This window comes from Herbaspirillum sp. C9C3 (assembly GCF_013359625.1).
Taxonomy (GTDB): Bacteria; Pseudomonadota; Gammaproteobacteria; order Burkholderiales; family Burkholderiaceae_D; genus Herbaspirillum.
Genome location: NZ_JABFMQ010000003.1, coordinates 179,657 through 237,327, shown reverse-complemented (window position 1 = coordinate 237,327; position 57,671 = coordinate 179,657). Strand labels below are relative to the sequence as shown.

Here is a 57,671-nt window from a genome sequence, read left to right as displayed (position 1 = left end):
GCATTGCATGTCGTGTTCCCCTGGGTTTGTTGGACTACATGTTGAAATCGTTGCGCCCGGCTACCGCCCCTTTCTGCAGGGCAGCTCAGACGGGAATGAATTCCAGATCGGCAGTGAATCGGTGCGTGCTCTCGCCCTGGTAGCTGTCTTGCGGGAAGGGGGCAAAGGTGGCGCGGTGGATGGTCTTGCGGGCCGCGTCATCGAGCAGCATGGAGTTCGAGGAACTCTCGATGCCGCTGTCGACCACGCTGCCATCGCGCTTCAGGACGAACCACACGCGCACCTTGCCTTGCGGCCGCAGGGTGCTGGCCTCGCGGCCGGTCGGATAACGCTTGATGCTGTTGAGATGCGCACGCAGCAGGCCGACGTAGGTCTGTTCGATCCTGGCGGTATCGACCGGCGGCGGCGCCGGTGGTGTCACCGCAGCGGCCTGCACCGGGGGGGTAGCCGGGGCGCTGGCGGCCGGCAGGATGGGCGCTTCCGACGACGGTGGCGCCGGATCCACCGGCGCCGGTGCTTGCCTGACCGGGGCCGGCTTGGACACGGGCTTGGGCGCTTCCTGTTTCCTGGGTGGTTCCACGGGTTTGGGCGGCGGCTCCACTTGCGGCTTGGGTTGCGGCGGTGTGGGCGGTGGTGGCAATTCGGTCAGCGAGATCTGCACCGGCTGCGGATCTTCCTTGCGCTTGAGTTCACTGGCCTTCTGCACCCCGGCCAGGATGAGCACGGCCAGCACCAGCAGCGACGGCAGCGTGGCCAATGGCTCACGGAAGCGGAAGAGGACGGGAACGTTCATCATCATGGCCTGCGGGTGGCAATCGAGATGGAATCGAAACCGCCCTTCTTGAGCGTATCCATCACGTCGACCAGGCGCTGCACTTCCACGCCCCGGTCGCTGTTGATGATGAGGTTGAGTTTTTCGCCTTCGCCGCGCAGCTTGTCCAGGCGGGCGGTGAGCGCGTCCAGGTTGGTGTTCTCGCCATCGACCTGGATCACATCATCCTTGGCGATGGTGATGACGGCCTTGGTCTGCGGTTTCAGGTCCTGGGCGGTAGACGAGCTGGGCAGCCGGGTCTTCAGTCCCAGTGCCGGAATCACGTTCAGGCTGATCAGCACGAAGAAGACCAGCAGGAACATCATCACGTCGATCATCGGAATGATCTCGACACGGGCCTTCCGTTTTTTGGGTTCGTCCCAACTGCGCATGCCACACTCCTCGAAGCTTCGTTATACGATTTGTAGCGCTATAGTTTTTATAGCGATGCGCAGCGTAGCGAGGAAATGTGTCGTGCGTATTACACCATGCAGGTTTGCGTTAAGCGGTGTGAAGGAATGTTGACCGTCCACCGCCTGCATGAAGATGTCGCCGACGCCTGCCGGCGACAGCGGTGGAAGTCGTGATCAGCGGCGTGGCAACGGCCTGCGCGGCAGCAGCGACAGCAGCAGCTTGCACAGGTAGACCACGATCAGTGAGCCGGAGAGGTCGCCCATGGACATGACCACCAGGCCGCTCCAGAAATCCGGATAGACCCCGCGCAGGACGAACCAGATCAGCTGGAACAGCGGATTGGAGAGTGCATACAGCAGGATGCAGGCCATCAGCCGGGTGGTATTGAGGTTGACCAGATTGCGGCCCAGGTCCAGGCCGGAGAGGGTGAGCCGGTAGGCCAGGTAGGGGGCAGCGGCGGAGATCAGGCAGTAGCCTGCCGCCGTGACCAGGTCGTGCGGGAACAGCTGGTAGGTCGCCGCCGTGGCCAGCGAGCCCACCAGCAGGCCCACGCAGCCGGCCTCGGCAAAGAGCAGCGTGCAGATCAGGCGTACCCCGGCAGGCAGGTAGATCCAGGCAATGCCCTCGGTGAACTGGGTGCGCCGGAACAGCCATTCATTGATCGAATAGAACAGGAAATAGCACAGCGCCGTACCGGCAATGGCGGCCAGGTGGGTGCGCAGGGCAGGGCGGAGGTCGGAGGAGGCTTGCATGACGGGAGGGGGAGACATGCGCAACGGCGCGTATGTTACCCATTAAGCTGGCCGGCTGCACCTCCACAATTTTCGACAGTGTGGCGTGCCAGCCGCGCAAATGGTCGCGCAAACGGTCGCAGTGGACGAGTTGGCGCCGGTCAAGACCTTAAAGATTGCACTTTCAGGCAGGGCCGGCGTATGATTCGCTATCAATTCTGGAACGATGTGGCAGGCAAATGGGACCCCGCCAGTCGTACCGCACTTGCAATACAACAACCAACACCATCGTCACATGGGTAAAAACAAGCGGCCGGCGGACATCTACCTGCGATTTCTGCAACTGGCCGAAGCACTCCGGGGATTGCCGTCACTGGCCACGCTGGATCCGCTCGAAGACCGGATCCTGGCTTTCATCGCCCGTGCCGGGCAGGAGCAGCAACGGCTGTCGGTACGCGACCTGATGGCGCAAAGTGAATTGGGCTCGCCGGCGATGCTGCATACGCGCCTGAAATCGATGCGCGAGAAGGGCTGGATCGTGCTGGCCGATACCGAAGACCCGCGCCGCAAGCAGGTCGAACTGAGCCAGGCCGCCTGGCTGCATTTCGACAAGCTCTCCAAGTGCCTGGTGCAGGCCACCCGCGACAAGTGATCGTCCGGCACCGCTGTCATCCTCCGGAAACACCGGGCCGCTAAGCTCACGCTCTGGCTGCAGCGTCCACTGTCCACTGTCCACTGTCCTGAGGTCGCGCAGCGTCTTGCCCGGATGATGTCGATGCGACCGTTTTCCCGTTCTCCTTCCTGCTTCTCTTCCCTCTTTTCGCTCTGCCTGCTGCTGGCGGGCGGGACCATGCCGGTCACACCGGCCCTGGCCGCCGACCCGAACAAGCTGTGGGAAATCACCAGCCAGCAATGCGTGCCCGGCATGCAGGCCAGTGGCCAGCCGCAGCCTTGCGTGCTGGTTGACCTGGCGCGGGGCTTCGTGGTGCTCAAGGATCTGGTCGGACCCGCGCAGTACCTGCTCATGCCGACCCGTCGCCTCACCGGCATCGAAAGCCCGGAACTGCTGGCACCGGATGCGCCCCGCTACTGGGCCTATGCGTGGGAGCAGCGCGCTCGTGTGGCGCAGGCGCTGGGACGCTCCTTGAGCGACGAGCAGCTGGGGGTGGAAGTCAATTCGGCCGCGGCACGTTCGCAGTTGCACCTGCATCTGCACATCGACTGCATGCGTCGTGACGTGGCCGCCAGCCTGGCCGACCATCGCGATGATCCCCTGCAGCACTGGCAGCCATGGTTCTTCGAGGGCCATCGCTATTGGGTGATGCGGCTGCCCGCCGATGCCCTGGTCCGGCACGATCCCTTCAGGCTGGCCGCTGAACGCAGCACCTATGCGGCGGCCAACATGGCCGCGCAGTCCTTGCTGCTGACCGGTGCACGTTTTGCCGATGGCAGCAATGGCTTCTTCCTGGTCAACATGGCGGTCAATTTCGACCAGCAGGAGCCGGGCAGCGCCGAAGTACTGATGGATCACGACTGCCGCTGGTAAGCCCCGGTCTCAGTGGGCGAATTCGCGCACCAGGGCATCGAACACCAGCCGCAGGCGCGGTGGCACCGGTCCGCGTTGTGGACGGTAGAGATACATGTCCCAGGGGTCGGGCTCGTGGTCGGCCATGACCGGCACCAGGCGACCGGCGGCGATGTCGTCCTCGCACAGAAAGCCGGCGATCTGGCCGATGGCCACGCCACTTCTCACCAGCAGATATTCCCCCTCCGAGTCATCGCAGAGGAAGCGTGCATGATCGGCCATCCACTGGTTCTCCTGCTGGAACAGCCAGGGCCAGGGCCGACCCGTGCCGCGATCCAGCATGGCCGTGCAGGGCAGGTTGCGCAGGGCGTCGGCATCGGTCGGTATGCCGTGGCGCCGCAGGAAGCGCGGCGTGGCCACCACGTGGAAACGCACCTTGCCCAGGCGGCGTACCACGAAGCGATTGTCCGGCACCGTACCGATGCGGATGCCGATGTCGATCTTCTCCCCCACCACATCGGCGCGCTGGTCGGTCAGGCGCAGGTCGAAGCGCAAGCCCGGATGCGCCCGTGCCAGTCGTTCGACGAGCGGTAGCAGGCGGTTGCGTCCCAAGGCCGAGGGCGCAGCCAGGCGCACCAGTCCGCTCATCTCGTCCGTCGGGCTGCCGTTGTCCGTGTCGAACAGGCCATCCAATTCGCGCAAGCTGAGGCGGGCGCGTTCGGCCAGGGCCTCGCCGAAGCTGGTGATGCGTACCTGGCGGGTATTGCGATGGAACAGCATCTCACCCTGCAGACGTTCCAGTTCCTGAATGGCTCGCGTGACGGCCTGCGGCGAAATGCCCAGCCGGATGGCCGCCTCCTTGAAGCTGCCGGTATCGGCAGCGGCGCAGAAGATGCGCAGCATCTCCAGTCGGTTGAGCATGATGATTCCTGAAAATGGAATTCTGTAATCTTAACATTTCCATTGTTTGGCATATTCGTGCCACCCATAATCCTTCCATCGACAAGCAGCAACGACAAGCAGCAACGACAAGCCAACCCGTCAATACCGGAAAGGAATTCATCATGAGCAACAACATCAAGGACAAGGTCGTCGTCATCACCGGAGCCAGCAGCGGCCTGGGCGAAACCACCGCACGTCATCTCGCTTCGCTGGGCGCCAGGCTGGTACTGGGTGCACGCCGCACCGAGCGGCTCGAAAAACTGGTGGCCGACATCACCGCCGCCGGTGGCCAGGCCATCGCCGTCACCACCGACGTCTCCCGTCGTGACGACGTCGAGGCGCTGGTCGCCAAGGGAGAGCAGCACTTCGGTCGCATCGACGTGCTGATCAACAATGCCGGCATCATGCCGCTGGCGCCGATGGCCAGGCTCAAGGTCGAGGAGTGGGACCGCATGATCGACGTCAACGTCAAGGGCCTGCTCTATGGTGTGGCCGCTGCGCTGCCGCGCTTTGCCGCGCAGGGCAACGGTCATTTCATCAACGTATCGTCGGTGGCCGGCATCAAGGTCTTCGCCGGCATGGGCACGGTCTACAGCGCCACCAAGTTCGCGGTACGCGCCCTGACCGAAGGCCTGCGTGCTGAAGCACCGGACGGTGTGCGCACCACCATCATCTCCCCGGGGGCGGTGGATTCCGAATTGAAGACCCACAGCAGCGACAAGGAGACCTCGGAAGCCCTGCTGGCCTGGTATGAGGCCAACCAGATCCCGGCCGATTCGGTGGCACGTGCGATCGCCTATGCCATTGAACAACCGGCCAATGTGGATATCAGCGAAGTGGTGCTGCGTCCGGTGGCCCAGGAATTCTAAGTTTTCCACAAGCGATCTTCTTCGCGCCTTACGACGGCGCCGGTGGGCAGTGATGCCTTCCGGCGCCGTTTTTCGTGGGCTTGTTATCCTGCCATTGCCGTATCGGCAATGATTTCGCGGCGGCATGTTGTTTGCTTCAAACGCTGCAATGCGCGCGTGCAGACAAGCACGGTGCTTTTCTATATGATTGCCGGCCCAAAAAAGAAGGAGTGATCGATGGCGAACGCGTGCGGTGTGGATTTCGGCACCTCCAATTCCACGGTGGGCTGGCTGCGTCCGGATGCCGGGGATTCTCTGCTGCTGCCGCTGGAAGACGGCAAGCCCACGCTGCCTTCGGTCGTGTTCTTCAATGCCGACGAGAACAGTTTCAGCTATGGTCGTGCCGGGCTGGGCGAATACCTGGCCGGTTACGAAGGCCGTCTGATGCGCTCACTGAAGAGCCTGCTGGGCTCCGGCGCCATCGATGGCCAGACCGAAGTGGGCGGGCGCGCGCTGCCCTATCGGGGGCTGCTCTCGCAGTTCATCGGTGAGCTCAAGCAGCGCGCCGAGCGTACCGCCGGGACCGCCTTTTCCCAGGTGGTGCTGGGGCGCCCGGTGCACTTCGTCGATGAGGATGCTGCCGCCGACCAGCTGGCCCAGGATACGCTGGAGCAGATTGCGCGCGATGTCGGTTTCAAGGACATCGCCTTCCAGTTCGAACCCATCGCGGCCGCCTTTGATTACGAATCGCGCATCGACCGGGAAGAGCTGGTGCTCATCGTCGACATCGGCGGCGGTACCTCCGACTTTTCGCTGGTGCGCCTGTCGCCCCGGCGCGCCGCGCGCAGCGAGCGGCGCGACGATATCCTGGCCAATGGCGGCGTGCACATCGGGGGCACCGACTTCGACAAGTACTTCAGCCTGGCCTGCGTGATGCCGCTGCTGGGCCTGGGCGGGCGCCTGCTGGGCAATGCCGAGATCCCGTCGAGCTACTATTTCAACCTGGCCACCTGGCACACCATCAACCAGCTCTACACCCGCAAGGCCTGGCAGCAACTGCAGGACGTGGCGCGTGAAGTGGTCGACCGCGAGCGTTTTGCGCGCCTGCTGGACGTGGTCGAGCAGCGTTGCGGCCACTGGCTGGCGCTGCAGGTGGAAGCGGGCAAGATTGCCCTCTCCACCGCCGACCAGACCCTGCTGGAGCTGGATCGCCTGCGCCAGCCCGAGCAGTTGCCGATCTTGCGCAGCGACTTCAACGGAGCCGTCGATCACCTGGTGCAATCGGTCGAGCAGACCGTACTGGCACTGCTGCAGCAGGCCGGTTTGCGCGCCGACGATATCGACAGTGTCTTCTTCACCGGTGGTTCCAGCGGGGTGCGCCTGCTGCGCGAACGCATCGGTGCGCTCGCCCCGCAGGCGCGTCATGTGGAAGGCGATCTGTTCGGCAGCATCGGCAGCGGCCTGGCCATCGACGCCGCGCGCAAGTTCGGCTGAAGCCGCAGCGCGGTCCTGCTGCTATACAATGCGGCGACCCGGTCCGGATCGCGTGGGTTTGGGGCGATATGAAGCAAATCGTCACAGACGGCATCGCCTGGGCCTGCATTGAACCGCATCGCGGATTGATCCCCGTACCGACATGAAACCTTCTGCCGAATCCTTCGTGCGCCGCGTGCGCAGCAAACTCGACGAGCTCTCCAGTACCGAGCGCCAGCTGGCAGACTTCCTGCTGGAGTTTCCGGGCGAGCTGGCCAGCTATGCCGGCAACGAACTGGCGCAACTGGCCGGTGTCTCGCCCTCGACCGTGAGCCGCTTCATCCGCCGCGTCGGTTACGACAGCTACGAGGAGGCGCGGCGCCACGTGCGCGAGGAACAGGAAACCGGCTCCCCGCTGTTCCACGCCAGCAGCCCCGCTGCCGCGCGCCAGGTGCGTTCGGTGGCGGCGCACTTCCAGCAATCCCGGCACAATCTGGCAGCGACCTTCGAGCGTCTCTCGGATGCGACCCTGGCCGAGATCGCCCGTGCCATCGTCGCCGCGCCGCAAGTGCTCATCTTCGGCAGCCGCAGCAGCCAGGCCTTTGCGCTCTATCTGCGCTGGCAGATCATCCAGGTCTTGCCGCGCGTGACCTGCCTGCCGGGGCCGGGCGAGACGCTGGGGGAATACACCGCCGGTTTGTCCGAGCGCGATTGCGTGATCGTCTTCGGCACCCGCCGCCAGACCGGGCAGATGCAGCGCCTCCTGGAGGCGGCCACGCGCGCCGGTGCTGATCTGCTCTACATCAGCGACCAGGCGTCGGCCGACTATGCCCCGGCGACCTGGTCGTTGCAGGCGCATTGCCGTGGCCCCGGTTCTCTGGACAACCACGTTGGCGTGATGGCCCTGTGCGATCTGCTGGCCACCCTGGTGATCGAGGCCAGCGGTGCCGCCGGGCGCAAGCGGCTGGCGGCGGTGGAGCAGGAACACGAGGAACTGGGCGACTTCGATTGAATTGCCTGAATGAAATGGCGCATGTTCGCCATCGGCAAGATATTGAAATCCCGATTTCATCCCCGCCTTTATTCTGACTCCCAATTTTCATGCGTGCCGCCCCGTCGCGGTGCGCTGAGCCGGCTGACCGCCCTCTTGCGGCGCACGCCGGCGCCTCCCGGGCGACCACTTTCTTCTGAAATCCGGATTTCATCCAGTGCAGCAGTCTGGCACGAAGATTGCTGGTGCACCGCATGTCTGAAATAATAATTTCAATAAATCATATAAATTGAAATTGTTCTTTCATTCACGGGCATGCTGGACTACAGTACTTTCGCGGCCACCGAAGCAGGGCGGCGTGGTTCCACAGCCTCGCATCATCCGATGTGCACACCGAGCAGCACTCATTGGACCTTCCAACGCAAGAGGAGCAGACCATGGCTGGACCCACACTTTCGTCGCCCGACCTGCCGCACTCATCGCGCGTGGCCGAACTGGACGGCGCGCTGGACAAGATCGGGGTGACCCGTTCGCATCACACCATCATTTTCCTGATCCTGATCGGCTGTCTGTTCGACGCCTTCGAACAGAATGCCATCGGCCTGGTCGGCCCGCTGCTCAAGCAGCAGTGGGGGCTGAGCGCGACCGACATCGGCCTGCTCAATACGGTTACCTTTGCCAGCGCCGCCATCGGCCGCATCGTCTCCGGTCTGGTGGCTGACCGCTATGGCCGGCGCGTCATGCTGAGCCTGGATCTGCTGCTCTTCACGCTGGGCGCGGGCATCTGCGCGCTGGCGCCGGACCTGACGGTAATGGCCGTGGGGCGCGCCATTGTCGGCTTCGGTCTCGGGGGCGAGATCGCCATTGCGGTCACGATGCTGGCTGAATTCTGTTCCAGCAAGTTCCGTGGAACGGCAGTGGGACTGGTCAACGTGGGGGCGGGCGGCATGGGCAATTTCCTGGCGCCGGCCTTTGGTCTCTTGGTGTTCACGCTCTTTCCCGGTGAGAACAGCTGGCGCTGGCTGTTCTTCTGCCTGATGCTGCCGGCGCTGCTGGGCGCCTTTTATCGCCGCTACATCCCGGAGACGCCGCGTTTCCTGCTCTCGCGCAACCAGGTCGCGCAAGCCAATGCGGTGCTGGCACGACTGGCCAGCGGCAAGCTCTCCGGTCCGGCGCCACAGGGCCGTGAATGGATCAGCGACGATGGCCGCCACGAGCATGCGGCCTCGGTCAAGGTGCGCTCCATGGAAATCTTCCAGGGTCCGCTGGCTCGCCGCACCCTGCCGCTGTGTATCGCCATCTGGATGACCTATGGCGCGCAGATTTCGGTGCTGACCCTCATGCCGACCATCCTGGTGAGCCTGGGCTATACCATTTCCAAGAGTCTTCTGTTCACCATGGTCATGCAGAGCGGCAGCCTGCTGGGGGCGATTGCCGCCTCGGTGTTCGGTTTCCACCTGCCACGCAAGCGCGTGCTGACGGTGGGCGCCATCTGTGCTTGTCTGGCGGCGCTGGCCATCGGTTTCCTGGCCAAGAGCATCGTACTGATTCTGGCGGCCGGTGCGGTATTCCAGTTCTTCGTGCTGTTGCTCAACACCACCATCTGGATCTTCGCGCCCGAACTGTATCCGACCCGCGTACGCGCCTTCGGCACCGCCTTCATCCTTGCCACCGGCACGGCGGCCGGAGCGTTCATGCCGCTGGTGGCCGGACGCCTGTTCGATGCCTTCGGCCTGGCCGGCGTCTTCGGCATGATCGCCGTCATGTACGGCATCTTCACCGTGGCCATCCGTACCATGCCGGAGACCTATGGCAAGTCACCCGATGCACCGCTGGAAGAAGCCGCTTCGCAAGCGGTGGTGCAGGCAGCGGTGGCGCGTAGTTGATGGTCTTTTTCATGAGTCTGGCATGCCGCATATCCTGTTGATCAATCCCAATTCTTCCCAGGCCACCACCGAGATGATGGTGGCCATTGCCCGCGCCTGGCTGCCATCGGGGTATTCGCTCACGGGCGTGAGTGCACGCCGGGGGCCGGAGATGATCGTCAATGCCGTGGAGCTGGCAGCGGCGGGTGAGGAAGTCCAGCGCAACTGGTGCGAAGGCGGACGGCACAGCGCAGGTGCCATCATCAGCGCCTTCGGCGATCCTGGCATCGAGCGTCTGCGCGGGCTCGATGGGCGTCCGGTCGCCGGACTGTGTGAAGCGTCGATGCTGGAGGCGGCCGAGGGTGGCCGGCGTTTCGGTGTGGCCACCGTCACCCCGGAGCTGGCCGAGGTGATTGGGGAAAAGGCGCAGCAGGCCGGCGTTGCCGCGCTCTATACCGGTATCAGCCTGACTGCCGGAGATCCGCGTACGCTGGCGGCTGATCCGCAGGCATTGGAGCAAGCGCTGGCGCAGGCCGTGCGCGCTTGCGTGGAGCGCGATGGGGCCGAGGCGGTGGTGATCGGCGGTGGACCCTTGGGGCAGGCGGCGACGGCCCTGGCGCAGCGTTTTTCCGTGCCGGTGATTGCGCCGATTCCGGCAGCCGTACGCTATTTGCTCAAGGCCCTGCGGGCCCTGGACGCGGCGGCCTGACGGCCTCTGGTCCATTTCTTCACAACATCGCCAGCGGCTGCTTGCGTCGCGGCGGCGGGAAGGCCGCGTCCAGCTCGCTGATGTCATTTTCATTCAGTTGCAGTTCCAGGCAGGCCCGGTTGGCCTGCACGTGCGCCAGCTCGGTCGCCTTGGGGATGGCGATCACACCCGTGCGCCGCAATACCCAGGCCAGCGCCACCTGTGCCGGTGTCACGCCGTGGCGCTGCGCCACCGCCTTCAAGGCTGGCTGCTTGAGGATGCGTCCCTGCTCGATGGGCGAATAGGCCATGACGGCCACGCCACTGTCTGCGGCCTGCGGCAGCAGGTCGTATTCGATGCCCCGGCGCGAGAGGTTGTACAGCACCTGATTGCACAGGACCTGATCGCCGCCGGGTTGAGCGATCAGCTCGTCCATGTCGTCGGTATCGAAATTGCTCACGCCCCATCCGCGAATTTTCCCCTGCGCCATCAGCGTCTGCATGCCCGTGATGGTGGCCGCCAGCCGATGCGATCCGCGCCAGTGCAGCAGGTAGAGGTCCAGATGGTCGGTGCCCAGGCGCTTGAGGCTGGCCTCGCAGGCGGCAATGGTGCCGCGCTCGCTGGCGTTGTGCGGCAACACCTTGCTGACCAGGTAGACCTGCTCGCGCCGGCCCGCGATGGCGCGGGCGACGATGCGTTCGGACTGGCCATCGGCATACATCTCGGCGGTGTCGATCAGGGTCATGCCCAGGTCGATGCCGGCCTGCAGGGCGCGCACTTCGGCGCTGGCGGCAGCGGACGACTCACCCATGTTCCAGGTGCCTTGGCCCAAGATCGGGACTGGTGTTCCATTGCGCAGGGTGAGCGAGGCAATCGGCTTCATGCAGGACTCCTTCATCATGGACGGGAAAACATTAGAACCCATTTTGCGCATCGGTTCACCGCACCCCGCGCTCTCATCAGCATGGGAATGATGCCGGCGGGCAACTTCCGCAAGTCCCTGCCGATTGTGGGCACAGGCAACTGGTGGCATGATCGCAGCCAATCAAAAAGGGAATCGGGGGAAAGTCCATGTTGCGTCGTTTGCGTACCGCCTTGGCCAAGTATTGGGCGCGCTGGCTGCTGGCACTGTTGCTCATCGGTCTGGCCGAGGCAATGGTGTCAGGGCTGTTGCCCAATCCGGTGGTCGAGCGCATGGACCTGTTCTTCTATGACTTGCGCATGCGGGTGGCCAAGCCCGCGCTGGACCCGCGCATCGTCATCGTCGATATCGATGAACGCAGCATCGACGAACTCGGGCGCTGGCCCTGGAGCCGCGACCTGGTGGCCAAGCTGGTCCAGCAGATGACGCAAACCTATCAGGCCCAGGCGGTCGGTTTCGACGTCGTCTTTGCCGAGCCCGACACCACGTCGGGCTACGGTCGCCTGGAAGATCTCGCGCACGGTCCGCTCAAGGATGTGCCGCAACTGGCGCAGCAGCTGCGCATGCTCAAGCCGCAGATGGATTACGACGGCCGTTTGGCGGCAGCCCTGAAGGGGCAGCCGGTGGTGATGGGCTATGCGTTCTCCAATGAGAGCGGCGCCGTGGTCAAGGGCGAGTTGCCGCCGCCGGCCTTTACCGTGGCCGACCTGGGCGGGCGCGATGTGGATGTGGTGCGCTGGCGCGCCTATGGTGCCAATCTGCCGCAGCTGCAATCGGCGGCGCGTGCCGGCGGTTTCTTCAATCCGGTTCCAGATGACGACGGACTCATCCGCACCGTCTCGCTGCTGGCGCGGCATGGCGACAATTTCTACGAGTCGCTGGCCCTGGCCACCGCACGGGTGGCCGTGGGCGGCAAGCGCATCAAACCGGTCTTCCTGACCAGCGCCGATGGCTTGCTGGGGAGCCAGAAGGAGAATTACGACGCCCTGGCCGCCATCGCCGTGGAGGCGCGTCCGCAACCGCTGATCATTCCGGTGGAGCGGCGGCTCACGACTCTGGTGACCTACCGCGGGCATGGCGGGCCGCAGGGCGGCGCCTATCGTTACGTGCCGGCGATCGACGTGATCCGTGGCACCTACCCGCATGACCAGCTCGATGGCCGCATCATGCTGGTGGGCACCACCGTGCCCGGTCTGAACGATCTGCGGGCTACGCCCGTGAACCCGGTCTATCCGGGAGTGGAGATCCATGCCAACCTGATCGCCTCCATCATCGATGACGACTTCAAGACCCGGCCCGATTTCGCCGCCGGCTATGACGGGGTGCAGGTGGCACTGGCCGGCCTGCTGCTGGGCCTGCTGCTGCCCATGCTGGGGCCGCTGGCCTCGATGCTCCTGTCGCTGGGTACGGCCGGTGCACTGGCCTGGCTCAACTACTGGCTCTACGACAGCGCAGGCATGGTGCTGCCGCTGGCCTCGGTGCTGCTGCTGGTGGTGCTGCTGTTCATCAGCAACCTGGGCTGGGGCTATCTGTTCGAGTACCGCAACCGCAAGGCCATCGTCAATCTGTTCGGTGAATACGTGGCGCCGGAACTGGTGGCCGAAATGGCGGCCAATCCGGCCAGCTACAACATGGAAGGCGAGATCCGCGAGCTGACCGTGATGTTCTCCGACGTGCGCGGATTCACCACCATCTCGGAGAGCCTGCAACCCAATGAGCTGCGTGAATACATCAACCTCTATCTGACGGCGATGTCCGAAGACATTCGCGGCAATCGCGGCACGCTCGACAAGTACATCGGTGACGCCGTGATGGCCTTCTGGGGTGCGCCGCTGGATGTGCCCGATCACGCCGCCCGGGCAGTAGCCACGGCATTGAAGATGCAGCAGACCACGCTGCTGCTCAACGAGGAATTCACGCGCCGCAACTGGCCGCCTCTGAAGATCGGCATTGGCGTCAACAGCGGCCAGATGCGCGTGGGCGACATGGGCTCGCGCATCCGCAAGGCCTATACGGTGATGGGTGATGCGGTCAACCTGTCCTCGCGGCTGGAATCGATCACCAAGGTCTATGGCGTGGGTGTGCTGGTGGGGGAGGCCACCCGCCAGGCTGCGCCGCAGTTCGCCTACCGCGAGCTGGACCGGGTGCGCGTGAAGGGCAAGAACGAGCCGGTACCGATCTTCGAGCCACTGGCCCTGGAGAGCGAACTCGATGCCGACTTGCGCGCCGAAGTCCAACAGTGGCATGCGGCGCTGGCTCTGGTGCGCGCGCAGCGCTGGGATGAGGCGCAGCACGCCATTGAACGCCTGCAGGCGACGCAGGCACGTGGCCTCTACACGCTCTACCTGGAGCGCATCGCGCATTTCCGCCAGACGCCGCCTGCGGCGCATTGGGATGGCGTGACCACCTTCGAGACCAAGTAAACGCAATGGCGTGGCGCATGGCTGCAATTGCCGTGCGGAAATCATGCGGCTGATGAAAAACGTACAGCCCCCTGTGCAAAATTTCTCAGCCACTGGCATTGCCTGAATTTCTTTGCATGTTGAAGGTGCAAATCATTTCCGCATGGCAATCAAGCGTCGCGCAATCTGGCGCAAACGCCCACTGCAAGCGGTTTTTCGCCGATTCTTGTCGACGCGGTCAGACCTAGTCAGTATACTTTGCAAGTGTCAAGAGTGATGTCGCCTGGCAAGGTGGCTTCACTGCCGGAGACGATCCATCCCTCCTCCAAGAAGGGGCATATCGATGTCCGGGCAGGTCTGCTTCAGGGGTTCCTTTTCGTCTTGTCGTTGGCTGTCGTGGTCCGTTCGCCGCTTGTGTGGCGGACCGGGCCTTGCGTGCGCGTCCGCCATGGGCGCTCGCCGGGGCAGCGTGCGACTGGATGCAGAGGTGGCAGTGTGAGCGTGGCCGGTGCCGCGTTGCACGAGAAGAAAACTGGGAGGGCTCGCCGGGGGCGGGTCACAGAGACAATGAATCGATGCTTTCAGCATTCTCTGATGGGGATGGCGCTGTTGGGCAGTGCCGTGGCCGCGCTTGCGCAGCCGGCAGGCATGGCTCCTGGCGCCATGCCCGCCGGCGACAGTGCGCAGGTCCATCAGGACGAGCGTTTCGACATCACCCGCTTTGCGGTCGAGGGCAATACCTTGCTCACGCAGGCCAGGGTGGATCAGGCGGTGGCCCCGTTCCTCGGTCGCGGGCGTGTCTATGGCGATATCCAGCAAGCGCTGGAGTCCCTGGAAAATGCCTACCGCAGCGCCGGTTACACGGCCGTGCAAGTGAGCGTGCCGGAGCAGGAACTCACCGGCGGCGTGGTGCGGCTGCAGGTGGTCGAGACGGTGGTGGGCAAGGTGGTGGTGAGCGACAACCGCCATTTCAGCGAGCAGAACATCCGCGCCAGCATCCCGCAGCTGGTGGAGGGCAGTGCGCCCAACCTGCGGCGCATTTCCGAATCGGTACAACTGGCCAATGACAATCCGGCCAAGCAGGTCAATGTCACCCTGACGGCCTCCGAAGCCACCAACCAGATCGATGCGGCCATCTCCGTCAAGGATGAGAATCCCCTGCGCGTGATGCTCAACCTCGACAACAGCGGCAGTCGCGATACCGGTCAGTGGCGCACCGGCGTGGCCGTGCAGCATTCCAATCTGTTCAACCGCGACCACGTCGCCACGGTGGCCTATACCACCTCGCCCGACAGTCCCTCGGGGGCCAAGGTCGATCTGTACTCGCTGGGCTATCGTCTGCCCCTGTATGGACTGGGCGACAGCCTGGACTTCATCTACGGCAAATCCAACGTCAGTTCAGGTCAGACGCTGGCGGTCAATTCCACGCTCAACATCACCGGTCGCGGTGAAATCTATGCGCTGCGCTGGAACCACTACTTTGCCCGCAGCGGCGAGTGGAGCAGCAAGCTGGTCTTCGGTGCCGATTACAAGAAAGTCGATTCCTCCTGCAGCATCAATGGCGGCCTGCTCAATGGCGCCACCCTCAATACCTGCCTGCCTTATTCCACCTTGCCATTGTCGGTAAGCTACAGCGCGCAGCGGCAGGGCGTGGGCCAGATCGTCGATTACAACCTGGGCATTGCGCGCAACATGGCCACCGGTCAGGCGCGCCGCAACGATACCCTGCAGGTGACGGACCGCTACTCGCTGTTTACCGGATCGCGCCGGTCGATGGACAACTTCATCGCCATCCGTGGTGGCGCGAGCTGGTTCAGGGTCTTCCAGAATGACTGGCAGGTACGTCTGGCCGCTGCCTTGCAGGTGTCGCCCCATGCCCTGCCGGCGGTGGAGCAGTTCGGTCTGGCCGGTGCCAATGCGGTGCGCGGTTTCACCGAGCGCGCCGTAGCGGCCGACAGCGGTGCGGTCCTCAATACCGAACTCTATACCCCGGATCTGCTGGTCAAGACCGAGATGCGCGGCAACCTGCGCCTGTTGGGCTTTGTCGATGCCGGACGCGGAGCCAACAACAACGTCACCTCCGCCTCCACCGTGCCCTCCACGGTCACGCTGGCCAGCATCGGTGCCGGCCTGCGCTATACGCTCGGGCGTGACTTCAGCCTGCGCCTGGATGTGGCGCGGGTGCTGCTCAACGGCAATTCCGTGACCGAACAGCGGGGCGATCTCAACGCCCACCTGAGTGCCATCCTGGGGTTCTGACATGACATCACCATCCACTGCCGTGCAAGTACCGGCCCGTCCGGCCATCGAACTGCTGCCGCCATCGATCACGGTGCGCGTGGGCAAGCGCCGCCTGAGCTTGACCTGGCGCGTACGCAAGCCCCTGCCGATGCTGTTGTCGCGTCTGTTGCGACGCGCCTGGGTGCGCGTGCTGGCGCCGGGCCTGCGCCTGTCACTGGCGGCGGCCGCCGTGTGCGCTGCCTGGCAGGCAACGGCGCTGGCAGCAGCCCCGGCACCTGGCACCCTGCCCACCGGGTGGAGCGTGGTCAACGGCAATCTCAGCTTCAGCCAGAACGGCAACACGCTCAACATCAACCAGCTCTCGCCGCAGGCCATCGCCGCTTTCGCGTCCTTCAGCATCGGTGCGGATGCGACCGTCAACGTGCTCCAGCCGGGTGCCTCGGCCGCCTTGCTGGCCAAGGTGACCGGAGCCGATATCTCGCAGATCTACGGCAAGCTCTCGGCCAATGGCACGGTGGTGCTGTACAACCCCAATGGCGTGGTGATCGGCCCCAGCGGTACGGTCGATGCAGCGCGCTTCATCGCCACTTCGCTGGCCGTGAGCGACAGCGACTTCCTGGCCGGCCGGCTCAACTTCGTCAAGGATGGTACTGCCGGACTGGTGGACAACCAGGGCAAGATCACCTCCGCCACCGGTGGCAGCGTTTACCTGATCGGCGGCAGTGCGTCCAACAGCGGCATCATCACCAGCCCGCAGGGCGAGGTCATCCTGGCCGCAGGTCAGACCGTGACCCTGGCCGATACGGCCACACCGGGCGTGACCGTCAACGTCACCGGCAGTGCCGGCAACGTCACCAACCTGGGCACGATCACGGCCGAGGCCGGGCGGATCGGCGTGGCGGCCGGTCTCATTACCAACAGTGGCGTCATCAATGCCTCCAGCGTGGTGCGTGAAGGTGGCCGCATCTTCCTGCGCGCATCGGGCAACCTGACCACCACTGCCAGCTCCAGCATCAATGCCGATGGCACTCAGGGGGGCAACGTCACCTTGTATGCCGCCAATACGGCCTTCATTGATGGCGACGTGTCGGCACTGGGCACGTCAGGTGCGGGCGGCTTTGTCGATACCTCCGGTCTGAAGCAACTGGAAGTGGTGAAGGTTCCCAGGGTGGGAGCGGGCGGCACCTGGCTCATCGATCCGCTTAACCTGGATGTGGTGTCCACCGGTTCGCAGAATGTGAACATCAGCATTCCTGCCTGTTCAAGCGATTACGCCATCACCTCCACCGGCAGCGGATCAAGGATCACCGCAGAGACCATCACCAGCCAGCTCAACAACGGAACCAACGTCCAGCTGGTGACGGGCGATGGCGAAGGACTGGGCGGCAACATCAACGTCACGGCCAATATCAGCAAGACCGGATCGGCCAACAGTTCGCTCACGCTCAATGCCGCCAACAACATCAGCATCACGGCTGACATCACCAGCCAGGGGGGCGCACTGGATCTGATCCTCAACAGCGGTTACAGCGGGCCGGGGACGCAGGTCGTCTCGGAAGCCCGTGTCCTGGACGAGGGCAAGACGAGTCATCTGAGTACCGTCGACAATGGCGCGCGCATTCTGCTCAATGGCGGCTCCCTGAGCGTCAACGACGGTTCGGCCAGCGGCGATCTGCTCATCAACAATGGCACGGTCAACCTGGGCAGCGGCAACCTGAGCGCAGCCGCGGTGACCGTCAACAGTGCCGGTACCCTGACACTGAACGGTGGCCAGGGCAACATCACTTCGCTCAACAACAACGGTACCGTCAACGTGGCCACGAGTGGCAACAACAGCCTGTCCGTTGGTAGTGATGGCATCACCAACAACGCTACGTTCAACATCAGCGGCAACGTCGCTTCCAGCGGTGATGTGACCAACAATGCCAATGCCACGCTCACCCTCAACGGCGACGCCGCTTCCCTGAACGTGACGGGCAATGCCAGTCTGACCAACTACGGTCTGCTGACGCTGGCCGGTGGCAACATCAGTGCCGCCGCCATCAGCAATGAGGCCAATGGCACCATCGCCGGCAACGGCACCGTTGCGGTCAGCGGGTCATTCACCAATGACGGTGTTCTGGCGCCGGGCAGCGATGGGACTGTGGGCCATCTCATCCTCAGAGGCTTTGGTGAATCCACCGAGCCCCGCTTCAGTCAGGGTGATACCGGGAAGATGCTCATCGATATCGCCAGCGCCGACAGCTACGACCAGATCGACCTGATGGGGTGGTCCTCAGCCAGGCTGGGCGGTACGCTCAAGACCCGCCTGCTGGACGGCTATGCGCCTACCGGTGAGGTGAGCATCAATCCTTTCAACCTCGCTCAGGGTCAGCAATTGAGCGACTACTTCGGCACCGTGACGGGCGATATCGTCGGCGCGGGGCAGCAAGAGAAGATGTTCAAGGCGGTCTACGATGAGAATGGCCTGGCCAATCTGTCCTTGCGCGGGGCCGAGACCTTCACTTACCAGCAGTCCTCCTATTCCGAGGGGGGCTGGGAAGACCGCTCCAACTGGAGCAGCAACGCCACGGTAGGCAATGTGTCTACCTACATGCCGACGCAGATCGATACGGTGGTCATCACGGGCGATCAGAGCGTCAGGCATGGCAGTGGTGACGATACCGTCGCCAATCTTCAGATCGGGTCCGATGCCCAGCTCAATCAGCAAGGCGGTACGCTCACGGTGCGCAACAGTACCAGCAACAACGGGACCATCAGCGTCAATGTCGCCAGCGACGCCAGTGAGGGCAGCGTTGCCGCCCTGGTGCTCAATGGCACTACCAGCGGCAACGGGACCCTCAATATCGGCGGCACGGACTACAGAGAGGGGCAGACAGTCCTGCTCAACGGCACCGTCACCGTGGCCAGCGCCGCCCAGTCCGGCATGACGGCGGTGCTGACGGCAGGCGACCTGACCCTGGGAGGGGATGTGCGCCTGTCCAACCTGACGGTCTCCAATGGTACCGTCACAGGCAACGTCGGTTCGCGCCTGGTGGTGACCGACTCCTTCAGCCAGAGCGGCGGCAATCTGACCCTGGCCGATGCGGCCCTGTCGCAGGCTGACGGTTCTCTGGCCGTTGGCAACATCACCGCCAACAATCTGGTGCTGGAGGCAGCCAGCGGCAATCTCAGCCAGAACACCGGAACCGCAATGCACGTGAAGTCGCAGTTGATCGCCTCGGCCAGCAACGGCATCACCTTCAACAACACCGGCAACCAGATTGCAGGCTTTGCCGCCAACAACAGCGGCACCGGTGATATCACCTTGAAGAACACCCTCAACACCAGCGATGCCAGTGCGGTCAGCATCAATGGCGTCACGACCACGCGCGGCAATATCAGCATCGACAACACCGGCGGCGTGGTGACCTCGGCCATCGGCGCCAAGGCCAACTTCCTCGGCAGCCTGCCCGCCGAGGCCAGCGGCGCGACCATCAGTACCAGCAGCAGGCTCACCACCCTGGGCATCAACAGCAGTGGCCAGATCAAGACCAGCAACGGTACGGTCAGCGTCGTGACGCACAGCCCGCTGACGATCGGTTCCGGCGGCGTCAGCGCCACCGGGACCATTACCCTGACCGCCAGCGCCTCCTCGGGCAGCAATGACACACTGCTGATCAACGGGGTTCTGGTCTCCACGGGGGGCAACATCACGCTGTCGGCGGGTGATTCGATGACCATCAACGCCAATATCTCGACCTCGCCCCCGGGCGTGGCACTGCTGTCGGTGGCGTCTGGTCAGGTCATCGGTTATGCCCAGGGCGTGACCATCGTTGACGCCAATGGCACCCGCACTCCGGTGACGGGCACTACCAGCAGCTCGAGCAACAGCCAGGCTGCGCAGGCCGTGCAGCAACAACAGAACCAGCAGAGCCAGGACCTGCAGACCAGTCTGAACAACGCCCAGCCCGGCACGGAGGTGGCTCCCGTCAACGGCAGTGTGGTGCAGCAGACCGGCAATGCCACCCAGACCGTGGGTGGCACGACGGACCACTTCGGTGACGAGGGCGAGGACCGCAAGCAGGCCAAGAAACCGCTGCCGATGTGTACCTGATGTGATACGGGATGCACGACGGATGACCCGTAATAACCGGATGATGTGATCTTCATGAATTTCTTCAAGCAAAATCCGCCGGCCTCGTTCCGGCGTCCACCGATCGGGCTGGTGATGGCACTGCTGCTTCTGCTGGCGGTGACCTGCGCCTTCGCCCAGGCGCAGCCGGTGGTCGGGCAGGTCACCCATCTGTCGGGCGTACTCAGTGTGCGGCATGCCGACGGTACGCGCGTGGTGCTGTCGGTCAAGTCGGCGATCCTGCAGGGCGACACGCTCATCACCGAGCGCGAGACCTATGCCCGCGTCAAGTTCGTCGACAACGGCGAGATCGTGTTGCGTCCGGGGTCCGAGGTGGCCGTGAGCAAATACCTCTACGACGATAAAGATCCGAAGAATGACTCGGTCGCCATCAGTCTGGTCAAGGGCGGACTGCGGGCGGTCACCGGGCTGGTTGGCAAGCGCAACCACGATGCCGTCAATTTCGATACGCCCACGGCCACCATCGGTATCCGCGGCACCCACTTCGGCGCCCTGTACTGCCAGAACGATTGCGGCGGTGTGCCGACCCCCAACGGTCAGCCGCCGGCCAACGGCCTGCACGTGGATGTGGTCAGCGGTGCCATTCAGGTCACCAACCCCAGTGGCACGCAACTCTACAGCGCGGGCCAGTTCGGTTTCGTCCCCTCGATCTCGCTGCCGCCGGTGATCGTGCCGCCGACGCAAGGCGTGGCGGTGACGATGCCGCCGACCATCAGCAGCAATGCCAATACCGGGACGCAAAAGATCGGTGCGGCCAAGCTGGATGCCTGCGTGACCCAGTAAGCGCCCGGCCGCGCCTGGCGCAGACATGAAAAAAGGCGCCGGCACGGATGTGCGGCGCCTTTGTCGTTGGCCAGGCAGCCCGTCAGAATTCCAGTATGGTTCCCGTGGCCAGCATGCGCGGATGATGCGGGCCGGACCCGGCCGCGATTTCTGCGGCGATCTCCTCAAGTTGTCCGGGTTTGGCGTGGGTGATCAGGACCTCCGGATGGCCCTGCAGGTGTTGCAGTTCCTCCAGCAGCAGGCTGGGGCACAGGTGCTTGGACAGCAGTGCCAGCTCACGGTCGCGGTTGGCGAAGGCGGCCTCGATGATCAGATAGCGCAACTGGTCGATGCGATTGACCGCCTCCCACAGTGGTGCACAGCGACAGGTGTCGCCGCTGAAGGCCAGCGAGGCACCGCTGGCATGATTGCGGACCTGGTAACCGACGGCCGGCACGGTATGCGCTGCGGGCAGCGGCGTGATGCTGCGCTGGCCCAGCTGCACAGGTTGGCCCGGCTCAACCGTGGCGAAGCGCAGGAAGGGGCGCTGGGCATCGGGGATGACGCTGAAGTCGGGCCATATGTGCCAGTTGAAGATGTGCTTGCGGATGATCTCCATGGTCGCCGCGCTGGCGTGCATGGTCAGCGGGGCGCTGCGCATGTCGCCCACGCTGTCGATCATCAGTGGCAGGCAGGCAATGTGATCCAGGTGCGCATGGGTGATGAAAACGTGATCGATCTTCACCAGCCGCGCCAGCGACAGGTCGCCGACACCGGTGCCGGCGTCGATCAGGATATCGTCATCGATGAGCAGAGAGGTGGTGCGCATGCCATTGCCACCGATGCCCCCGCTGCATCCCAGGATTTCTACACGCATTGTGATTGCCGCTCATAGGTTATGGGTTCCGGCCCCACCGCTCGGACTGATTCGGAACCTTGTTGCAGTCCGGAAACCCTTGTCCGGACTGGCTTTGCGGACGATGTAGCAAATTATGCAACATATCGTGATGGTAAGGGATTCAGCGGTGCTGTGCAATCGGGATATCCCTGAGCTCGGCCTTGGCGAGCGCGTCGGGCAAGCGCAGAATTGGCGGTCAATTCCCCTCAAGCTCGCTGCAAGACGGCGTGCGCAGTCGTTCTAAAATCGCGATGATGCCGAAAAAGCATCCGCCAAAAGTGCGCCGACATTGTCCTCTGGCAATGATCGCGCCATGTCCGTATGCCAACGCTTCAGGGAGCCGCATGTTGCCAGTCGTCCATCCAGCAACTCACACCCGCCATCGCGTCCAGTGTTCGCACTGTGGCGCGCGGGAGATGGAAGCATGAACGTCCCGGCCAGCATGCACGATCTCGCGCCCACTGCCGGCGAGCACCGCGACATCGCCTATCGGCTGGAGCGCCTCACCGACCTGTGCCGCGAGCTGGGCAGCCAGCGCGACATTCCCCTGTTGCTGGAACGCATCCTGCTGACCGCGCGCGACATCACCCGTGCCGATGGCGGCACCCTCTACCGCACCACCGACAATGGCGAGGCGCTGCGCTTCGACATTTCCGTCAACCAGACCCTCAAGATGCACCAGGGTGGCAGCAGCGGCCAGGTCATCTCGATTGCCGACATCGCCCTGAGCTTGCCCGACGGCAAGCCCAATCTGACGGCGGTGGCGGCCTATGCGGCCAATACCCGGGAATCGGTCAACATCGCCGATGTCTACCAGGCCAGCGGATTCAATTTCAATGGCATGCGGCTCTTCGACGAGAAGTATGGCTACCATTCCAAGTCCATCCTGACGGTGCCGATGCAGGATCACGAGGGCGAGCTGGTGGGGGTGTTGCAGCTCATCAACGCCATCGATGCCGACAGTGGCGAGGCGGTTCCCTTCTCGGAAACCGACCAGCGCTTCATTGAGGCCCTGGCCGCGCAAGCCGCCATGACGATGACCAACCAGCAGTTGATCGCGCGTCTGGAAAACCTGTTCGAAAGCCTGATCAAGCTCATCAACATCGGCATCGGTGAAAAATCCCCGCACACCGGGCGCCATTGCGAGCAGGTACCGCAACTGGCCATGATGCTGGCCGAGGCTGCGCACAATACTACCGAAGGACCGCTGGCCGATTTCAGCATGAGCGAGGCCGACCGCCGCGAACTGTGGCTGGCCGGTCTGCTGCACGATTGCGGCAAGATCGGCACGCCCAGTCATATCGTCGAAAAGGCGACCAAGCTGGAGACCATTTTCGATCGCATTCACCTGATCGACACGCGTTTCGAAGTCCTCAAGCGCGATGCCGAGATCCGCGTCTTGCAGGAGAAACTGGCGCTGGGCGCCGCGCTGACCCCGCAACGCGTGGCCGAACTGGAGGCCGGGCTGCAGGCCGAGTTGCTGACCTTGGACGAGGAGCGGGCTTTCCTGCGCAAGATCAACTACGGCACCGAAGGCATGCGCGCGGAAGACCAGCAGCGCGTGCTGGACATCGCCGAGCGCAGCTGGCGCGGCCCCGATGGCCAGCTGCGCAAACTGCTCGATGACGAGGAAGCAGGCAACCTGCGCATCCGTGCCGGCACCCTCAATGATGCCGAACGCGCCATCATCAACAACCACATCGTCATCACCATCAAGATGCTGGAATCCTTGCCGTGGCCCAGGCAGCTGGCGCGGGTCACGGAGTTTGCCGGCGGCCACCACGAGCGCATGGATGGCAAGGGCTATCCCAAGGGCCTCACGCGCGAGCAGATGTCGGTGCAGGCCCGCATCATGGCGGTGGCCGACATCTTCGAGGCGGTGACCGCCGCCGACCGGCCCTACAAGCGTGGCAATACGCTCAACGAGGCGGTCGAGATCCTGGCCGGGTTCAAGCAACGCAACCATATCGATCCGGATCTGTTCGATCTGTTCGTGCGGGAACGCATCTACGAGAAGTATGCCCAACAATTCATGCACCCCAGCCAGATCGACCAGGTCGACCTGTCGCGCATTCCCGGCCACGGCGGCTGAAAGCGCGACGGCATCGCCAAGCTGGGTTATGCTGAGGTCTTCATAAAGTCACCTTTCATTGAAGACGCTGTGTGCCTGGCCGCAGCGCATCGAGGAAAAGCACCACGTGTCCGAGGCAGTAACCCGATCTCCCGTTCCCACCCGTTCGTCCACCGGTTTCGTGCGTCGTCACTGGCGCGGCGATTATGGGCTGGGCCGCTCCTACTGGCTGCATACCGTCCTGCTGACCTCGCTGGTACCGGCGCTGGCCATCTCGGTGCTGGCGCGGCTGACCAACGACATGCCGGCGCGCTACGGCATGGCCGGGGTGCTGGGCATCGCCGCCTTCAGCTATCTGGCCTGGACCTGGGGCGTATGCGGCTGCTGGCGCTCGGCCAGCAAGCATGTGGGGCGCGGCGGACGGCGCTGGGCCGAGGTGGTGGTCAAGTTCCTCATCCTCTGTGGTGTCATCAGCATGGTCACCAGCACCTGGCGGGCGGCGCACTCGGTACGTGAACAGCTGGACATCGCGCTGGGCAAGCAACTGGGGCCACCCGTGGTGTACCAGGTGCGGGTGGATGGCAAGTCGGTCCTGCTGCAAGGTGGCATGAACGATGGTGCAGCCGATGGCCTCGATGCGGTCCTGCAACAGCACCCCTCGGTGCGCACCGTGGTGCTGTATTCGGCCGGTGGCTGGGTGCGCGAGGGCAAGCTGGTGGGCGAGGTGATCCGTCGTCACCGGCTCAACACCTATGTGGAACAGGAGTGCTCGTCCTCCTGCACGCTGGCCTTCCTGGCCGGCCGTGACCGTGCCATGGACCCGCGCGCGCACATCGGTTTCCATACGCTCTACACGGTCGGCGGCGATGACCGCATCAACAAGAGCTTCGACCGCAAGCTGACCTTCGAGACCTACGGCAAGCTGGGCCTGCCGCATGACTTCATCGAACGCATTGCCGATACGCCGGCAGCGCAGAGCTGGTATCCCGAGCTGGGCCAACTGTTGCAGGCCGGCGTGCTCACGCGCCTGGCACCGGGCGGCGAGACCGCGCAGATCGCCACCATCGCCACGTCGCGCGATGTGCTGGAGGCCGAATTCAAGAAGGGCGCGCTCTTCGACATCATGGCGCGCTATCATCCGGCCGCCTTCGCCCGGACCATCGACCTGGCCTGGGCCAAGGTGCAGGCGCATGCCTCGGATGCCGAGATCCTGGCCGTGGGGCGCGAGCAGGTCGGACTGCTGAGTCGGCGGCTGCTGCCCATCGCCTCCGATGAATCGCTCGCCGAGTTCCAGCAATTGCTGCTGGATGAGGCCGTGGCGCTGCGCGGCATCAGCGTGTCGGCCTGTACCGAACTGATCTATCCCCGTTCGCGCGCCGATGCCGCGGCCGGCCGGGAAGCCCCGCAAGCGGCGCTGCCACAGGAATTCGCCAACCGCGAGCAACAGATGACCCAGCGCCTGCTGCGCGATGCCGACCCGGCCAACGCCGGGCGCTACAGCCTGGCCGAGCGGACCCGCGTCATGCGCAAGGCGCTGGCCCCGCTGACCCAGGAACAGTTGAAACTGCTGTCCTCGCCATTGCGGCGCCAGGCCGATCCGGTGGCGACCTGCGATGCCTCCATCGCCTACCTGCTGGCTGTCAATCAGTTGCCCCCAGCCGAAAAACGCGTCGCCTTGCGAGTGTTGTATTCCCGCGAATGAGGCGGACAGGCAGCGTCCGGGCAGCGTATGCTGCAATGCGGTAAAATAAGGACTTCCTTTCCTGCCCGCCGTGCGGCATGCCGCGCGTGAGTTGTCGGCACGACATCGTACATGTCATTGCTTGCTGTTCCATTCCTGCCGCGACCCTGACGTCTGCGGCTGCTGCTTTCCTGCTGTTTTCCTGCTGTTTTCCCGCTGATCTTGCCCATGACGACTATCGCCACCCCGACTTCGCGCCTGCGCGATCTGCGCCAGAACGTACTGGCCGGCCTTACCACTTCCTTTGCACTGGTGCCCGAATGTATCGCCTTTGCGCTGGTGGCCCAGTTGAACCCGCTCATGGGGCTATATGGTGCTTTCTTCATCTGTACCATCACGGCTCTTTTCGGTGGCCGCCCGGGCATGATTTCCGGGGCTGCCGGCTCGATGGCCGTGGTCATCGTGGCGCTGGTGGTGCAGCATGGTGCACAGTATTTCCTGGCGACGGTGGTGCTCTCGGGCGTGATCATGCTGCTCTTCGGTGCGCTCAGGCTGGGCAAGCTGGTGCGCATGGTGCCGCATCCGGTGATGCTGGGTTTCGTCAATGGCCTGGCCATCGTGATCGCCATGTCGCAGCTGGAGCATTTCCGTGTCGATACTGCTGCCGGTCCGCAATGGCTGCAGGGCTCGGCGCTGGCCATCATGATCGGCCTGACCCTGGCGACCATGCTGATCGTGTGGCTGCTGCCGCGCGTGACCAAGGCGGTTCCACCGGCGCTGGCGGCCATTCTGGGGGTGGGACTGGTGACCTGGGCCAGCGGCCTGCATACCCGTACGCTGGCCGACATGGCCCACATCGCCGGCGGCCTGCCGCCACTGCACTGGCCGAGCGTGCCGATGAACCTGGAGACGCTGCGCATCATCGGTCCCTACGCGGTACTCATGGCCATCGTCGGCCTGCTTGAAACCCTGCTGACCTTCAATCTCACCGATGAGATCACCTCCAGCCGGGGCCAGCCCAACCGCGAATGCCTGGCCCTGGGCGCGGCCAACATCGTCTCGGGCCTGTTCGGTGGCATGGGCGGTTGCGCCATGATCGGCCAGACCATGATCAACCTCGGCTCCGGCGGCCGGTCGCGGCTCTCCGGGGCGGTGGCCGGTGGCATGATCCTGCTGTTCATCCTGTTCCTTTCGCCGGCCATCGAGCGCATTCCTCTGGCCGCGCTGGCCGGGGTCATGCTGGTGGTGGCGCAGGAGACCTTCGCCTGGGGCTCGCTGCGGGTGCTGGGCAAGGTGCCGCGGAACGACGCGCTGGTCATCATTGCGGTGACGGTCATTACGGTGCTGACCGATCTGGCCGTGGCGGTGTTGTGCGGCATCGTGATCGCCGCGCTCAACTTCGCCTGGCAGCATGCGCGCGAAGTGCGCTCGGATGTGCGCGATGAAGACGACGGCAGCCGCACCTACCTGCCGCATGGCACGCTGTTCTTTGCTTCCACCACGCATTTCCTCGAATTGTTCGATACCGTCAATGATCCGCAGCAGGTCACCCTGGATTGCCGCCATCTGCGCCTGGCCGATCATTCCGCCATTGCTGCCGTGCAGACCCTGGCCGAGCGCTATGCCCGACTTGGCAAGGACCTGCGCGTGGTGACCTTGTCGCAGCGCTGCAGCCAGTTGTTGCAGCGGGCGGGCTTGCCGCAGGTGGCGTAAAAAATGCCCGCCGTCGCTGGGTGCGGGGCGGGCTGAAGTACCACGGGAAATTCTGCTGCATGACCGGCCCGCATCGAAGGATGCGGGCCGGTTTTTCGTATTGCTGGTTTTTGTTTGTTGCTTGTCGCTGCGGGCGCTCCTACTTCGAGGAAGACAGCTGCGTCGCCGGTCCGCCCCAGCCGCCGCCCAGTGCGCGGATCAGGTTGACGGTGGAACGGGCGCGTTCGCCATCGAGCGTGACCGAGGCGCGCCTGGTCTGCAGCACGGTGCGATCGGCATCGATGACGCTGAAGTAGCTCACCGCACCCTCGCGGTACTGCGTGTGCGAGAGTTTGGCTGCGCGCGAGGAGGCAGCCACGGCTTCATCCTGGGCGCGGTTCTGGTCATCCAGGATGCGCAGATTGGCCAGGTTGTCTTCCACTTCGCGGAAGGCATTCAAGACCGTGCCGCGATAGGTGGCCACCTGTTCTTCATAGCTGGCGCGCGCACGATCCACACCGGCCTGACGGCGGTCGCCATCGAAGAGCGGCATTGACAAGGCCGTGCCTACCAGCGGTCCCAGCAGGAAAGTGCGGCTGGACCAGTTGAAGAGATCGCCCAGTTGCGCCGACTCATACCCCAGGCCACCGGTCAGGTTCAGCGCCGGGAAGAAGGCCGACTTGGCCACGCCCACGCGGGCATTGGCGGCAGCCATGGCGCGCTCGGCGGCGGCGATGTCGGGACGGCGTTCCAGCAGCGCCGAAGGCAGCCCCGCCGGCACCGATACGTTCAGGCGCGTGAGCGGTTGTGGCGGCAGCGAGAACTCGGCCGGGGTGCGGCCCAGCAGGATCGCCAGCGCATGTTCGGCACTGGCGCGCTGGCGCGCAATGCCCAGCGCCTCCGATTGGGCCGAGGCCAGTTCGGAGCGGGCACGGGCGACGTCGACCTCGCTGATATCACCCTCATCGAAGCGGCGCTGCACCAGGCGCAGCGATTCCTGGCGCAGGTCCACAGTGCCGCGGTACAGCTCAGCGGCGGCATCCAGTTCGCGCACCTGGAAATACTGCTGCGCCACGTCGGCCTGCAAGGCCAGCAGCACCGAGTGGAACAATGCCTCGCTGCGCTGGGCATCGGCGGTGGCGGCATCGACCGTGGAGGCGACCCGGCCGAACAGGTCAACTTCGTAAGAAACATTCACTTGTGCGCGATACAGAGTGAACGGTTGTGTATTGGCATCGGCCGCTAACCCTTGTGAGGCGGGCGAAGGGCGCTGGCGGGTCGCGCCGACCCCTGCATCCACCTGCGGGAAGTAGCCCGAGCGTGCATCGCGGGTCAGGGCGCGCGCCTGGCCGAGTCGCGCGGCGGCGGCCTTGAGGTCCTGGTTGGCTTGCTGGGCGGTGTCTTCGAGGGCGTTCAGCTTGTCGTCACCGAAGATCTTCCACCACTGGCCGCGGGCGATGTCTTCGGCGGGCTGGGCGGTCTTCCACTGGCTGCCGTTTTCGCCGGTCTGCGCGGTCGGGGCGGCTTCCTTGAAGGCGGCCGGGGTGTCCACCGAAGGACGTTCATAGGTCGGGGCCACCGAGCAGCCGGCCAGTACCAGCAGCGCTGCCAGCAGGGCCGAGCCGATGCGCACGGGGCGCAGCAGGCGGCTCATCGATAGAGATTGGGTCATCATTTTTCTTGCTCCATTCATGGGCTGATCCGCAGATCAGCGATCATCCTGTGCGCCCGGTGCAGCGTGGGCGATGTGGGTGCCGGCAGTCATCGGTGCTTCGTGATGCGAGGCCGAGTGCAGCGCGCGGCGGTCGATGGTGCGCAGCAGGACATAGAACACCGGGGTCAGGAACAGGCCGAACAGGGTCACGCCCAGCATGCCGAAGAACACCGCGATCCCCATCGCATGACGCATTTCCGAACCCGCGCCGGAGGACGTCACCAGCGGCACCACACCCATGATGAAGGCGATGGAGGTCATCAGGATCGGACGCAGACGCAGGCGGCTGGCTTCGATGGCGGCTTGTACGGCGCTGCGGCCCTGCATCTCCAGTTCGCGGGCGAATTCCACGATCAGGATGGCGTTCTTGGCCGAGAGTCCCACCAGTACCATCAGGCCGATCTGGGTGAAGATGTTGTTGTCGCCACGGGTCAGCCAGACACCGGTCAAGGCCGCCAGGATGCTCATCGGCACGATCAGGATCACGGCCAGCGGCAGGGTCAGGCTTTCATACAGCGCAGCCAGCACCAGGAACACCAGCAGCACGCTGATCGGGAACACCCACACGCCCGCATTGCCGGCCAGGATCTTCTGATAGGTCAGGTCGGTCCATTCGAACTTGATGCCGCGTGGCAGGGTGGCAGCGGCCACGCGTTCGGCAGCAGCCTGGGCCTGGTCCGACGAATAGCCGGGTGCCGGGCCGCCGTTGATGTCGGCGGCGGTATAACCGTTGTAGCGCACCACCATTTCCGGACCGAAGGTCTGCTTGACCTTCACCACCGAAGACAGCGGCACCATCTCTCCGGCATCGTTGCGGGTCTTCAGTTGCGCGATGTCCTCGGCCTTGGCGCGGAAGGGCGCGTCAGCCTGGGCACGCACCTGGTAGACGCGGCCGAAGCGGTTGAAGTCGTTCACATACAGCGAGCCGAGGTAGATCTGCATGGTGTTGAACACATCGGTGACAGGGATGCCGAGCTGCTTGGCCTTCACACGATCCAGTTCCACATCCAGTTGCGGCACGTTGATCTGGTAGCTGGAGAACATCGGACCCAGCGCCGGTTCCTTGGCCGCCGCCTTCATGAAGGCTTGTGCGGCCTTGTCCAGTTCGGCATAACCCAGCGCACCGCGGTCTTCGATCTGCATCTTGAAGCCACCCAGCGTGCCCAGCCCCATGACTGGCGGTGGCGGGAAGACGGCGGTGAAGGCTTCCTTGATGCTGCCGAATTTCTTGTTCAGCGAGGCGGCGATGGCATTGCCCGACAATTCCTTGCTCTTGCGTTCCTCAAAGGGCTTCAGACCCACGAAGACGATACCGGCCGAGGAGCTGTTGGTGAAACCGTTGATGGACAGGCCGGGGAAGGCAATCGCACTGGCCACACCGGGTTCCTTCAACATGATGTCGCTCATCTTGCGCATCACTTCTTCGCTGCGGTCGATGGAGGCGCCATTGGGCAGCTGCGCGAAGGCCACCAGATATTGCTTGTCCTGCCCCGGCACGAAACCGCCGGGGACGATGTAGGACACCCCCAGGGTCGCGGCCAGCAGCACCACATACACGCCCATGGTGGCGCCCTTGCGCTTGATCACGCCGGTCACGCCGCCGCCGTAGTTGTTGGAGGCGCGATTGAAGAAGCGGTTGAAGCGGATGAAGAAACCACCGAGGAAGCGGTCCATCTGACGCGTCAGCCAGTCCGGCTTGTCACCGTGGCCCTTGAGCAGCAGGGCGGCCAGGGCCGGCGAGAGCGTCAACGAATTGAAGGCCGAGATGACGGTGGAAATCGCAATGGTCATCGCGAACTGCTTGTAGAACTGGCCGGTCAGGCCGGTCATGAAGGCCAGCGGCACGAACACCGCCACCAGCGTCAGGGCAATGGCGATGATGGGGCCGGAGACCTCCTGCATGGCGCGATAGGTTGCGTCGCGCGGCGAGAGCCCGGCGCCGATGTTGCGCTCGACGTTTTCCACCACCACGATGGCATCGTCGACCACGATACCGATGGCCAGCACCATCCCGAACAGCGACAGCGCATTGATGGTGTAGCCGAAGCCCAGCATCAGCGAGAAGGTACCGATGATGGACACCGGCACCGCCAGGAGCGGAATGATGGAGGCGCGCCAGGTCTGCAGGAAGATGATCACCACGATCACCACCAGCGCAATGGCTTCCAGCAACGTATGCACCACCGCTTCGATGGAAGCACGCACGAACTGGGTGGGGTCATAGACGATGCTGTAGCTGACCGAGCTGGGGAAGTCGGCCGACAATTCCTTCATCGCCGCGCGCACCTGGGTCGAGACTTCCAGCGCATTGGCGCCGGGCGCCTGGAAGATGGGGATGGCCACGGCCGGCTTGTTGTCCAGCAGCGAGCGCAGGCCGTATTCGGAAGCGGCCAGCTCCACCCGGGCCACGTCACCCAGGCGGGTGGTGGCGCCATCCGGCGAGGCTTTCAGGATGATGTCGCGGAATTCGGCTTCGGTCTTCAGGCGGCCTTGCGCGTTCACCGACAGTTGCAGCGGCGTGTCGGGCGAGCTGGGCGAGGCGCCGATCACACCGGCGGCCACCTGCACGTTCTGCTCGCGGATGGCGCGTACCACATCGCTAGCCGTCAGGCCGCGCTGCGCTACCTTGTTGGGATCGAGCCAGACGCGCATGGCGTAGTTGCCAGAACCGAACAGGCCCACTTCACCGACACCCTGGATACGCGCCAGGCGGTCCTTGACGTTGAGGACCGCATAGTTGCGCAGGTAGGTGGTGTCATAGCGGTTGTCGGGCGAGGTCAGGTGCACCACCATGGTCAGCGTGGGGGAGGACTTGAGCGTGGTCACGCCCAGGCGCTGCACGTCTTCCGGCAGGCGCGGCAGGGCTTGCGAGACGCGGTTCTGCACCAGTTGCTGGGCCTTGTCGGGATCGACCCCCAGGCGGAAGTTGACGGTGATGGTGAGGTTGCCGTCGCTGTTGGCCTGCGACTGCATGTAGAGCATGTTTTCCACACCGTTGATCTGCTCTTCCAGCGGTGCGGCCACGGTCTCGGCGATCACCTTGGGGTTGGCGCCGGGATACTGGGCGCGCACCACCACCGAGGGCGGCACCACTTCCGGATATTCGGAGATGGGCAGCTGCAGCATGGCCAGCACGCCGCCCAGCAGGAGCAGTACCGACAGCACACCCGCGAAGATCGGGCGGTCGATGAAGAATTTGGAGATATTCATGTAGGTTCCTTGTCAGTCGTCAGGATGCAAACGCCCGGGCAGCGGGCGGTTTGCGCCCCTGCGACTTGTTCTTCCTTGAATGCGAGAGAGGTCTGTGCCGGATCAGGCCTTGCCGGCAGCGGGCGCCGGTGCCGCTGTCGCGGTCTGCACCTGCATCGGCACCACGGTCGGGGTGATGGCGTCACCCGGACGGATGCGCTGCAGGCCATTGACCACGATGCGTTCACCCGGCTGCAGACCCTTTTCGATCACCACCAGGCCATCGTGACCGGCGCCTACCACCACCTGGCGATAGTTGGCGTGGTTGTCCTTGTCGGCCACCATCACGAAGCGCTTGTCCTGGTCGGTGCCGATGGCCTTTTCATCGATCAGCACCGCCTCATGGGGCGAGCCGCCACCCAGGCGCACGCGGGCATACAGACCCGGTACCAGCTGGCCGTCGGCATTGTCGAAGATGGCGCGCACGCGGATGGTGCCGGAGGCGGTGTCGAGACGGTTGTCCACCGAACCGACCCGGCCCTTGCGGGAGTAGCCGTCTTCATTGGCCAGGCCCAGTTCCACGGGGACGGTGGTGCCTGCGGCGCGGGCCGGGTTGACGTATTTCAGGAAACTTTGTTCATCTACGTCGAAGGAGGCATAGACCTTGGCCACGGATACCAGCGTGGTGAGGGGCGCATTGGCTGCACCGGGGTTCACTACGTTCCCGAGCGTGACTTCGGCGCGGGAAATACGTCCGGACACCGGTGCGGTGATGCGGGTGTATTCCAGGTTCAGGCGTGCTGCACGCAGGGCGGCGCGGGCGGCGGCGACGTTGGCTGATGCTTCGCGCGAGGCGTTCTGCTTCTCTTCGAAGTCGCGCTTGGCGATGGCGTTGTCGCCCAGCAGGCGCTGACCACGGGCCAGGTCGGAGGCGGTGTAGCCGGCGCGGGCTTCTGCACCGGCCAGTTGGGCTTCGGCACGGGCGACTTCGGCCTCATAAGGGCGCGGATCGATGGTGAAGAGCAGATCGCCCTTCTTGACCAGCGCGCCATCCTTGAAGTGGACGGCGGTCAGGGTGCCGCCAACCAGGGGACGGATTTCGACACGATCGACGGCTTCGATGCGGCCCGAATAGGATTGCCAGTCGATGATCCGGCGCTGGACCACTTCGGCCACATCGACCGGGGCACCAGCGGCGGCGGCGGTCGGTGCGGTGGTGGCGTTGGCCGAGAGGCCTACCACCGAAATGGCGCCACCGATAGCGAGGGCGATGACGGCCAGGACCGTAGCGGTGAGAGCGAAGCGTTTGCGCAGTGGAGCGGGAGTGTTCATTTTCTTGTCCTCAAAGTGAAGTGGAGGGGTGAAGCGGATACGGCAGGAATTCAGCGGGCGCGGCATCGCGTCGCAAGCTGGCGAAGCGACAGCGCAGGAAATTGACGATCTCGGTCAGCAGCGGCAGGTGCGTACGCAGGGCGCCATGCGTGATACCGGCAAAGCGCGAGACCTGGGTCGGCACACCGGCGCGGATCAGGCTGGAGGCGTATTTTTCCGCCTCCGGACACAACACGTCGCGCTCGGCGGTGGCGATGAAGGCCGGCGGCAGACCGGCCAGGCGGCTCACTTCCAGCGGTGCGGCATAGGGATGCAGGCGCTGCATGGTCTGCGGCAGGTACTGGCGATAGCTGGCCGCACAGGTCTCGGCGGTGAGGTCCGATTGCAGGCGGGCGGCGTCGCCCAGCAGGCGCATGCTCGGATCCAGCATCGGGCTGATCAGCACCTGGGCCGCCAGCGGCTTGCCGCAGCGGTCGCGCGTCATCATGGTCAGGCTGGCGGCCAGGCTGCCACCGGCGTCGTCACCGGCCACCACCATGCGCTCCAGGTCCACCTTCAGTTCGGCCGCGTTCTTGCAGGCCCAGGTGGCGGCGGCAAAGGCGTCTTCGGGCGCGGCCGGGAAGGGCTTGGCCGGGGCCAGCGCGTAGCCCACAGAGAGCACCACGGCCTGGTTGTGCCGTGCCAGGAAACTGGCCGGGGTATCGGCGTCGTCCAGTGAACCACTGGTGAAACCGCCACCGTGGAAATACAGCACCAGCGGGCGTTTCTCGCCCTTGGGCAGCGCTTCGGCGGGCTGGTACAGACGCACGGGGATACGTCCCAGCGGGCCTGGAACGAAGAAATTGCGGATGTCCAGCGAAGAGGAAGCGTGCATGATGAGCGCCCGGGCCGAAGCCACTTGTCCAAGAATGAGGCGAATTGTGCGGCACAGCAGGGTCTCGAATAAACACCTATAATCCAACAACACTGTTCGGCAACCCTGAACAATCGGGAGAATCAATTCATTCACTTTGCTATCCTTTTGGTGAAGAAAAAACCAGGTCAGCCGCCCCGGCCGGGCAGGCTTGCTGAGGTGGCATCGGCAAGATTGGCTGCCGATGCACTAAGTTGGCTGGCTTTTGGCGTTATTTGGTTTAAATTGGGATGAGGCTTGTTGCTGCATCCCGTCATGGCAAGACGGCGCGCCGGGGGCGGTGCCTGGCCTTGCGTGGATCTGTCTTGGCCCCCGTTTGCCGCGCCGGTGTTGACCCCGGTGGCGGCCTCAAAGGAGAGAGCGATGGACCGTTTCCAGGCCATGCAGGTCTTTACCGCTGTGGTGGATGCCAACAGCTTCACGCGCGCTGCCGACAACCTGAACCTGCCGCGCACCACCGTCACCACCCTGATCCAGGGGCTGGAGAGCATGCTGCAAGTGCGCCTGCTGAACCGCACCACGCGCCGCATCAGCCTCACACCTGATGGCGCAGCCTATTACGAGCGCTGCGTGCGCATCCTGGCTGACATCGACGAGACCGAGCAGTCCTTCCGCAATGTCACGCGCGGCCCGCAGGGACGACTGCGCATCGACGTGCCCGGCTCGATCGGGCGCCTGATGTTGCTGCCCAATCTGTGCGATTTCTACGGCAAGTACCCGGACATCGAACTGGTCATGGGCATGGGCGACCGTCCGGTGGATCTGGTGCAGGAGGCAGTGGACTGCGTCATCCGCGTGGGCGAGCTGCAGGATTCCTCGATGGTGGCGCGCCGCATCGGCACTTTCCAGACCGTGACCTGCGCCGCGCCTTCCTACCTGGAGCGCCATGGCGTACCGCACACCCTGGAAGATCTGCAGCAGCACCAGTCGGTGCATTACTTCTCCAGCCGTACCGGGCGCACCATCGACTGGGATTTCGTGGTCGATGGCGTCACCCGCGAGGTGAAGATGAACGGACGTCTTTCCGTCAACGATGCCGATGCCTACGTGGAATGCGCACTGCAGGGCTTCGGCATGGTGCAGGCGCCGCTCTACATGGTCACGCGCCACATCGACGAAGGCCGGCTGGTGGAGGTGCTGTCGCAATGGAAGCCGGCACCGCTGCCAATCTCGGTGGTGTACCTGCACAACCGTCATCTCTCGCCCAAGGTGCGCGCCTTCGTGGACTGGGTGGCCGAGCTGTTCGCTACCTGCCCGCTGAACAAGGCCTGCACCATGGGCATGGAAGACAGCGAGTGCCACTTCGTCAACAAGCCCGAATCCACGACGGTGCGTACGGTGGTAGAGCAGTACAACATCGCGGAGAGCGTGTTCTGACCGATTCTGTATCGCTTTGGGTTCGGCGAGGATTATGCAGTGGTGGCACCGCTTTAGGCGTGCCTTAAGTTGCAGATTTTCTGCCCGATTCTCTGTGTGTCGTGCTTGGGTTTTCAGGTGGGGCAGCCCCACGTCCTTTTGTATGCTGCGTTGTTGGAATTTTGGTCGGACCCATTCCTGTTGCGGCATACCTGATTCTGCAAACTTCTTGCCTGATTCTCCGGTCTTGCATCATGGAGGATCAGGCAAATGTCAGTCCGCGCTACAGTCGTGTCTGTCTTTCAATGAGAGGAGCTTATGGACCTCGATCTGCATTCCCTGCAGGATGCCGGGCCCTTGCTGCTGCCTGATGCGGCGCCGAGCGCCGCGGACCAGGAGAGGGATGACCCGCGTTTCCAGGCCATGCAGCAGGAACTGTTGCAGTTGCTGGAGCGCTATACGACAGGTGCCGAGGGCATGCTGGCCACGGCCATTCCCAACATGGAAATCTATCGCATCACCTGCCCGACCGGCCCCAAGCACGCGGTGCAGAAGCCGGTTTTTGCGGTGATTGCGCAGGGTTCCAAGCGCATCTTCGTGGGCGACGAGATCTACGAATACGATCCCATGCACTACCTGGTGGCCTCGGTCGATCTGCCGGTGGTCGGCAAGGTCATGGTCACCAGTCCTGACGAGCCCTATCTGGGTTTGCGGCTGGAGCTGGATACCCAGGAAATCGGTGAGCTCATCGGCGATGAAAACCTGCCCGCCGCCGCCAGCCTGGGCGAGGGGGCGGCACGCGGGCTGTACGTGAACCGGCTCGACGTCGACCTGCTCGACGCGGTGCTGCGCCTGTTGCGCCTGCATGAAACGCCGCGCGATGTGCCGATCATGGCGCCCATGATACGGCGCGAGATCCTGTACCGGCTATTGATGAACGGGCAGGGCGCGCTGCTGCGCCAGACCGTTTTGCAGGATAGCCAGATGAACCGCGTGGCCAAGGCGATCCGGCTCATCAAGGAGGGTTATGACCAGGCGCTGCGCATCGAGGATGTGGCACGCGAGGTGCACATGAGCGTATCTTCGCTGCATCATCACTTCAAGCTGGTGACGGCCATGAGTCCGCTGCAATACCAGAAGAACCTGCGTCTGCAGGAAGCGCGCAAGCTGATCCTCACCGCCGACGCCAGCGTGGCCACCGCTGCGCATCGCGTCGGGTATGAAAGTTCATCCCAGTTCAGCCGTGAATACAGCCGCCTGTTCGGCGCCCCGCCCCTGCGCGACAAGCGGCGCTGGCAGGAAGAGGAAGCGCCGGTCTTGTGAGCCTGTGAGGTATGCAATCGGGCAGTTGATTTATCCACACCCTTTTTTCGATTTGGAGAGAGCATGCACTATCGTCGCCTTGGCAAGAGCAATCTGAAGGTATCGGCCCTGTGTTTGGGGTCGATGATGTTCGGGGATCAGACCGATCTGCAGGAGTCCGGCCGCATCGTGGCCTCGGCCCGTGAGCATGGCGTCAATTTCATCGATACTGCCGACGTCTACACCAAGGGCAAGTCCGAGGAAATCGTCGGCAAGCTGCTGGCCGGACAGCGCCACGAGTGGGTGCTGGCCAGCAAGCTGGGCAATGCCATGAGCGGCAAGCCCAATGAGTCGAACTACTCGCGCAGCTGGATCGTGCGCGAGACCGAGAACATCCTCAAGCGCCTGGATACCGATTACCTCGACATCCTCTACATGCACCGCGACTACCAGGAAGAGAACCTGGAGGAAGCCGTGCAGGCTCTGGGCGATCTGATCCGTGCGGGCAAGATTCGCGGGTTTGGCGTCTCCAATTTCCGTGGTTGGCGCATTGCCGAGATCGTGCGGCTGTGCGAGAAAAACAATGTGCCGTTGCCGCTGGTGTGCCAGCCGTATTACAACCTGCTCAATCGTCAGCCGGAAGTGGAAATCCTGCCGGCTTGCGCGCATTACGGTTTGGGCGTGGTGCCTTACAGCCCGATTGCACGCGGGGTGCTGACCGGCAAGTACCAGCCCGGTCAGAAGCCGCCCGAAAACACGCGCGCCGGTCGGGGCGACAAGCGCATGATGGAAACCGAGTTTCGCGAGGAATCGCTGCTGATCGCGCAGCGGCTGCAGCAGCACTGCGAAGCGCGCGGCATCAAACTGGGCCAGTTCGCCACCGCCTGGGTGCTGGCCAATTCGGCCATCAGCAGCGTGATCGCGGGGCCGCGCACGCTGGTGCAGATGGAGGATTACTACGATGCGGCGGACCTGAAGATCACTGCCGAGGAGGAAGCGCTGGTGGATAGCCTGGTGACGCCCGGGCATGCTTCCACGCATGGGTATAACGATCCGAATTATCCGTTCTTTGGGCGGGTGGTGACCCGCTGAAGCCACGGAACGATTCTGGCATCACGCGAGCGGATCAGCGCAATGCCCCGATCCGCCGCGCCCCTTCCGCCTTGATCTGCTGAATATCCGTCCCCGGCACCACCAGATCCATCCCGATATGCTTCATGCGCTGGGCCATCTCCATGGTCCCGGCGAAGATCCCCACGTATTTGCCCAGCCTGCGCGCCAGCGCCAGCAGATGGTCGATGGCGTCATTGAGGTGCACGTCGTCGTAGGCATCCGGCGCCAGGCCCAGTTCGATGGCCAGGTCGCTGGGGCCGATGAAGATGCCGTCCAGGTCAGGGGTCTGCAGGATCGCTTCAGCGTTGGCATAGCCTTCGCGGGTCTCGATCATGGCCAGGGTCAGAATGGTGGCGTTGGCGTGCGCAAAGTAGTCCGCTCCGCCATACAGGAAGCCGCGCGCCGGGCCATAGCTGCGTCCGCCGCGCGGGGAATAATGACATGCCCGCACGAAGCGCTCGGCGTCGGCCGCCGTGTTGATGAGCGGACAGATCACACCATAGGCACCGGCGTCGAGCAGCTTGTTGATTTCTCCCAGGCTGTTTTCGGAGCAGCGCACCAGCGGTATGGCGGGCGTGCCGGAGATGGCCTGCAGCATCGGCAGCGCCGATTCGATCGAGAAGGGACCGTGCTGCAGATCCACCGTCACCGCATCGTAGCCGCTGTGCCCCAGCACTTCGGCCAGCAGCGAATTGCCCATCGATACCCAGCCCGAGAGGGCCAGTTGCTGTTGCGCGAAGAGGGTGCGCAGCCGGTTTTCCCGCATCGTTCGTCTCCCGTGGATAGGCCAGCGCAGATGCTGGCGATGTGCCATGTTAAGTCCGAATGCGGGCGCCTGAGATGAAACTTCTTCAGGCGCGGTACCGGAAGGGCGCATCGTCGATGGCGCGCCGGCGGCCGGCGATCTGGTCGGCCACCAGCGCCGCACTGCCACAGGCCAGCGTCCAGCCCAGCGCACCCTGGCCAATGTTGAGATGCAGATTCTCCACCGGCGATGCGCCGACGATGGGCACGCCGCTCGGCGTGGCCGGCCGAAATCCCGTCCACGGCGACAGCGTCGCATCCTCGCCCAGCGCGCAGCCGGGGAAGAGCTCGCGCAGGCCATTCTTCAGTTCCTCGATGGCCGAGGGCGGGATGCGGGCGTCGCGGCCCACCAGCTCGATGCGGCCCGCCACGCGCAGCCGTTGGCCGAGGCGTGCATAAACGATCTTCCTGGCGATGTCGGTGATGGATACCTGAGGCGCCGCGGCGCGGCTGGCCTCATCCTCCAGCGGCACGGTGATGCTGTAGCCCTTGAGTGGATAGAGTGGCAGGCGCAGATCGACCAGGCGCGCGAAGTCCGCGCTATCGGCACCCAGTGCCAGCACGAAACGGTCGGCAGCAATCCATTGGCCACCGGCCTGCACCGCGCGCAGGGCACGCCCTTCGCGGCGTACGGCATCAACGCGGGCAGCGCCGATGAAACGGAAATCCGGATGCGCCTGCATGGTTTCGACCAGGGCGCGGCAGAATTGCGGACAATCGCCCGCCTCTTCACTGGGCGTGTAAACCCCGCCAACCCAGTCGCGCTGTGAGTGGCCCAGGGCCGGTTCGATGCGGATGCACTCGGCCGCGCTGAGTACCTCTTGCCGGCAGCCATGCTGCGCCTGGAATTGCACCTGCTGCGCAGCCGCCTCCAGCCCTTGTGCATCGGTAAACATGACCAGCTTGCCGGAACGCTGATGATCGAAGGACAGCTGCAGGCCGGCATTCCATTGGGTGAGCTGGTCGCGACTGTAGAAGGCCAGTTGCAGCAGGTCGATGGTGGTCTGGCGTACGCGCTGCGCATTGCAGCAGCGCAGGAACTGCAGCAGCCAGCGATATTGGGCGCTATCGGCGGTCGGCTTGATGGTCAGCGGCGAATCCTTGCTGAACAGGTAGTATGCCCATTTGGTCCACACTGAGGGATCGGCCAGGGGGGCCACGTAGGAATAGCTGAGCTGGGCACCATTGCCCTGGCTGGTGCCCTCGCCGGGTTGGTCGCGGGCATCGATGAGGCTGACCTGATGGCCATCCTGCAGGAGACGGTAGGCAGTGGTCACGCCGATCACGCCGGCGCCCAGTACGCAGATTTGCATGGTGTTTCGTTGAAGTCAGTCAGGAACCGCGCGGCGCAGGGCCTGTAGCGGATCAGCAGCAGACTACCGAAGAGCCGCTCGGGTGTCACATGCCGAATCGGCATGATCTTTTTGCGTGGGCGCAAAAGCGTTTTGCGATGGACGATGCGCGGTGTCGGCCCATGCTGCGCTACAATAGCGCCCGATGCAGGCCAGACAGCCGCTGGCCGTCTTCGCAAGGAGGCGGCGGGAGGAAGGTCCGGACTCCACAGAGCAGGGTGACGGTTAACGGCCGTCCGCTGAAAGCCGGCGCAAGCCGGTATAAGGCGAGGAACAGGGCCACAGAGACGAGCGTATTCAGTTACGGTGAAACGCGGTAACCTCCACCCGGAGCAATTTCAAATAGGCACGCGTTGATGTGGCTCGCGGAGCGTGCGGGTAGAAAGCTTGAGCGGCGGAGCGATCCGTCGCCTAGAGGAATGGCTGTCATAGCGGGTTTCCCGCCGTAACAGAATCCGGCCTACCGGCCTGCTTCATTGAATTCGATTTTTTCTTCATTCTTCATAACAACACTGCGGCCCGTGGGCACTGCGGGCTCGCCAGAGACCCCAGGAGACCCATGAACCAAGCCGCCGCCCCCGTGGCATTCGAAGAACTGACGGCCGCCAACGGCCAACGCATCGGCATCGCCACCCTCGCTTCCGAAAAGACCCTGCATGCCATCTCGCTGGAGATGGTCAGGCTGCTCACGCCCCAACTGCAGCAGTGGCAGGCCGATCCGGGCGTGGCCATGGTGATGCTGCAGGCGCAGGGCGACAAGGCCTTTTGTGCCGGTGGCGACTTGCAGCAGCTCTATCGCTCCATGCGCGAACATCACGCCTCGCCCGCGCGCGAGGACATTGGCGCCAATTCCTACGCAGCGGAATTCTTCGAGCAGGAATATCGCCTGGATTATCTTGTCCACAGCTTCGCCAAGCCCATCCTGTGCTGGGGGCATGGCATCGTCATGGGCGGTGGTATCGGCCTGATGGCCGGTTGCAGCCATCGCGTGGTCACCGAAAAATCGCGTCTGGCCATGCCGGAAATCACCATCGGGCTCTATCCGGATGTGGGCGGCAGCTGGTTCCTGTCCCGCATGCCGGGCAAGAGCGGCGTCTTCCTGGCGCTCACCGGTGCCAACCTCAATGCCAACGACGCCCTCTTCGCCGGCCTGGCGGACTATCGCGTGGCCCATGCCGCCAAGGCATCGGTGATCGATGCCCTGCTGATGCAGCCCTGGGGAGAGGGCAAGGATGCCGAGCTGCTGGATCGTGTACTGGGTGCGGCGCAGGTTTCTTGCTCGTCGCAAGGCACGGCATCGTTTGCGGCCTCCAGCCTGCGTACGCATTTCGACCTGATCGAGTCCCTCTGCCGTCGGCCCACCTTGCCGGAAATCGTCGAGGGCATTCTGAGCTTGCAGACCGAGGATGCCTGGCTGAGCAAAGCCCAGGCTACCCTGCGGGCCGGCTCGCCCGGTTCGGCCTGGCTGGGCTATGCCCTGCAGAAGCGTGTGCGTCCGCTGTCGCTGGCGGAGGTGTTCCGGCTGGAATTCGTGGTGTCGCTGCATTGCGCGGCACGCCCCGATTTCGTCGAGGGCATCCGCGCGCTGATCATCGAGAAGGACCAGAAACCACAATGGAATCCGGCCTCTCTGGCCGCAGCCACGCCGGCATGGGTAGAGGGATTCTTTGCCGATCCCTGGTCGCGCCAGGCGCATCCGCTGGCCGACCTGGGCGCCTGAAGCGCTTCAGGTCGACCCCGGTCGGGTCGACGGACGGCCCGTGCTTACAGGCCCAGTTCGGACAGGCCGGGATGGTCGGCCGGACGCGGGCCTGAGCGGTCCCAGTGGAATTTGCGTTCCGCTTGCCTGATCGGCAGATCATTGATGGAAGCATGGCGCAGGCGCATCAGTCCATGCTCGTCGAATTCCCAGTTCTCGTTGCCATAGGAGCGGAACCAGCTCCCCGAATCGTCGTGCCATTCGTAGGCGAAGCGCACGGCGATGCGGTTGCCTTCGTGCGCCCAGACTTCCTTGATGAGTCGGTAATCCAGCTCGCGCGCCCATTTGCGGGTGAGGAAGGCGACGATCTCGGCGCGTCCGTGGACGAAGTCGGCGCGGTTGCGCCAGCGGCTGTCTTCGGTATAGGCCAGCGAGACGCGCTGCGGATCGCAGGAATTCCAGGCATCTTCGGCAGCGCGCGCCTTCATGGCGGCCGTCTCACGGGTGAACGGGGGCAGCGGTGGACGCTGGGCGGGGCTATTCATCGACAGTCTCCTTGGGTGTGCCGGATGGGTCGGCTGTTCATGGTCTACGACGGGACGACAAGCGGGAATGCGGCTGTATGGAGCGATGGATCGAAAAATTCTAGGCGCTGCGCCGGACCTTGGCAAACAAAGCCTGCCTGTGCGGGAGACCGTCATTGCTGTGCGTTGCGCGCCAACGGGCAACTGTGCTGGAGGGACATCGCTCTGCGGTGTGGCCCTCAAGAGAAGCGATGAGGAAGAAGAAACGAGCGGGAAGGCGAGGAGGGGGGGAGGGACGGCCGATCCTGTCGAATCGGCCTCGATTTGAATGCCCTGAACCTGGTTGAGGGCATTCAAATGCGTGAAGCGTGAAATTATTTCTTCTTCTTGTTGACGGCTTCCTTGAAAGCCTTGCCAGCCGAGAACTTCACGGTGGTCGCAGCGGCGATCTTGATTTCTTCGCCGGTTTGCGGGTTGCGGCCGGTGCGGGCAGCGCGCTTGCCGGTCGAGAAGGAACCGAAGCCAACCAATTGCACGGTATCGCCCTTGGTCACGGCCTTGATGATGTTCTCGATGACGGAGTCCAGCGCGCGCTGGGCTGCTGCCTTGGAGATCTCGGTGTCGGCGGCGATAACGTCAACCAATTCAGATTTGTTCACTTTTAAATTCCTTTCACTGTTAAGGTGCCCAGATTTTAGCACTGGAATGAGCCGGATCCGCAAGCCCTATCTGCGTTTTCAGCCGATAGGGCCTGGTCGGAACCAGCCTTGATTGAAAAAAATCGACGTGCTCTTCAACACCCGCAAACGGGCCATGCCGGCCGCGTTTTTGCGTATCGATCTTCCCAAAGACACGGATAGTAAAAGGTGCTCGCCGCCGAAGTCAAAACAAAAACGCTTCCTGCCATTCATTTGACGAAGAATTTCATGAAGTTTCGGGATCACAAGCGTTCTCGCCGCATCTGCTGAGGCGCTTGCCCCGCAGGGCAATGCCCTCGTTGTCAGGGTGACGATGCAGGGCGAGGCATGCTCCGGACTGCCCCAAACGGATATTTCTTGTCCATTTTCGCGCCATCCGGTGAACTTAAGTTGCACTGCAAAATCCATGTCCTTTGGTTCAGTTCACTCGCAAATCCTGCGCTTTCCTGCTCCCGTCGTTTTCCCTCTCCCTGCTGCCCCGAAATCGGGCAGACCGCCGCGTCCATGCGCCGCAAATCCGCGCCGTTGCGCAATTCTGGCGCGAAACACATGTGTATAGCTCAGGTTGCACCTTCAATGTAAATGCTAAGTCCTTCATTTTCTTCACAAATGTTATGAAGAGGGTGTTTTAAGGAAGTGCGCTAAGTCTTTGACTTTATTAGCAAAATCGCGGTTTTTCGCTGCGTATACCGCTTGACCTGCAATAGTGCATCCACTAAAGTGGGCGGCAGTGTCAAAAAGTGTTTTTTTGTGGGGCATTTGTGGTGTCATTTGCATTTGCCCGGCACGACACGGCACCCGATCAGCAATCTCACTCGCCGCAGGCGAAGGAAAAACACAGTGTTCCAGGGCGCGTCAGCACTCAATCTCGATGCCAAAGGACGGATGACCATTCCGGCCAAGCATCGTGACGCCCTGATTGTGCAGTGCGAAGGACGCGCCACCGTGACGCGCCATCCGCATGGCTGCCTGTTGTTCTTTCCGCGCCCGACCTGGGAGACGCATCGCGAGCAGATCGCCAACTGGCCGATGTCGGCCCGTGCCTGGCAGCGCATCTTCCTGGGCAATGCCCAGGACGTGGAGCTCGACAGTGCCGGCCGCATCCTGATTGCGCCCGAACTGCGCGCGGCCGTGGGCTTGCAGCGCGATGTGATGTTGCTGGGCATGGGTAGTCATTTCGAAATCTGGGATGCCGTCAAGCTGGCCGAGAGTGAAGCCGAGGCCGTGGCGGGTGGCATGCCGGATGTGTTGAGCAACTTTTCCTTCTGACGGCCGGACAAGATGAATCTGCAACCGGTGCCCGAGCTGCAGCACCGCACCGTGCTGTTGGAAGAAGCCGTGGACGCGCTGGCCATTGCGGGCGAGCGCGCCAATGGCATTTACCTGGACGGAACCTTCGGCCGTGGCGGTCATAGCCGCGCCATCCTGTCCAGGCTGGGCCCGCAAGGGCGCCTGATCGCATTTGACAAGGATCCGTTGGCCATTGCCACGGCGCACAAGATTGACGATGCCCGCTTCGAGATCGTGCACGACAGCTTCGCGACCATGGATGAGGCGCTGGCCGCACGCGGCATCGCGCAGGTCGACGGGGTATTGATGGATTTGGGCATCTCGTCGCCGCAGGTGGATGACGCCGCGCGCGGCTTCAGTTTTCGGCTCGATGGCCCGCTGGACATGCGCATGGATACCACCCGTGGCGTGTCGGCAGCGGAATGGCTGGCAACGGCAGATGAACAGCAGATTGCAAAGGTGATACGAGATTATGGGGAAGAACGGTTTGCTCTTCAGATTGCAAAGAAGATTGTTGCTGGCCGGGCAATCGAGCCAATTTCAAGCACACGACAGCTTGCCGCGCTCGTGGCACAAGCCGTCAAAACCCGCGAGAAAGGCAAAGACCCGGCCACTCGTACCTTTCAGGCTGTACGGATTTTCGTCAATCAAGAGCTTGAAGAACTCGAAGTAGGACTGGACAAGGCATTTGCCCAGATGGCGCAGCACGGGAGATTGGTCGTGATCAGCTTTCACTCGCTGGAAGATCGCATCGTCAAGCAGTTCATGGCCTCCAAAGCCCATGCGCCGCAGCCTGACCGTCGCCTGCCGATCCGTGCCGTGGACCTGCCGCAAGCCCCGGCCCGCCTGCTGCCGCGCGTCATGCCCAGCAGTGCCGAAGTCGAATCCAACCCGCGTGCCCGCTCGGCGGTCATGCGCGGCCTGGAGCGCGTGATGCCGGTGTCCACCCGCACCACCGAAGGGGCGCCTGCATGACCGGGCGTCTGTGCATCCTGCTGACCATCATGCTGGTGGGTTGCGCGCTGTCGGTGGTGAGCGCCCAGTACAAGGCACGCAGCCTCTTCATCGAGCTGGAACGCGCCCAGAGCGCGGCGCGCCAGCTCGACGTCGATTGGGCGCAGTTGCAGCTGGACCAGTCCACGCTGGGCAAGAATGCCCGCATCGAGGAGCTGGCACGGCGTGATCTGGGCATGGTCCCGGTCACCGCCGCCCGTACCCAATACCTCACCGTGGGGGGGCCATGACCAAGATGCCCCCGCGTACCAACCTGACCGGCGCTCGCGTGGCTGCCTCCAAGGGCGTGGCGTTTTCGTCCAATCCCATCCTGCAGGTCAAGCTGCCGGCCTGGCGCTCGCGCTTCGTGCTGTTCGTGCTGTTTGCCGCCTTCGTGGCGCTGGTGCTGCGCGCGCTGTGGCTGCAGGGCGTATCGACCGATTTCCTGCAGAAGCAGGGCGCCTCGCGCTACGCCCGCACCCTGGAAATGCCCGCCACGCGCGGCAAGATCCTTGACCGCAACGGCCAGGTGCTGGCTTCCTCGGTGCCGGTCAAGGCGATCTGGGCCATCCCCGACGATGTGCAGGGCGCACCCAAGGACAAGCTGGTGCAGCTGGCCAAGCTGCTGGACATGAGCGATGCCGAGCTGCGCAAGAAGCTCGATTCCGACCGCAGCTTCGTCTATCTGAAGCGCCAGGTCGAGCAGGATACCGCCGACAAGATCGTCAAGCTGGGCATCCCCGGCATCCAGACCCGCAAGGAATACAAGCGCTTCTATCCCGAAGGCGAGGTGATGGCGCACGTGGTCGGCTTCACCAACATCGAGGATGCCGGCCAGGACGGCATGGAGCTGTCCGCGCAGAAGACGCTGGCTGGCGTGACCGGCAGCCGCCGCGTCATCAAGGACCGCCTGGGCCGTGTGGTGGAAGATATCGAATCGATCCGCGAGCCGCACGATGGCCGTGACCTGACCTTGTCCATCGACAGCAAGATTCAGTACATCGCCTTCACGCAACTGAAGGAAGCGGTAGAAAAATACAAGGCCAAGGCCGGCGGCATCATCGTGGTCGATGCCAAGACCGGCGAAGTGCTGGCCATGGCCAATCTGCCCTCCTACAATCCCAACGACCGTTCGGTGCTGACCGGGGCGCAGCTGCGCAATCGCGTGGTGACCGATACCTTCGAACCGGGCTCGACCCTCAAGCCCTTCACCGTGGCGCTGGCGCTGGACACGCATCGCGTGACTCCGTCCACGGTGTTCCAGACCGCGCCCGGCAAGATGACCATCGGCACCGCCACCATCGGCGATTCGCATCCCCACGGTCCGCTGACGGTGGCGCAGATCATCGAGAAGTCTTCCAACATCGGCACTGCCAAGATCGCGCTGGGCATGCCGGCCGAAGAGATGTGGGAAATGTTCACCACGGTCGGTTTCGGTCAGCAGCCCAAGTTCGGCTTCCCGGGGGCGGTGGCCGGTCGCGTGCGTCCCTACAAGTCGTGGCGCCCGATCGAGCAGGCCACCATGAGCTACGGCCACGGCATTTCGGTGTCGTTGATCCAGCTGGCCCACGCCTATCTGATCTTCGCCCGCAATGGCGACATCATTCCCTTGTCCTTCACCAAGGTCACCGATTCGCCCATCGGCCAGCGTGTCATCTCGGCCGATACCGCCCTGCAGATGCGTCGCATGCTGGAAACCGTGGTCGCTCCGGGCGGTACGGCACCGCAGGCCCAGGTGCCGGGCTATCGCGTCGGCGGCAAGACCGGTACCGCTTACAAGATCGAAAACGGCAAGTACGTGCGCAAGTACGTGGCCTCGTTTACGGGCATCGCCCCGATGTCGGACCCGCGCCTGATCATCTCGGTGATGATCGACGAGCCGCAAGGTCAGCACTTCGGCGGCCCGGTGGCCGGCCCGGTATTTGCCAACGTCGCCGCCAATGCCTTGCGCGCATTGAACGTACCGCCGGATTCCAGCGTGACCAACATCATCATTCCCAAAGAACCGCTTGAGGAGAGCATGTAATGTCCGAGCGCGTTCCCAGCCTTCAAGACATCCTCGCCTGGCTGCGCCAGGCGTCGCCGTCTGCGCAACTCACCTCGGATTCCCGCCGCGTGGCGGCCGGCGACGTGTTCTTCGCTTACGTGGGCGACGCCGATGGCCGCTCCTATATTGCCGATGCCGTCGAGCGGGGCGCGGCCGCCGTGCTCTACGAAGCCGACGGTTATACCTGGCCGGCCCAGATCGACGTGCCGCACCTGCCCCTGTCCGACCTGAAGGCGCGCGCCGGCGAGATCGCCGCCGCCTGGTACGGCCAGCCTGATCAGGCCATGTTGACGGTGGCCGTCACCGGCACCAATGGCAAGACTTCCTGCGCCTACTGGCTGGGTACCGCATTGTCGCGTCTGCCCGGCGCCAGCGCCGCCGGCGTGATCGGTACGCTCGGCGTGGGCAGCTTTGTCAATGGCAAGCCGCAAGGCTTCGAGGTCACCGGCTACACCACACCGGACGCCGTACTGCTGCAACGCAGCCTGTTCAAGTTGTCGCAGGGCCGCGTCGGTGCGCTGGCCATCGAGGCCTCCTCCATCGGACTGGCCCAGGGGCGCATGAACGGCATGCACGTCGATGTCGCGCTGCTGACCAATTTCACCCGTGATCACCTGGATTTCCACGGTGACATGCAGACCTACGAAGACGCCAAGCGCAAGCTGTTCCAGTGGCCGGGCCTGAAGCACGCCGTGGTCAACCTGGACGATGGCATGGGCCAGCGCCTGCTGCCGCTGCTGGCCGAGCGCAAGCTGCCGGTGATCGGTTACGCCATCGCCGACGAGCAGGGCGGCAACACGCACGGCGTACCGACTTTGCGCGCCAGCCAACTGCGCAGCAGCCATACCGGCACCGCCTTCCACGTCGATTCCCCTTTCGGCAGCGGCCAGGTCAAGACCCAGCTGGTGGGACGCTTCAATGTCAGCAACGTGCTGGGCATCATGGGCGTACTGCTCACGCAGGGCGTGGCCTGGGATGCCGTGGTCGCCGCAGCGGCCGCACTGACCCCGGCACCGGGCCGCATGCAGCAGTTCGGCGGCCCTGATGTGCCGCTGATCGTGATCGATTACGCCCATACCCCCGACGCCCTCGACAAGACCCTGTCCACCCTGCGCCAGGTCGCCACCCAGCGTGGCGGCCAGCTGTGGTGCGTATTCGGCTGCGGTGGTGATCGCGATCCGGGCAAGCGCCCGCAGATGGGCCAGATCGCCGAGCAGGCCGACCAGGTCGTGCTGACCAGCGACAATCCGCGCAGTGAAGATCCGCAGGCCATCATCGAGCAGATCCGTGTAGGCATGAGCCGCGTCGAACCGGTGGTGCTGCCCGACCGCGCCGGCGCCATCCTGTGGGCGATCCGCCATGCCACCCGCTCCGACGTGGTACTGCTGGCCGGCAAGGGGCATGAGCCCTACCAGGAAATCGCCGGCAAGAAACTGCCCTTCCTCGATGCCGACCATGTCGCCCTGGCCCTGGCCGCGCGCTCGACGATGATGGGAGGCGCATGATGCGATTCGATTTCCGCCAGTTGCTGGAGTGGATCCGCACCGCCGAGCAAGCCGCCTCCGCACGCACCGTGCCGGGCGTGGTCAATGCGCCGGCAGGCGTACTCGAACTCAATGACGTCGTCACCGACAGTCGTGCGGTCAAGCCCGGCAATGTCTTCGTCGCTCTGCGCGGCGAGCGCTTCGATGCGCATGATTTCCTCGATACGGTAGCCGCCCAGGGTGCTGCCGCCGTGGTGGTCGAACGCGTACCGCCAGGCCTTGGCGTGCCGGCCATCGTGGTACCCGACACCCGCGCCGCACTGGGCCAGATCGCCCATGGCTGGCGTATCCGGCATCAGATCCCGGTGATCGGCGTGACCGGCAGCAACGGCAAGACCACCGTCAAGGAAATGATCGCCGCCATCCTCACGGCCGCCTTCGGTGAAGACGGCTACCTGGGTACGCGCGGCAATTTCAACAACGAGATCGGCGTCCCGCTGACCTTGTTCCGTCTGCGCGCGCAACATCAGGCTGCCGTCATCGAGATGGGCATGAATCATCCGGGCGAAATCGCCGTGCTTTCTCGCATTGCCGCGCCCACGCTGGGGTTGGTCAACAATGCCCAGCGCGAGCATCAGGAATTCATGGCCAGCGTCGAAGCGGTGGCACGCGAAAACGGCGCCGTGATCCGCCACCTGCCTGCTGACGGCGTGGCCGTGTTCCCGTCCGATGATGATTTCACCGCGCTCTGGCGTGAAGAAGCCGGTGCCCGCCGCGTGCTGACTTTCGGCCTGACTGCGCAAGCCGATGTCAGCGCCAGCTATCAGGCCAGCGCCTTCGGCAGTACCCTGCAGGTGACCGTGAAAGGTCTGGCCGTCCCGCCCGCGCAGTTCAAGGTGGAACTGGCCGCCGTCGGTGAGCACAACGTGCGCAATGCCCTGGCTGCTGCCGCCTGCGCGCTGGGTGCCGGCATCACGGTTGAGGCCGTGGTACGCGGCCTGCAGAGCTTTGCCCCGGTCAGTGGCCGCCTGCAGCGCAAGCAAGCCCGCAGCGGCGCGCTGGTGATCGACGACACCTACAACGCCAACCCCGACTCCGTGCGCGCCGCCATCGACGTGCTGGCCGCCATCGACGGTCCGCGCGTGCTGGTGCTGGGCGACATGGGTGAAGTCGGCGACCAGGGCCCGCAGTTCCATGCCGAGATCGGCGCCTATGCCCGCAGCCGTGGCATTCCGCTCTTGCTCGGACTGGGCGAATTGACGAAACACGTCGTCAGTTCGTATGGTCCGGCGCTGCAAGGTGTAGCGCAGGCTACGCATTTCGACGATATCGCCGCACTCAATGCCGCGGTGGAAAAGGCTGCCCCGCAGGGGGCGACCATTTTGGTAAAAGGTTCACGCTTCATGAAGATGGAGCGAGTTGTACAGCATCTGGTCAACGTTGAATCACTCTCGCAACATCAACAGGAGACCCATTAGCATGCTGCTCTGGCTTGCACAGAATTTTCAACAGGATTTCGGCTTTCTGCGCCTGTTCAACTTCATCACCTTCCGCGCGGTCTTCGCCACGCTGACGGCGCTGTTGATCGGCATGATCGCCGGCCCTGCCGTGATCCGCATGCTCACCCGCATGAAGGTCGGCCAGGCCGTGCGCACCGATGGACCGCAGACCCACCTGATCAAGTCCGGCACCCCCACCATGGGCGGCGTGCTGATCCTGATCGGCATCGGCGTTTCCACCCTGCTGTGGGCGGACCTGTCCAACCGTTTCGTGTGGATCGTGCTGATCGTCACGCTCGGGTTCGGCGCCGTCGGTTGGGTCGATGACTACCGCAAGGTGGTCTATCGCGATCCGGAAGGCATGCGCTCGCGCGAAAAATATTTCTGGCAATCGCTGATCGGACTGGTGGCGGCGTTCTACCTGGCCTTCTCGGTTTCCGAAGTGAGCAACCTGAAGGTCTTCGACCTCTTCGTCGCCTGGGTGCGTTCCGGCTTCAGCCTGGACCTGCCGCCCAAGGCCGACCTGATCGTGCCCTTCTTCAAGACCGTGACCTATCCGCTGGGCGTGTGGGGCTTCATCGCGCTGACCTATTTCGTCATCGTCGGCACCAGCAATGCGGTCAACCTGACCGATGGTCTGGATGGCCTGGCCATCATGCCCACCGTGCTGGTGGGGGCGGCCCTGGGCCTGTTCGCCTACCTGACCGGCAACGCGGCCTACGCCAAGTACCTGTTCATCCCGCACATCCCGGGTGCCGGCGAACTGCTCATCTTCTGCGGCGCCATGGGTGGCGCGGGCCTGGCCTTCCTCTGGTACAACGCCTACCCGGCGCAGGTGTTCATGGGCGACGTCGGCGCGCTGGCGCTGGGTGGTGCGCTGGGCACCATCGCCGTCATCGTGCGCCAGGAAATCGTGCTCTTCATCATGGGCGGCATCTTCGTGGTGGAGACGCTCTCGGTGATGATCCAGGTGGCCTATTTCAAGTACACGAAGAAGCGCTTCGGCACTGGCCGTCGCGTGCTGTTGATGGCACCCCTGCATCACCACTACGAACAGAAGGGCTGGAAGGAAACCCAGGTGGTGGTGCGGTTCTGGATCATCACCATGATGCTGGTACTGGTCGGCCTGTCGACCCTGAAGCTGCGGTAAACAGGCGATATGAAGAAAAACGGCGCCCCTTGTGACGAAATGCAGGAGGCGCCTTCGTGGTTGGCAGGGCTGGGCCCTGCATGGCAAGACCTTGATGAAGAAGTGAGTCGGAAAACAAGATGAATTACTCGGGCAAACACGTTCTGGTGCTCGGACTCGGCGAGTCCGGCCTGGCAATGGCGCGGTGGCTGGTCTACTGCGGCGCCGGCGTGCGCGTGGCCGATACCCGTAGCGAAGCGGCGCTGGCCGAGCGCCTGGCGGCCTTGCGCGCCGACGCGCCCGAGGCCGAGGCTGTGCTGGGCCAGGCACTGGCCCCCTCGTTGCTGGAGGGAATCGATTTCGTCGCCGTCAGTCCCGGCCTGGCTCCCGCAGGCGAGCTGGCCCCGCTGATGCCGGCCATCGCCGAGCGCGGCCTGCCGCTGTGGGGCGAGATCGAACTGTTCGCCCAGGCCCTGGCCGCCCTGCGCGAAGAGACCCTGTATCAACCCAAGGTGCTGGCCATCACCGGCACCAACGGCAAGACCACCGTGACCCGCCTGACCGGTCTTTTATGCGAGCGTGCCGGGCTGTCGGTGCAGGTGGCAGGCAACATCAGCCCGGCTGCGCTGGATGTGCTGCGTGAAGCCGTGATCAAGGACAAGATCTTCCTGGCCGAACTGGCCGAGCAGGATGCCCGCGACGCGGCCCAGGCCGCAGCCGAAGCCGAGGCACAAGCGGCCCAACAGGCCGTACTGGACGCCCGCCAGGCCGCCGAGGCCGAGAAGCATCGCCGTGCTGCGGCCAGCATCGAGCAGGCCGCCGCGATTGCCGTGCCGGTCCTGCAGGCGCAGCCCGAGGTGGCCGCGCCAGCGCCTGAACCGGCGCCGCAGGGAGAACTGCTGGCCAGCGAGGAACCCCCGCACGAAGTTGCCGAGCACACGGTACCGGATACCGGGCAGCCCTCCGAGGCCACCCTGGACGTGGCCTCCGACGTGGTGCCGCAAGCCGATATGGCGGCCCCCGCCACCACGGGCGAAGCCATGAACCTGGGCGACTTCATGGAAGTCTCGCGCAAGGCCGAGGAAGATGCGCTGGTGGAAGTGCCTCCGCCGCCGCCACCGGAGCCGAGCTATCGCGGTTCCCTGCCGCAGGCCTGGGTGCTGGAGCTCTCCAGCTTCCAGCTGCACACCACGCACAGCCTGCAGCCGCATGCCGCCACCGTCCTGAACCTGACCCAGGACCACCTGGACTGGCACGGCAGCATGGACAACTACGCCGCCGACAAGGCCCGCATCTTCGGCCAGGACACCGTACGCGTGCTCAACCGCGATGACGCACTGGTGATGGAGATGAGCGCCGCCGCTGCGCCGCTGTCCACCTTCGGTCTGGACGAACCGTCCACCCCCAACAGCTTCGGCCTGGTCAATGACAATGGCATGCTGTGGCTGGCCAATGCCTTCGTGCATGAAGACGATGAAGTCCCGGAAGGCAAGCGTCGCCGCAAGCAGAAGGACATGCTGCCGCCGCCGGTGACCGTCAAGCGCCTCATGCCTGCCGATGCCCTGCGCATCCGTGGCGCCCACAACGCCATGAATGCGCTGGCCGCGCTGGCCTTGTGCCGCGCCGTCGATCTGCCGATGGCGCCGCTGCTGCACGGTCTGCGCGACTACACGGGCGAACCGCACCGGGTGGAACTGGTCGGCGTGATCCAGGACGTCGAGTACTACGACGATAGCAAGGGCACCAATGTCGGCGCCACCGTGGCTGCGCTCAATGGACTGGGTTTGGGTGGTCGTCCCAACCGCATCGTGCTGATCGCCGGTGGTGATGGCAAGGGTCAGGACTTTTCGCCGCTGGATCTGCCGGTGCAGAAATACGCCCGCGCCGTCTTGCTGATCGGTCGCGACGGCCCCGCCGTGCGCGCGGCCCTGGCCGACAGCGGTGTCGAACTCATCGATTGTGCCAGCCTGGAAGCGGCCGTGGAAAAGGCCGGTGAACTCGCCGCCGCCGGCGATATCGTGCTGCTCTCGCCGGCCTGCGCCAGCCTGGACATGTTCCGCAACTATGCCCATCGCGCCGAGGTCTTCGTGGACGCGGTGCGCGAACTGGCGCTCTCGCGCGGTGAGGTGCTGGCATGAAACTGGGCCTGTCCTCGGTGCGCAACTGGCTGGGCGGCTTGAAACAGGCCGCGCCGGTGGCCGCCGGTCGCGCCCGCAGCAGCCGTGGCAGCGCATCGGGCAGCATCGGCTTCGAGCAGCGCTCGCGCATGATGGAATACGACCAGCCGCTGATCTGGGTGGTCCTGCTGTTGATGCTGTTCGGCATGGTGATGGTGTATTCGGCCTCGGTGGCATTGCCGGACTCGCCCAAGTACGCATCCTATTCGAATTACCACTTCCTGATCCGCCAGGCGATCTTCATCGTGCTCTCCATCGTGGCCGGTGCGGTGGTCTTCCGCGTGCCCATCGAGACCTGGCAGAAGTGGGCGCCCTATCTCTTTTCCATCACGCTGATCCTGCTGCTGATGGTGCTCATTCCGGGCGTGGGCAAGGGGGTCAATGGTGCCAAGCGCTGGCTCTCGCTGAAGATCATCAACCTGCAGCCCTCCGAACTGATGAAGCTCTTCATCGTGCTGTACGCCGCCGACTACACGGTGCGCAAGCAGGCGGTGATGCACAAGCTGGTCAAGGGCTTCTTCCCCATGGCCGCCGCCGTCGGCCTGGTCGGCCTGCTGTTGCTGCTGGAGCCTGACCTGGGTGCTTTCGGCGTGATTGTCTGCATCGCCATGGGCATCCTGTTCCTGGGCGGCATCAACGGCGTCTGGTTCGGCGGTATCGGGGCTACCCTGGTGGGGGTGTTCTCGCTGGTCATCGTCACCTCGCCGTGGCGGCGCGAGCGCATTTTTGCCTATCTGAATCCCTGGGAGGAAGAAAACGCGCTGGGCAAGGCCTATCAGTTGTCGCATTCGCTGATCGCCTTCGGGCGCGGCGAACTGTTCGGCGTCGGGCTGGGCGGCAGCGTGGAAAAGCTGCATTACCTGCCCGAAGCGCATACCGACTTCCTGCTCGCCGTCATCGGCGAGGAGCTCGGTTTCGTCGGGGTGCTGGTGGTGGTGTTGCTGTTCTACTGGCTGGTCAAGCATTCCTTCGAGATCGGTCGCCAGGCCATCGCGCTGGACCTCACCTTTGCCGGCCTGGTGGCCAAGGGCATCGGTATCTGGCTGGGCGTGCAGGCCTTCATCAACATGGGCGTGAACCTCGGCCTGCTGCCGACCAAGGGGCTGACGCTGCCGCTGATGAGTTATGGCGGTTCGGGTGTGCTGTTGAATTGCGTGGGCCTGGCCATCCTGCTGCGCATCGATTACGAAAACCGGGTACTCATGCGCGGAGGCCGTCCATGAGCGCGCCGCGCAAGTTGCTCATCATGGCCGCCGGTACCGGCGGCCACATCTTCCCTGGTCTGGCGATCGCCGACACCATGCGCGCGCGCGGCTGGCAAGTGAGCTGGCTGGGCACCACGCACGGCATGGAGCGCGAGCTGGTGCCGCGCCATGGCGTGGAGATGGACAGCATTGTCTTCGCCGGCCTGCGCGGCAAGGGGCTGCTGCATACGGTCAAGGGGATGTGGCGTCTGCTGGCAAGCTTCCTGCATTGCCATGCCATCCTCGGCCGTCGTCGTCCCGATGTGGTGCTGGGCATGGGCGGCTACGTCACCGTACCGGGCGGCGTGATGGCGCGCCTGCGCGGCAAGCCGCTGGTGCTGGTCAATGCGGATGCGGCACTGCTGCTGTCGAACAAGACCCTGGCGCCGATGGCGACCAAGCTTCTCTTTGGCTTCCCGGCAGATTTCGGCCGTGCGGCGGGCAAGGCCGAGGTCACCGGCAATCCGGTGCGCAAGGAAATCATCGCGCTGCCGCAGCCGGCCCAACGTTACGCCGGCCGCAGCGGCCCGCTGAAGATTCTGGTGGTGGGCGGCAGCCTGGGCGCCAAGGTCTTGAACGACAACGTGCCCGCCGCGCTGGCGAAGCTGCCTGCCCAGTTGCGTCCGCAAGTGACGCACCAGTCGGGCAAGCAGCATATCGCCGCCTTGCGCGCAGCCTACGAGGCCGCAGGCGTGCAGGCCGAAGTGGTCGATTTCATCGACGACATGCCGCGCCGCTATGCCGAGGCCGATCTGGTGATCTGCCGCGCCGGGGCCATCACGGTCTCCGAGCTGACGGCTGCGGGCGTGGCCAGCGTGTTGGTGCCGCTGGCGGTATCGACCACCTCGCACCAGATCGACAATGCGAAGTGGATGGCACGGAACAAGGCGGCGATTCACTTGCCGCAACGCGAACTGACGCCGGATCACCTGGCCGGTTTGCTGCAGAAACTGGACCGCGCTGCATGCCATGACATGGCACAGGCGGCATACGAACAAGGCCGGCGCGACGCCAACGAGGCAATCGCGCGCGTGCTGGAAGGACTGGTAACACCATGAAGCATCGCGTCAAGAACATTCATTTCGTGGGTATCGGCGGCTCAGGCATGAGCGGTATCGCCGAAGTGCTGCTCAACCTCGGCTATGGCGTCTCAGGCTCCGACCTGGGCAGCAATGCCGCCACCCAGCGCCTGGCGCAGCTGGGCGCCAACATCCGCTATGGCCATGCGGCCGAGAACATCGAAGGCGCTGACGCCATCGTCACCTCCACCGCCGTCAGGGGCGACAACCCGGAAGTGCTGGCCGCGCGCAAGAAGCACATCCCCATCGTGCCGCGCGCGGTGATGCTGGGTGAACTGATGCGCCTGAAGAAGGGCATTGCCATTGCCGGCACCCACGGCAAGACCACCACCACCAGCCTGGTGGCCAGCGTGCTGGCCCAAGGCGGACTGGACCCGACCTTCGTCATCGGTGGCCGCCTCACCAGCGCCGGCGCCAATGCCAAGCTGGGCACCGGTGAATTCATCGTGGCCGAAGCCGATGAGTCGGATGCGTCCTTCCTCAACCTGACGCCCGTGATCGAAGTCATCACCAACATCGATGCCGATCACATGGAAACCTACAACCATGACTTCGCGCGTCTGAAACAGGCCTTCGTCGAGTTCACCCAACGCCTGCCGTTCTACGGTGTGGCCGTGCTGTGCCTGGATGATCCGCACGTGCGCGAGATCATGCCCATGGTCTCCAAGCCCATTCTGACCTACGGCTTCCATGACGACGCCGACGTGCGCGCCATCGAGGCCCGCGCCGTGGATGGCAAGATGGAATTCACCGTGATCCAGGACGGCTACGCACCCATGCAGGTGAGCCTGAACCAGCCCGGCATGCACAACGTGCAGAATGCCTGCGCCGCCATCGCCATTGCCCGTGAACTGGATGTGGATGATGCCGCCACCCAGAAGGCGCTGACCGAATTCAACGGTGTAGGCCGCCGCTTTACCCGCTATGGCGAGGTGCCGATCACCGATGCGCAGGGCAATCCCGCTGGCCACTTCACGCTGGTGGACGATTACGGCCATCACCCGGTCGAGACCGCCGCCACCATCGCCGCCGCCCGTGGCGCCTATCCCGGCCGCCGCCTGGTGCTGGCCTTCCAGCCGCACCGCTATACCCGTACGCGCGATCTGTTCGAGGATTTCGTCAAGGTACTGTCCTCACCCGATGTGCTGGTGCTGGGTGAAGTGTATTCCGCCGGTGAAGCCCCCATCGTGGCCGCCGATGGCCGTTCGCTGGCGCATGCGCTGCGCGCGGCCGGCAAGGTGGAGCCGGTCTTCGTGGACGACATCGGCGACATGCCCGAGACCATCCGCAACGTGGTGCGCGACGGCGACGTCGTCATGACCATGGGGGCTGGATCGATTTCCGCCGTACCGGGGCGTTTGGTCGCGCACGCCGGTGGCAAGAACGAACAGGGGGCCGCATGATCAGCCAGGACCAGATCAAGGCCTTCGGCCGCGTCGGCGTGCTCTTCGGTGGTCGTTCCGCCGAGCGCGAAGTGTCGATGATGTCGGGCAATGGCGTCTTGCAGGCCCTGCGCAGCAAGGGCGTGGATGCGCATCCCTTCGATCCGGCTGAGCGCAGCCTGGGTGAATTGCAGGCCGAGAAATTCGACCGCGTCTTCATCGCCCTGCATGGCCGCTATGGCGAAGACGGCACGCTGCA

General features: G+C 64.0%; 46 protein-coding genes and 1 other RNA gene (2 of these 47 running past the window's edge). 31 read left to right on the top strand and 16 right to left on the bottom strand.

Going from position 1 to position 57,671, the window contains the following annotated elements:
- From HNO82_RS05070 to HNO82_RS05055, 4 genes are all read right to left on the bottom strand, one after another.
- A protein-coding gene (locus HNO82_RS05070; protein WP_175342955.1) for a TonB-dependent receptor crosses the window boundary here: on the bottom strand, positions 1 to 9 show its start. Its footprint begins 2,427 nt before the window's first position; the window shows 9 of its 2,436 coding nt (coding positions 1–9); its start codon is at positions 7 to 9; the stop codon falls past the left edge of the window.
- 76 nt (positions 10 to 85) lie between these two features.
- The gene (locus tag HNO82_RS05065) at positions 86 to 796 is read right to left on the bottom strand and encodes an energy transducer TonB (RefSeq protein ID WP_175342954.1); all 711 of its coding nucleotides are present in this window, start codon (positions 794 to 796) and stop codon (positions 86 to 88) included.
- Complete coding sequence (locus HNO82_RS05060; RefSeq protein ID WP_175342953.1) at positions 796 to 1,203, bottom strand: ExbD/TolR family protein; 408 nt, start codon at positions 1,201 to 1,203, stop codon at positions 796 to 798. Before HNO82_RS05060 ends, HNO82_RS05065 begins: the two co-directional genes overlap by 1 nt.
- Positions 1,204 to 1,398: 195 nt before the next feature.
- The gene (locus HNO82_RS05055) at positions 1,399 to 1,995 is read right to left on the bottom strand and encodes a hypothetical protein (RefSeq protein ID WP_249776935.1); all 597 of its coding nucleotides are present in this window, start codon (positions 1,993 to 1,995) and stop codon (positions 1,399 to 1,401) included.
- Positions 1,996 to 2,251: 256 nt separating this feature from the next.
- On the opposite strand from HNO82_RS05055, the gene HNO82_RS05050 reads away from it, so the two are divergent.
- Both HNO82_RS05050 and HNO82_RS05045 read left to right on the top strand, forming a co-directional pair.
- Positions 2,252 to 2,608 (top strand): MarR family transcriptional regulator, encoded by a 357-nt coding sequence (locus HNO82_RS05050; RefSeq protein WP_008334438.1) that lies wholly within the window; start codon positions 2,252 to 2,254, stop codon positions 2,606 to 2,608.
- A 123-nt stretch (positions 2,609 to 2,731) separates the two neighbouring features.
- Positions 2,732 to 3,502, top strand: coding sequence for a CDP-diacylglycerol diphosphatase (locus HNO82_RS05045; protein ID WP_175342952.1), 771 nt, complete (start codon positions 2,732 to 2,734; stop codon positions 3,500 to 3,502).
- A gap of 9 nt (positions 3,503 to 3,511) precedes the next feature.
- Here HNO82_RS05045 and HNO82_RS05040 read toward each other — a convergent pair whose 3' ends face one another.
- Positions 3,512 to 4,402: a LysR family transcriptional regulator gene (locus HNO82_RS05040; protein WP_175342951.1), complete on the bottom strand. Its 891-nt coding sequence runs from the start codon at positions 4,400 to 4,402 to the stop codon at positions 3,512 to 3,514.
- A 143-nt stretch (positions 4,403 to 4,545) separates the two neighbouring features.
- Here HNO82_RS05040 and HNO82_RS05035 point away from each other — a divergent pair, with 143 nt between their 5' ends.
- The 5 genes from HNO82_RS05035 (at position 4,546) to HNO82_RS05015 (ending at position 10,309) form a co-directional block, all read left to right on the top strand.
- Positions 4,546 to 5,292 (top strand): SDR family oxidoreductase, encoded by a 747-nt coding sequence (locus HNO82_RS05035; protein WP_175342950.1) that lies wholly within the window; start codon positions 4,546 to 4,548, stop codon positions 5,290 to 5,292.
- A gap of 216 nt (positions 5,293 to 5,508) precedes the next feature.
- Complete coding sequence (locus HNO82_RS05030) at positions 5,509 to 6,765, top strand: Hsp70 family protein (protein ID WP_008334449.1); 1,257 nt, start codon at positions 5,509 to 5,511, stop codon at positions 6,763 to 6,765.
- Between the two features lie 142 nt (positions 6,766 to 6,907).
- The gene (locus HNO82_RS05025; protein WP_175342949.1) at positions 6,908 to 7,756 is read left to right on the top strand and encodes a MurR/RpiR family transcriptional regulator; all 849 of its coding nucleotides are present in this window, start codon (positions 6,908 to 6,910) and stop codon (positions 7,754 to 7,756) included.
- A gap of 416 nt (positions 7,757 to 8,172) precedes the next feature.
- Positions 8,173 to 9,621, top strand: coding sequence for an MFS transporter (locus tag HNO82_RS05020; RefSeq protein ID WP_175342948.1), 1,449 nt, complete (start codon positions 8,173 to 8,175; stop codon positions 9,619 to 9,621).
- Positions 9,622 to 9,643: 22 nt separating this feature from the next.
- Positions 9,644 to 10,309, top strand: coding sequence for an aspartate/glutamate racemase family protein (locus HNO82_RS05015; protein WP_008334460.1), 666 nt, complete (start codon positions 9,644 to 9,646; stop codon positions 10,307 to 10,309).
- Between the two features lie 19 nt (positions 10,310 to 10,328).
- On the opposite strand, the gene HNO82_RS05010 is transcribed toward HNO82_RS05015, so the two are convergent.
- Positions 10,329 to 11,171: an aldo/keto reductase gene (locus tag HNO82_RS05010; RefSeq protein WP_175342947.1), complete on the bottom strand. Its 843-nt coding sequence runs from the start codon at positions 11,169 to 11,171 to the stop codon at positions 10,329 to 10,331.
- A gap of 188 nt (positions 11,172 to 11,359) precedes the next feature.
- On the opposite strand from HNO82_RS05010, the gene HNO82_RS05005 reads away from it, so the two are divergent.
- The 4 genes from HNO82_RS05005 to HNO82_RS04990 all read left to right on the top strand — a co-directional run bounded on the left by HNO82_RS05005 (position 11,360) and on the right by HNO82_RS04990 (position 20,771).
- Positions 11,360 to 13,633 (top strand): CHASE2 domain-containing protein, encoded by a 2,274-nt coding sequence (locus HNO82_RS05005; protein ID WP_175342946.1) that lies wholly within the window; start codon positions 11,360 to 11,362, stop codon positions 13,631 to 13,633.
- A gap of 546 nt (positions 13,634 to 14,179) precedes the next feature.
- Complete coding sequence (locus tag HNO82_RS05000; RefSeq protein ID WP_249776934.1) at positions 14,180 to 15,871, top strand: ShlB/FhaC/HecB family hemolysin secretion/activation protein; 1,692 nt, start codon at positions 14,180 to 14,182, stop codon at positions 15,869 to 15,871.
- 1 nt (position 15,872) lies between these two features.
- Positions 15,873 to 19,949 (top strand): beta strand repeat-containing protein, encoded by a 4,077-nt coding sequence (locus HNO82_RS04995; RefSeq protein WP_175342945.1) that lies wholly within the window; start codon positions 15,873 to 15,875, stop codon positions 19,947 to 19,949.
- Positions 19,950 to 20,003: 54 nt separating this feature from the next.
- The gene (locus HNO82_RS04990; protein ID WP_175342944.1) at positions 20,004 to 20,771 is read left to right on the top strand and encodes a FecR family protein; all 768 of its coding nucleotides are present in this window, start codon (positions 20,004 to 20,006) and stop codon (positions 20,769 to 20,771) included.
- An 82-nt stretch (positions 20,772 to 20,853) separates the two neighbouring features.
- On the opposite strand, the gene HNO82_RS04985 is transcribed toward HNO82_RS04990, so the two are convergent.
- Positions 20,854 to 21,627 carry a 3',5'-cyclic-nucleotide phosphodiesterase gene (locus HNO82_RS04985; protein ID WP_175342943.1) on the bottom strand — a complete coding sequence of 258 codons (774 nt, stop codon included), beginning with the start codon at positions 21,625 to 21,627 and terminating at the stop codon, positions 20,854 to 20,856.
- A gap of 445 nt (positions 21,628 to 22,072) precedes the next feature.
- On the opposite strand from HNO82_RS04985, the gene HNO82_RS04980 reads away from it, so the two are divergent.
- The 3 genes from HNO82_RS04980 (at position 22,073) to HNO82_RS04970 (ending at position 27,113) form a co-directional block, all read left to right on the top strand.
- Positions 22,073 to 23,740, top strand: coding sequence for an HD family phosphohydrolase (locus HNO82_RS04980; RefSeq protein WP_175342942.1), 1,668 nt, complete (start codon positions 22,073 to 22,075; stop codon positions 23,738 to 23,740).
- 106 nt (positions 23,741 to 23,846) lie between these two features.
- Positions 23,847 to 25,421, top strand: a complete 1,575-nt coding sequence (locus HNO82_RS04975) for a COG3904 family protein (protein ID WP_349627551.1) — start codon at positions 23,847 to 23,849, stop codon at positions 25,419 to 25,421.
- A 207-nt stretch (positions 25,422 to 25,628) separates the two neighbouring features.
- Complete coding sequence (locus HNO82_RS04970) at positions 25,629 to 27,113, top strand: SulP family inorganic anion transporter (protein ID WP_175342940.1); 1,485 nt, start codon at positions 25,629 to 25,631, stop codon at positions 27,111 to 27,113.
- A 139-nt stretch (positions 27,114 to 27,252) separates the two neighbouring features.
- Here the strand turns inward: HNO82_RS04970 and HNO82_RS04965 are convergent, their stop codons facing one another.
- The 4 genes from HNO82_RS04965 to HNO82_RS04950 form a co-directional block, all read right to left on the bottom strand.
- Positions 27,253 to 28,767, bottom strand: coding sequence for an efflux transporter outer membrane subunit (locus HNO82_RS04965; protein WP_175342939.1), 1,515 nt, complete (start codon positions 28,765 to 28,767; stop codon positions 27,253 to 27,255).
- Positions 28,768 to 28,800: 33 nt separating this feature from the next.
- On the bottom strand, positions 28,801 to 32,016 hold the full coding sequence (locus HNO82_RS04960; RefSeq protein WP_175342938.1) for an efflux RND transporter permease subunit: 3,216 nt from the start codon (positions 32,014 to 32,016) through the stop codon (positions 28,801 to 28,803).
- Between the two features lie 102 nt (positions 32,017 to 32,118).
- Entirely contained in the window at positions 32,119 to 33,327 is a 1,209-nt protein-coding gene (locus HNO82_RS04955; RefSeq protein ID WP_175342937.1) for an efflux RND transporter periplasmic adaptor subunit, read from the bottom strand.
- Positions 33,328 to 33,337: 10 nt separating this feature from the next.
- The gene (locus tag HNO82_RS04950; protein WP_175342936.1) at positions 33,338 to 34,201 is read right to left on the bottom strand and encodes an alpha/beta hydrolase fold domain-containing protein; all 864 of its coding nucleotides are present in this window, start codon (positions 34,199 to 34,201) and stop codon (positions 33,338 to 33,340) included.
- Positions 34,202 to 34,603: 402 nt separating this feature from the next.
- Between HNO82_RS04950 and HNO82_RS04945 the strand changes: the two genes are divergently transcribed.
- From HNO82_RS04945 to HNO82_RS04935, 3 genes are all read left to right on the top strand, one after another.
- Positions 34,604 to 35,617 (top strand): LysR family transcriptional regulator, encoded by a 1,014-nt coding sequence (locus HNO82_RS04945; protein WP_008334492.1) that lies wholly within the window; start codon positions 34,604 to 34,606, stop codon positions 35,615 to 35,617.
- Between the two features lie 297 nt (positions 35,618 to 35,914).
- Positions 35,915 to 36,919 carry an AraC family transcriptional regulator gene (locus HNO82_RS04940; RefSeq protein WP_175342935.1) on the top strand — a complete coding sequence of 335 codons (1,005 nt, stop codon included), beginning with the start codon at positions 35,915 to 35,917 and terminating at the stop codon, positions 36,917 to 36,919.
- Positions 36,920 to 36,982: 63 nt separating this feature from the next.
- Entirely contained in the window at positions 36,983 to 37,990 is a 1,008-nt protein-coding gene (locus tag HNO82_RS04935; RefSeq protein WP_175342934.1) for an aldo/keto reductase, read from the top strand.
- Between the two features lie 34 nt (positions 37,991 to 38,024).
- On the opposite strand, the gene HNO82_RS04930 is transcribed toward HNO82_RS04935, so the two are convergent.
- Together HNO82_RS04930 and HNO82_RS04925 are read right to left on the bottom strand one after the other, a co-directional pair.
- Positions 38,025 to 38,777, bottom strand: coding sequence for an HpcH/HpaI aldolase family protein (locus HNO82_RS04930; RefSeq protein ID WP_175342999.1), 753 nt, complete (start codon positions 38,775 to 38,777; stop codon positions 38,025 to 38,027).
- 85 nt (positions 38,778 to 38,862) lie between these two features.
- On the bottom strand, positions 38,863 to 40,128 hold the full coding sequence (locus HNO82_RS04925; protein WP_008334508.1) for a D-amino acid dehydrogenase: 1,266 nt from the start codon (positions 40,126 to 40,128) through the stop codon (positions 38,863 to 38,865).
- A gap of 183 nt (positions 40,129 to 40,311) precedes the next feature.
- Here HNO82_RS04925 and rnpB point away from each other — a divergent pair.
- Both rnpB and HNO82_RS04915 read left to right on the top strand, forming a co-directional pair.
- Positions 40,312 to 40,646, top strand: an RNA gene (gene rnpB / locus HNO82_RS04920) — RNase P RNA component class A.
- An 80-nt stretch (positions 40,647 to 40,726) separates the two neighbouring features.
- Positions 40,727 to 41,887: an enoyl-CoA hydratase/isomerase family protein gene (locus HNO82_RS04915; RefSeq protein ID WP_175342933.1), complete on the top strand. Its 1,161-nt coding sequence runs from the start codon at positions 40,727 to 40,729 to the stop codon at positions 41,885 to 41,887.
- 44 nt (positions 41,888 to 41,931) lie between these two features.
- Here the strand turns inward: HNO82_RS04915 and HNO82_RS04910 are convergent, their stop codons facing one another.
- From HNO82_RS04910 to HNO82_RS04900, 3 genes are all read right to left on the bottom strand, one after another.
- On the bottom strand, positions 41,932 to 42,411 hold the full coding sequence (locus HNO82_RS04910) for a nuclear transport factor 2 family protein (protein ID WP_175342932.1): 480 nt from the start codon (positions 42,409 to 42,411) through the stop codon (positions 41,932 to 41,934).
- A 353-nt stretch (positions 42,412 to 42,764) separates the two neighbouring features.
- Positions 42,765 to 43,049 (bottom strand): HU family DNA-binding protein, encoded by a 285-nt coding sequence (locus tag HNO82_RS04905; RefSeq protein WP_006465510.1) that lies wholly within the window; start codon positions 43,047 to 43,049, stop codon positions 42,765 to 42,767.
- Between the two features lie 78 nt (positions 43,050 to 43,127).
- Positions 43,128 to 43,496, bottom strand: coding sequence for a hypothetical protein (locus HNO82_RS04900; protein WP_175342931.1), 369 nt, complete (start codon positions 43,494 to 43,496; stop codon positions 43,128 to 43,130).
- A gap of 432 nt (positions 43,497 to 43,928) precedes the next feature.
- Between HNO82_RS04900 and mraZ the strand changes: the two genes are divergently transcribed.
- The 12 genes from mraZ to HNO82_RS04840 form a co-directional block, all read left to right on the top strand.
- A complete protein-coding gene (gene mraZ, locus HNO82_RS04895) occupies positions 43,929 to 44,357 on the top strand; it encodes a division/cell wall cluster transcriptional repressor MraZ (protein WP_006465511.1) in 429 nt (142 codons plus the stop codon).
- 12 nt (positions 44,358 to 44,369) lie between these two features.
- Positions 44,370 to 45,353 carry a 16S rRNA (cytosine(1402)-N(4))-methyltransferase RsmH gene (rsmH, locus tag HNO82_RS04890; RefSeq protein WP_175342930.1) on the top strand — a complete coding sequence of 328 codons (984 nt, stop codon included), beginning with the start codon at positions 44,370 to 44,372 and terminating at the stop codon, positions 45,351 to 45,353.
- Positions 45,350 to 45,622, top strand: a complete 273-nt coding sequence (ftsL, locus tag HNO82_RS04885) for a cell division protein FtsL (RefSeq protein WP_175342929.1) — start codon at positions 45,350 to 45,352, stop codon at positions 45,620 to 45,622. Before rsmH ends, ftsL begins: the two co-directional genes overlap by 4 nt.
- A complete protein-coding gene (locus HNO82_RS04880) occupies positions 45,619 to 47,397 on the top strand; it encodes a peptidoglycan D,D-transpeptidase FtsI family protein (RefSeq protein WP_008334521.1) in 1,779 nt (592 codons plus the stop codon). Before ftsL ends, HNO82_RS04880 begins: the two co-directional genes overlap by 4 nt.
- On the top strand, positions 47,397 to 48,923 hold the full coding sequence (locus HNO82_RS04875; protein ID WP_175342928.1) for a UDP-N-acetylmuramoyl-L-alanyl-D-glutamate--2,6-diaminopimelate ligase: 1,527 nt from the start codon (positions 47,397 to 47,399) through the stop codon (positions 48,921 to 48,923). The genes HNO82_RS04880 and HNO82_RS04875 overlap by 1 nt, the downstream gene beginning before the upstream one ends.
- Positions 48,920 to 50,380, top strand: coding sequence for a UDP-N-acetylmuramoyl-tripeptide--D-alanyl-D-alanine ligase (locus HNO82_RS04870; protein ID WP_175342927.1), 1,461 nt, complete (start codon positions 48,920 to 48,922; stop codon positions 50,378 to 50,380). The genes HNO82_RS04875 and HNO82_RS04870 overlap by 4 nt, the downstream gene beginning before the upstream one ends.
- Position 50,381: 1 nt before the next feature.
- On the top strand, positions 50,382 to 51,551 hold the full coding sequence (mraY, locus tag HNO82_RS04865; protein WP_008334527.1) for a phospho-N-acetylmuramoyl-pentapeptide-transferase: 1,170 nt from the start codon (positions 50,382 to 50,384) through the stop codon (positions 51,549 to 51,551).
- Positions 51,552 to 51,670: 119 nt separating this feature from the next.
- The gene (gene murD, locus HNO82_RS04860) at positions 51,671 to 53,668 is read left to right on the top strand and encodes a UDP-N-acetylmuramoyl-L-alanine--D-glutamate ligase (RefSeq protein WP_175342926.1); all 1,998 of its coding nucleotides are present in this window, start codon (positions 51,671 to 51,673) and stop codon (positions 53,666 to 53,668) included.
- Entirely contained in the window at positions 53,665 to 54,930 is a 1,266-nt protein-coding gene (gene ftsW / locus HNO82_RS04855) for a putative lipid II flippase FtsW (protein ID WP_175342925.1), read from the top strand. Before murD ends, ftsW begins: the two co-directional genes overlap by 4 nt.
- A complete protein-coding gene (gene murG / locus HNO82_RS04850) occupies positions 54,927 to 56,009 on the top strand; it encodes an undecaprenyldiphospho-muramoylpentapeptide beta-N-acetylglucosaminyltransferase (protein ID WP_008334531.1) in 1,083 nt (360 codons plus the stop codon). Before ftsW ends, murG begins: the two co-directional genes overlap by 4 nt.
- On the top strand, positions 56,006 to 57,433 hold the full coding sequence (gene murC / locus HNO82_RS04845; protein ID WP_175342924.1) for a UDP-N-acetylmuramate--L-alanine ligase: 1,428 nt from the start codon (positions 56,006 to 56,008) through the stop codon (positions 57,431 to 57,433). Before murG ends, murC begins: the two co-directional genes overlap by 4 nt.
- Positions 57,430 to 57,671 carry the 5' portion of a D-alanine--D-alanine ligase gene (locus HNO82_RS04840; protein ID WP_008334541.1) on the top strand. 763 nt of this gene lie beyond the right edge of the window, so 242 of the gene's 1,005 nt are visible here — the first part of the coding sequence; the start codon lies at positions 57,430 to 57,432; the stop codon falls past the right edge of the window. Before murC ends, HNO82_RS04840 begins: the two co-directional genes overlap by 4 nt.

Excerpts from the sequence above, each read along its gene's own strand:
- HNO82_RS04985 (WP_175342943.1), bottom strand. The coding sequence starts at position 21,627 with ATGCGTGTAGAAATCCTGGGATGCAGCGGGGGCATCGGTGGCAATGGC.
- HNO82_RS04870 (WP_175342927.1), top strand. The coding sequence starts at position 48,920 with ATGATGCGATTCGATTTCCGCCAGTTGCTGGAGTGGATCCGCACCGCC.
- murD (WP_175342926.1), top strand. The coding sequence starts at position 51,671 with ATGAATTACTCGGGCAAACACGTTCTGGTGCTCGGACTCGGCGAGTCC.
- HNO82_RS05060 (WP_175342953.1), bottom strand. The coding sequence starts at position 1,203 with ATGCGCAGTTGGGACGAACCCAAAAAACGGAAGGCCCGTGTCGAGATC.
- HNO82_RS04915 (WP_175342933.1), top strand. The coding sequence starts at position 40,727 with ATGAACCAAGCCGCCGCCCCCGTGGCATTCGAAGAACTGACGGCCGCC.
- HNO82_RS04965 (WP_175342939.1), bottom strand. The coding sequence starts at position 28,767 with ATGATGACCCAATCTCTATCGATGAGCCGCCTGCTGCGCCCCGTGCGC.
- murC (WP_175342924.1), top strand. The coding sequence starts at position 56,006 with ATGAAGCATCGCGTCAAGAACATTCATTTCGTGGGTATCGGCGGCTCA.
- HNO82_RS04875 (WP_175342928.1), top strand. The coding sequence starts at position 47,397 with ATGTCCGAGCGCGTTCCCAGCCTTCAAGACATCCTCGCCTGGCTGCGC.
- ftsL (WP_175342929.1), top strand. The coding sequence starts at position 45,350 with ATGACCGGGCGTCTGTGCATCCTGCTGACCATCATGCTGGTGGGTTGC.
- HNO82_RS05035 (WP_175342950.1), top strand. The coding sequence starts at position 4,546 with ATGAGCAACAACATCAAGGACAAGGTCGTCGTCATCACCGGAGCCAGC.
- HNO82_RS04945 (WP_008334492.1), top strand. The coding sequence starts at position 34,604 with ATGGACCGTTTCCAGGCCATGCAGGTCTTTACCGCTGTGGTGGATGCC.
- HNO82_RS04940 (WP_175342935.1), top strand. The coding sequence starts at position 35,915 with ATGGACCTCGATCTGCATTCCCTGCAGGATGCCGGGCCCTTGCTGCTG.
- HNO82_RS05020 (WP_175342948.1), top strand. The coding sequence starts at position 8,173 with ATGGCTGGACCCACACTTTCGTCGCCCGACCTGCCGCACTCATCGCGC.
- HNO82_RS05045 (WP_175342952.1), top strand. The coding sequence starts at position 2,732 with ATGCGACCGTTTTCCCGTTCTCCTTCCTGCTTCTCTTCCCTCTTTTCG.
- HNO82_RS04990 (WP_175342944.1), top strand. The coding sequence starts at position 20,004 with ATGAATTTCTTCAAGCAAAATCCGCCGGCCTCGTTCCGGCGTCCACCG.
- rsmH (WP_175342930.1), top strand. The coding sequence starts at position 44,370 with ATGAATCTGCAACCGGTGCCCGAGCTGCAGCACCGCACCGTGCTGTTG.
- HNO82_RS05005 (WP_175342946.1), top strand. The coding sequence starts at position 11,360 with ATGTTGCGTCGTTTGCGTACCGCCTTGGCCAAGTATTGGGCGCGCTGG.
- HNO82_RS04950 (WP_175342936.1), bottom strand. The coding sequence starts at position 34,201 with ATGCACGCTTCCTCTTCGCTGGACATCCGCAATTTCTTCGTTCCAGGC.
- ftsW (WP_175342925.1), top strand. The coding sequence starts at position 53,665 with ATGAAACTGGGCCTGTCCTCGGTGCGCAACTGGCTGGGCGGCTTGAAA.
- murG (WP_008334531.1), top strand. The coding sequence starts at position 54,927 with ATGAGCGCGCCGCGCAAGTTGCTCATCATGGCCGCCGGTACCGGCGGC.
- HNO82_RS04970 (WP_175342940.1), top strand. The coding sequence starts at position 25,629 with ATGACGACTATCGCCACCCCGACTTCGCGCCTGCGCGATCTGCGCCAG.
- HNO82_RS04880 (WP_008334521.1), top strand. The coding sequence starts at position 45,619 with ATGACCAAGATGCCCCCGCGTACCAACCTGACCGGCGCTCGCGTGGCT.
- HNO82_RS04925 (WP_008334508.1), bottom strand. The coding sequence starts at position 40,128 with ATGCAAATCTGCGTACTGGGCGCCGGCGTGATCGGCGTGACCACTGCC.
- HNO82_RS04995 (WP_175342945.1), top strand. The coding sequence starts at position 15,873 with ATGACATCACCATCCACTGCCGTGCAAGTACCGGCCCGTCCGGCCATC.
- HNO82_RS05040 (WP_175342951.1), bottom strand. The coding sequence starts at position 4,402 with ATGCTCAACCGACTGGAGATGCTGCGCATCTTCTGCGCCGCTGCCGAT.
- HNO82_RS04910 (WP_175342932.1), bottom strand. The coding sequence starts at position 42,411 with ATGAATAGCCCCGCCCAGCGTCCACCGCTGCCCCCGTTCACCCGTGAG.
- HNO82_RS04900 (WP_175342931.1), bottom strand. The coding sequence starts at position 43,496 with ATGGATTTTGCAGTGCAACTTAAGTTCACCGGATGGCGCGAAAATGGA.
- HNO82_RS05030 (WP_008334449.1), top strand. The coding sequence starts at position 5,509 with ATGGCGAACGCGTGCGGTGTGGATTTCGGCACCTCCAATTCCACGGTG.
- HNO82_RS04960 (WP_175342938.1), bottom strand. The coding sequence starts at position 32,016 with ATGAATATCTCCAAATTCTTCATCGACCGCCCGATCTTCGCGGGTGTG.
- HNO82_RS04930 (WP_175342999.1), bottom strand. The coding sequence starts at position 38,777 with ATGCGGGAAAACCGGCTGCGCACCCTCTTCGCGCAACAGCAACTGGCC.
- mraY (WP_008334527.1), top strand. The coding sequence starts at position 50,382 with ATGCTGCTCTGGCTTGCACAGAATTTTCAACAGGATTTCGGCTTTCTG.
- HNO82_RS05015 (WP_008334460.1), top strand. The coding sequence starts at position 9,644 with ATGCCGCATATCCTGTTGATCAATCCCAATTCTTCCCAGGCCACCACC.
- HNO82_RS05055 (WP_249776935.1), bottom strand. The coding sequence starts at position 1,995 with ATGTCTCCCCCTCCCGTCATGCAAGCCTCCTCCGACCTCCGCCCTGCC.
- HNO82_RS05050 (WP_008334438.1), top strand. The coding sequence starts at position 2,252 with ATGGGTAAAAACAAGCGGCCGGCGGACATCTACCTGCGATTTCTGCAA.
- HNO82_RS05025 (WP_175342949.1), top strand. The coding sequence starts at position 6,908 with ATGAAACCTTCTGCCGAATCCTTCGTGCGCCGCGTGCGCAGCAAACTC.
- HNO82_RS04955 (WP_175342937.1), bottom strand. The coding sequence starts at position 33,327 with ATGAACACTCCCGCTCCACTGCGCAAACGCTTCGCTCTCACCGCTACG.
- HNO82_RS05000 (WP_249776934.1), top strand. The coding sequence starts at position 14,180 with ATGAATCGATGCTTTCAGCATTCTCTGATGGGGATGGCGCTGTTGGGC.
- HNO82_RS05010 (WP_175342947.1), bottom strand. The coding sequence starts at position 11,171 with ATGAAGCCGATTGCCTCGCTCACCCTGCGCAATGGAACACCAGTCCCG.
- HNO82_RS04935 (WP_175342934.1), top strand. The coding sequence starts at position 36,983 with ATGCACTATCGTCGCCTTGGCAAGAGCAATCTGAAGGTATCGGCCCTG.
- HNO82_RS04980 (WP_175342942.1), top strand. The coding sequence starts at position 22,073 with ATGAACGTCCCGGCCAGCATGCACGATCTCGCGCCCACTGCCGGCGAG.
- HNO82_RS05065 (WP_175342954.1), bottom strand. The coding sequence starts at position 796 with ATGATGAACGTTCCCGTCCTCTTCCGCTTCCGTGAGCCATTGGCCACG.